The organism is Bradyrhizobium sp. NC92, from assembly GCF_025200865.1.
Taxonomy (GTDB): domain Bacteria; phylum Pseudomonadota; class Alphaproteobacteria; order Rhizobiales; family Xanthobacteraceae; genus Bradyrhizobium.
In genome coordinates, this window is sequence record NZ_CP104171.1 from 4,474,064 (window position 1) to 4,531,289 (window position 57,226).

A 57,226-nucleotide genomic window follows, 5' to 3' on the forward strand; every position below is an offset into this window, starting at 1 on the left:
CGCCTTGAGCTCCTGCTCCCTGGTGAATTCCGGGGGCGAACCGCCGTCGGACTTGTCCTGTGGAGCGCTTGCGGCGGCTTTCTTGGGTGCGGCCATGGGAATTCCGGGTCAGAGAAAACTTTCGCCCTCTCTAACCCAAGTCAAACGCCCTTGGAAAGCACCGCGGCGGCATGGCACGACTTTCATTATGCCGCACTGCAGCGCGATCGAAATATTGGAAAATCTTTGGCGCTGATCAGGCAACAAATCTATGCACGCCATGGCGTGCGCAGATTCGTGACCGGATCAAGAACGGTGCGTGCGCCAATCCCGACATTCGGAGCGGGCGGCGCCGAAGCGGCGCCGCCCTTCCGACCCGATCAGAAGAAGCCGAGCTTCTTCGGGCTGTAGCTGACCAGGAGGTTCTTGGTCTGTTGGTAGTGATCGAGCATCATCTTGTGGGTCTCGCGCCCGACACCCGACTGCTTGTAGCCGCCGAACGCCGCATGGGCGGGATAGGCGTGGTAGCAGTTGGTCCAGACCCGGCCGGCCTGGATCTCCCGGCCGAAGCGGTAGCAGCGATTGGCGTCGCGGCTCCAGACACCGGCACCCAAGCCGTAGAGCGTGTCGTTGGCGATCGCGAGCGCCTCTTCGTCGGTCTTGAAGGTCGTGACCGAGACGACGGGGCCGAAAATCTCCTCCTGGAAGATTCGCATCTTGTTGTGGCCCTCGAACACGGTCGGCTGGACGTAGAAGCCGCCGGTGAGATCGCCGCCGAGATCGGCGCGTCCGCCGCCGGCCAGCACCTTGGCGCCCTCCTGCTTGCCGATGTCGATATAGGAGAGGATCTTGCTGAGCTGCTCGCTGGAGGCCTGCGCGCCGATCATGGTGGCGGCATCACGCGGGTCGCCCTGCTTGATCGCGGCGACGCGCTTGAGCGCCCGCTCCATGAAACGGTCGTAGATGTCGGCGTGGACCAGCGCCCGGCTCGGACAGGTGCAGACCTCGCCCTGGTTCAGCGCGAACATGACGAAGCCCTCGATCGCCTTGTCGAAGAAATCGTCGTCCTCGGCGGTGACGTCCTTGAAGAAGATGTTCGGCGACTTGCCGCCGAGTTCCAGCGTCACCGGGATGAGATTCTGGCTGGCATATTGCATGATCAGCCGGCCCGTCGTGGTCTCGCCGGTGAAGGCGATCTTGGCGATGCGCGGGCTCGACGCCAGCGGCTTGCCGGCCTCGAGGCCAAAGCCGTTGACGATGTTGAGCACGCCCGGCGGCAGCAGGTCGGCGATGATCTCGGCCCAGACCATGATCGAGGCCGGGGTCTGCTCGGCGGGCTTGAGCACCACGCAATTGCCGGCGGCGAGCGCCGGCGCGAGCTTCCAGCAGGCCATCAGAAGCGGGAAGTTCCAGGGAATGATCTGGCCGACCACGCCGAGCGGCTCGTGGAAATGGTAGGCGATGGTGTCGTGGTCGATCTCGCCGATCGAGCCTTCCTGGGCACGCACCACGCCGGCGAAATAGCGGAAATGGTCGATCGCGAGCGGCAGGTCGGCGGCGCGCGTCTCGCGGATCGGCTTGCCGTTGTCCCAGGTCTCGGCAATCGCCAGGCGCTCGAGGTTTTCTTCCATGCGGTCGGCGATCCGGTTCAGGATCGCGGCGCGCTCGGCGACGCTGGTGCGGCCCCAGGCGGCCTTGGCGGCATGCGCCGCATCGAGTGCCGCCTCGACGTCCTGCGCGTCGGACCGCGCGATCTTGCAGACGACCTGGCCGGTCAGGGGCGAGGCATTATCGAAATATTTCCCGGAGATCGGCGCGACGAACTTGCCGCCGATGAAATTGTCGTAGCGTTCGGCAAAGGGAACTTTGGTGACGCTGAGGAATTCCACCTTGTTCATTGATCACTCCCGATGTTGCTGTTTGCGCTTGTCGTCGCCTGTTCGCGACTTGCGCAGACGATGATGCGGGAGGCGTTTTCTGTCAGCCCGGGCGGACGCGATCGCGGAGCGGACCTGTCGCAGTTCTGCGACAGTTGTACTCGCCCGTCAGAAGCAAGGAGCAATTGGCGCACCAGCGGCTTCCACCGTCATTGCGAGCTGCGCTCGCAATGACGATTGAGGAATAGCGCGGCCTAGTGGTTCAGCTCGAACCGCTTGAGCTTCCGGTGCAGCGTGGCGCGGCTGACGCCGAGGGCCTTGGCGGCGGCGGAAACGTTGCCGCCGGCGCGCAGCAGCGCGCGTTGCAGCACCGCACGCTGGCCTCCGGCAAGATGATCGTGCGCGGCATCACCGCCGAGAAGATCGGCCGCGGGCATCGGCCGCAACGCACCGCCGGTCGCGATGCCGAGCGCCAGCCGGGCGGAGCGCGTTGCGCCGATCACCAGATCGTCCACATCGACCGCAACGAGGCCGCCGCAGCTTCCGTCCGCCGCCTGCGTCAGCACGATGCGGGCATGGGCGAAGACCTTGCGAAACAGGTCGGCTTCGATCCGCTTGGCCGCCTCGCCCGCCGCGAGCGCGATCAGGCTGGCGAAGGCGTCGGTGCGGTCGGCGCGGCAGGAGGAGACGTCGAGCACGCCCGCGAGCGCCGCCTCGTGGTCGTAGATCGGAACGGCGGTGCAGCTCAGAAGCGTGTTGCGGGCAAAGAAGTGCTGGTCGCGATCGATGGTCAGCGGACGCTGCTCGACGAGGCAGGTGCCGATGCCGTTGGTGCCCTCATGCTCCTCGCTCCAGAGCGCGCCCGTCCACAGGCCCCAGGACTGAAACGTCGCATCGTCCGCCGCCGTGCCGCGGCGATCGACCGGCACGCCCTCGCGATCGGCGAGCAGCACACAGCAGCCCGCAGCGCCGACGGCCTGATATAGCCGGTCCATCGCGCCCTGCGCGGCCGCCAGAAGCGGCGCGATGCGCTCTCGCGCCTGCTGCAGCTCGGCTTCGGTCAGTCGCATCGGCGCGGCGCGACCGCTGGGATCAAGGTGATGCAATCGGGAGGAACGGCGCCACGAGGCCACGAGCGCGGAGCGAGCCGCCTGGCCTGACGCGATGGCGGCCTCGACACGGGCCGCGTGATGCCGGGGCATTGTCCCATTCATCACAGTTTCCTCCGGATAGCAGTGTAGGACGTGCCGGTGCTGTCCGGTTGATCTGCGTCAACTTCAGCGAGCGCCACCAAAGGCATGAGCCCGCCGCGGCGCCGCCGTCAAGGCAACCGCGCGGTTCCGGAGTTACGACCTTCGCAGGAGGCAAAAGGATAGAGTGGTCGGATTTCAGCAGCGACTTTCGCTGCGACTTTCAGAAGCTGCTGATGGCTAGTTCGCCGGGATCATCCGAACGAGATCGCGCGGATGGACATAGTCGAGCTGGAAGCGCGCCCGCTCGTCCAGCATGTCCGGGTCGATCTTCTCCGACCGCAGCAGCGACACCCGTTGCTCGCTCCTGGCCCGCTCGCGCTTGAGCTGAGCCAGCTCGCTCGTCAACGCGATGATCTCCTGATCCAGTTCCTGGCGGGCGTTGAGACCGTATTTGCCGGTATAGGCGTTGACGCCGAAATAGCCGACGATCGCCGCCGCCATCGCATAGAGGGCAAGGCCGGTCAGGATCGACTTCAGGCGCGCGCGTGAGACCATCTTCGGAAGATGGGACAGGTTGGTTAAGGGAGTGCTAATTGCCTCTCTCAATACGCCAATCGTCATGCCCCGGCTTGTCCCGGGCATCCACGTTCTTCAGTGAGGTCGGCAAAGACGTGGATGGCCGGGACAAGGCCCGGCCATGACGGAGAGAGCGAGAACTCAGCCCTGATTCTTCGCCACATGCGCGGCGAAGGCCTCGATGTATTGCTGCAGCACCGTCTTGAGGGAGTCCTTGGTCAGGTTGCCGTCAGCATCGAAGGCATCGCCGACGCCATTGAGATAGATTTCCGGCTGCTGAAGGATCGGACCGGAAATGCCAGGCAGGATGGTCTGCAGATGCTTGGCCGCACTGACGCCGCCGAGCGGACCCGGCGAGTTGGAGATGATGCCTACCGGCTTGCCGAGGAACGAGCTCTTGCCATAGGGCCGCGAGGCGACGTCGATGGCGTTCTTCAGGACGCCCGGGATCGAGCGGTTGTATTCGGGCGTGACGAACAGGACGCCGTTCGAACTCTTGAGCTTCTCGCGGAAGGCGAGCCAGTCCGCGGGCGGCGCGCCCTCGAGGTCCTGGTTGAAGAACGAGATGCCCGCCGGCGTGATCACCTCGAGCTTGAGCGAGGCAGGCGCGAGCTTGGCGAGCGCATTTGCGATCTTGAGCGAGAAGCCGTCCTTGCGCAGGCTGCCAGCGATCGTGACGATGTTGTAGGCCATTGGGTGTCCTTGAAGGCTTGAGCGGGAATGCCGGGAGGGCACTTAAGCCATCCGGGCCGATCGATGCAAGTGCATGAACTGGTCGGAATTGGAAACGCTGCGTTTCCGGAAATGGGTCCGCTTGCGCTCCACCCGGGCCACGATCAAAAGCAATCAGGCCGCCAAGCGCGGCCTGATGTGTCTCGATAACCGACCGAACCGATCACTTGTTCGGGTTGATGAGGAATTTTTCGCCGGTGGCGCGCTTGGCATAGACCCCGATATTGGCGAGATCGAGCGCCTCGGCGAGCGACACCACCTTGGTGTAATGGCTGGCGAAGGTGGTCTTGAGCTCGGATGCCACGCGCTGGCGCAGGCGGCCGATCTCGGCCGGGCCGATGTTCTGAAGGAATGGCGTGAGCAGCCAGCCGCCGACGCCCCAGCTGAGGCCGAACGAGCGGTTCAGCTCCGTCGGCCGCGTGTCGAGGCTGCCATAGATGTAGACCTGCTTGTACACGTTGGAGCCGTAGCGGCTGTATTCCTTCGCGGTCTTGTTGGCCGCGATCTCCATCGCGGTCAGGATCTGGCTCGCCAGCTTGCCGCCGCCGATGGCGTCGAAGGCGATGGTGGCGCCGGTCTCGACCAGCGCGTTGGTGAGATCGTCCATGAAGCTCGGTACGCTGGAATCCACGACGTATTTGGCGCCGATCTTGTGCAGGATGTCGGCCTGCTCCTTGTTCCTGACGATGTTGACGAGACCGATGCCGTCCTTGATGCAGATCTTGTTGAGCATCTGGCCGAGATTGGATGCGGCCGCCGTGTGCACGAGCGCCTTGTGGCCCTCCCGCCGCATCGTCTCGGTCATGCCGAGTGCGGTCAGCGGATTGACGAACCAGGAGGCGCCGTCCGCCGCCGTGGTGCCCGGCGGCAGCTCCATGACGTCGCGGACCTTCAGCACGCGGTACTGCGTGTACATCGCGCCGCCGATCATCGACACCGTCTTGCCCATCAGGGCCTTCGCTGCGTCCGACGATCCAGTCCGGATCACCGTGCCGGCGCCCTCATTGCCGACCGGCAGCGACTGATCGAATCTCGCCGCCATCATCCGCATCGCCGCCTCCGGCATCGTCGCGGTGATGACCGGCATCTCCTTGGTGCCGGAGGCCTTGGCGGCCGACATGTCGGCCGCCCCGATCAGCAGCCCGAGGTCTGACGGGTTGATCGGGGTCGCCTCGACGCGAACCACGACCTCATCGTCGGCCGGCTCCGGCGTCGGGACCGTCACGAGAGACAATTCCAGCTCGCCGCTTTTCTTGAGCAGCGAACGCAATTCCAGTCCGGTCTTGCCGTCACTCATGTCGATCCTCCCCTGTCCTTCTCTTCGCGCGGATCGAGACGCCGGCTTATGCCAGCGCCTTCAGTGCCGCCTTGCCGCCATAAAGCGCCTGCTTGCCGAGCTGCTGCTCGATGCGCAGGAGCTGATTGTATTTGGCGGTGCGGTCGGACCGCGCAAGGGAGCCGGTCTTGATCTGACCGCAATTGGTGGCGACCGCGAGGTCGGCGATGGTGGAATCCTCGGTCTCGCCGGAGCGGTGCGACATCACCGAGGTGTAGCCGGCCTTGTGCGCCATTTCGACGGCGGCGAGCGTCTCGGTCAGCGTGCCGATCTGGTTGACCTTGATCAGGATCGAGTTGGCGCGGCCGGTCTTGATGCCTTCGGCGAGGCGCTTGACGTTGGTGACGAAGAGGTCGTCGCCGACCAGCTGGCACTTCTTGCCGATCAGGTCGGTGAGCTCCTTCCAGCCGTCCATGTCGTCCTCCGACATGCCGTCCTCGATCGTCACGATCGGATAGCGCGAGACGAGGTCTGCAAGATATTTCGCCTGCTCGGAGATCGAGCGGGTCTTGCCCTCGCCTTCGTAGACGTATTTGCCGTCCTTGAAGAACTCGGTCGAGGCGCAGTCGAGGCCGAGCATGATGTCGGTGCCCGCCTTGAAGCCGGCCTTGCCGATCGCGTTCATGACGAAGTCGAGCGCGGCGTCGGCCGACGGCAGGTTAGGGGCGAAGCCGCCCTCGTCGCCGACATTGGTGTTGTGGCCGGCCTTCTTCAATTCGGACTTCAGCGTGTGGAAGACTTCCGCGCCGTAGCGCAAACCTTCGGCGAACGAGGATGCGCCGACCGGCAGGATCATGAATTCCTGGAAGTCGATCGGGTTGTCGGCGTGCACGCCGCCATTGATGATGTTCATCATCGGCACCGGCAGCAGGCGCGCCGAGGTGCCGCCGACATAGCGGTAGAGCGGCATGTCTAGCGAGTTCGCGGCCGCCTTGGCGCATGCCAGCGAGACGCCGAGAATGGCGTTGGCCCCGAGCCGGCTTTTGTTCGGCGTGCCGTCGAGGTCGATCATGATCTGGTCGATCTGGGCCTGCTGCTCGACGTCGAGGCCGCTGAGGGCCTCGAAGATCTCGCCGTTGACGGCGCCGACCGCCTTGGTCACGCCCTTGCCGAGATAGCGGGTCTTGTCGCCGTCGCGCAGTTCCACGGCCTCATGGGCGCCGGTGGAGGCGCCGGACGGAACCGCGGCGCGGCCGAGCGCGCCGTCCTCCAGCACGACATCGACCTCGACGGTGGGATTGCCCCGGCTATCGAGAATTTCGCGGCCGATGATGTCGATGATGGCGGTCATGATGTCCACTTCCGTTCGTTGGGGCTGATCGGTGCCGCGGGTCTTACACGGGCCGCAAGCAAATGTGAACGCTTGGACGCACTGCTCTGACTGACGCGTGAGGTGCCTCAGACTATGCTCCGCCGCACCTGGTCCGCGTGCCCAACCTCAATCTCAAACAGTCGGGGTAACGCCATGAATCGCCGCCAGTTTCTTGCTTCGAGCACCGCGCTGCTTGCCGCCCGCCCAGGTTTTGCGCAGGAAGGCCCGTTCCGGACGAGATACTATCCCATCAGCCCGGGCATCGGCCTGCATGATCTCACCCCCGCAGCCGACGGCACCATCTGGTTCACGGCGCAGGGCAAGGGCCTGCTCGGCAGACTCGATCCACGCGATGGCCGTTTCAAGACGGTCAGCCTCGGCCAGGGCGCGGCCCCACACGGCGTGACGATCGGCCCCGACGGCGCGCCCTGGATCACCGAGGGCGGCCAGAACGCGATCGCGCGGGTCAACCCTTCCGATCTCAGCGTCACGCTGTTCCGCCTGCCGGAAAGGTTCGCCTCAGCCAATCTCAACACCGGCGTGTTCGACAAGGACGGCACCTATTGGTTCACCGGGCAATCCGGCTATTACGGCCGGCTGTCTCCGAAGACCGGCGAGATGAATGTGTTCAAGGCGCCGAAGGGGGTCGGCCCCTACGGCATCACGGTAACCCCCAAGGGCGATGTCTGGTACGCCTCCCTCGCCGGCAGCCATATCGCGAAGATCGACCGCGCGGGCGGCAATGCGACCGTGGTCGAGCCGCCGACCCCGAACCAGGGCTCGCGGCGCGTCTGGTCGGATTCGAAAGGCCGGATCTGGGTCAGCGAGTGGAACAGCGGCCATGTCTCGGTGCATGATCCCGATGACGGCTCGTGGAAGACCTGGAAGCTGCCGGGCGAACGTCCCCGCGCCTATGCCGTGTATGTCGATGACAAGGACAAGGTCTGGCTGACCGATTTCTCCGCCAACGCCATCGTCCGCTTCGATCCCGCCACCGAGAAGTTCAACGTGTTCGTGAGCGACAAGGCCAACGCCAATGTCCGCCAGCTCGACGGCCGTCCGGGCGAGCTGTGGGGCTGCGAGTCCGGCAACGACCGCATCGTCATGATCCAGACGATCGCCGCCGGTTGACGACGGCCGCGATTGCGTCCATCCCGACATCCGTAAAAGGATGTGACGACGATGGCGAAAAAATCCCTCCAACTCGGCCGCGCGGTCGAGTGGCCGCACACGCCGGAAGAAGCCCAGCTCGACCGCGTGCCCAATCCGCAGAAAGGCACGGACTATCTGGTCCGCTTCACCGTGCCGGAATTCACCTCGCTCTGCCCGGTCACGGGCCAGCCGGATTTTGCGCATCTGATGATCGACTACGCGCCGGGGGCGTGGCTGCTGGAATCGAAATCGCTCAAGCTCTACATCGCGAGCTTCCGCAATCACGGCGCCTTCCACGAGGACTGCACCGTGATGATCGGCAAGCGCATCGCTTCCGAGATCAAGCCGAAATTCTTGCGCATCGGCGGCTATTGGTATCCGCGTGGCGGCATCCCGATCGACGTGTTCTGGCAGACCGGCCGCGTGCCGAAGGGCCTGTGGGTGCCTGAGCAAGGCGTCGCGCCCTATCGCGGACGGGGCTAGTTGGAGACGACGACGATGACATCAATCTCCGCAACATTCCGTAACTTTGCGCTAGGCGTCCTCGGCGTCCTCTTGCTGACCGGCACATCGGATGCCGCTGAGGTGCGGGTGATGATCTCCGGCGGACTGACGGCCGCCTACAAGGCGCTCGTGCCGGAATTCGAGAAGGCCACGGGCAACAAGGTGCTCACGGAATACGGGCCGTCGATGGGAACGACCGCCAACGCGATTCCCGTCCGGCTCGAGCGCGGCGAGCCGGCCGACGTCCTGATCATGGTGGGTTATGCCCTGAGCGACCTCGCGAGCAAAGGCAAGGTCGTCGCCGGCAGCGAGGTCGATCTCACGAGGTCGCCGATCGGAATCGCGGTGAAATCGGGCGCGCCGAAGCCGGACATCAGCTCGGCCGATGCCGTCAAGCGCGCGCTGCTGGCGGCGAAGACGATAGCCTATTCCGACAGCGCCAGCGGCGTCTACGTCTCGACCGAGATGTTCGACAAGCTCGGCATTGCCGACGTCATGAAGGACAAGGCCCGCAAGATTCCGGCAACGCCGGTCGGCGAGATCGTCGCGCATGGCGAGGCCGAGCTCGGCTTTCAGCAGATCAGCGAATTGAAGCCCGTCAAGGGCATCGACATCGTCGGACCGCTGCCGGACGAATTGCAGAAGATTACGATCTTCTCGGCTGGGATTGCGACGGGAGCGAAGGAGCCGGACGCTGGCCGCGCCTTGATAAACTTCCTCGCCTCCCTCGCCGCGCGCGACGCGATCATCGCGAGCGGGATGGAGCCGATTCCGGCGGCTGACGGGGCGAAGTGAGACAACCCGGCCCGTGTCCGGACGCGGTGCAGCGTGAAACGCTGCGCCGCTGGCGCGGACCCGGCGCGACGAATTTCTGGACCCCATAGCAGATCGACGTTGCGCGCGTGGCTTACCTCTGCGAGTCAGTATATCTAGCCCAATCTAGGAACGCTTAGCTATGCTCACCGTCTATGGCGAAGGTCGTGGCTTCCGTGTTGTTTGGCTGCTTGAGGAATTGGGGTTGGCTTATCGGCTGCGCCCGGTCGATCTGCTGGCAGCCGAGGTTGATCGCGATTTCCTCGCGATCAACCCCGCCGGCTTCATTCCCGCACTGCAGGACGGCGAGACGATCATGGTCGAGTCGATCGCGATTCTTGAGTACCTGCTCGCCCGCCATCGCTCAGATTCGCTGGCCGTCGCCCCGGACGATCCCGCGTTCGCTTCCTATCTGCAATTTCTCCACTTGGGCGAGGCCGGGCTCGCCGGACCGATGAACGCCGTCTTGGTCGGTCGCCAACTGGCACCCGAAGCCGAGCGAAATGCCCGGGTTACTTGCTGGGCGCTCGAGACCTTCGAGAGCCGCCTGGGGTTGGTGATCCGCCGCCTCGCGGAGTGCCCCTATCTCGCTGGCGACCGATTCACTGCTGCCGATATCTCGGTGAGCTACGCCCTCCTGCTCGGCCTGCGAACTGGCAACTACGTCCCCGGTTCTACCGAGCGGGACTATCTCGCTCGCACGACGGCACGCCCTGCCTACGCCCGAGCGATGGAAAGCTGCCAGGCCACCAAGGCTTGGGCGGCGAGATCACCGGGATTGTAGTGCTCGAGCCCGCTCCTGCCCAACAAGCTTACGAGTTGACGGCCTAATACGCGCTCAGGAGATCGACCTTCGCATTCGCCAGCACCAGCCGCCGCGCCAGGATCGCGGCGAGGTTGCGCATGATCTTCAACGACGTTTCGGGGTGCAACCGGCGGTAATCGGCAAAGCTGTCGAGCGGCAGTTCGAGGCAGGTGACGGGCGTGTCGGCCAAGACGTCGGCGCTGCGGCTTTGCTCCAGGATCGCCATCTCGCCGAATTCCATGCCGGGGCCGAGGGAAGCGAGCCTCACGCCGCTGCGCAGCTTCACGCTGACCATGCCGCTCTGGAGAAAGAACAGCGAATTGGCGGGCTCGCCTGCCGCGATGATGCGCTGGCCGGCCGCGTAATGCCGCGTGGTCGACAGCTTGATGATCGCGGCGATCTCCTCGGCGTCGAGCTCGGCCAGCAGCGCCTGCTCGCCGAGATGCGCGCTCTCCTTGAGATCGGTGAAGCCGCCGAAGCGGTAGATCACCTGGTCTTCGGCCCATTCGATGGCATCGTCGAGCAGTGCGAAGCGGCGCAGCCGACGCGGCTCGGCGGTGCGCGCGGCGATCGCGCGCCACACCGCGGAGGTGCCCTCGAAGCCGGACAGAATGGTCGTGGCGCCGGCATTGCCGAGCGCAGTCAGCGTCTCGCCGAACAGCTCGGCGCCGGCCGCGGTGATGTCGGGGACGCGGCGGAAATCGATGATCAGCAGCGGTGCGTTCGGCGGCTCGCTGGTGAGCCGTCGGGTGACGTAGTCGATCGTGGCGAAATTCATCGCACCGACCAGCTCGAGCACGCGGATGTCGCTGTGTCGTTCGTCGAGGATCTGCTGCTCGTGTGGCTGGCGGCTGCGACGCGAGGAGATGCCGTAGACGTCGTAATCCGCCATGATGCTGGTGCGGACGTCGGCGTTGCGATTGAGCATGTGCAGGTCGAACCGCGCCGACAGCGCCTCGCAGACCTTCAGGCCGCGCACGCTGTTGAAATGGTTGTCGAGCAGCGGCGAGAACGTGCCGAGCCCGAGCTGCGAGGGCAGCGCCGCGACGATGCCGCCGCCGACGCCGCTCTTGGCGGGAATGCCGACGCGATAGGTCCACTCACCGGCATAGTCGTACATGCCTGAGCTCGTCATCACCGAGAGCGTGCGCGCGACGATATGCGGCGTGATCACCTGCACGCCCGTCACCGGATTGATGCCCCGATTGGCGAGCGTTGCCGCCATCACCGCGAGGTCGCGCGCGGTGACCAGGATCGCGCATTGGCGGAAATAGACGTCGAGCACGGCATCGACGTCGTCGGGCAGCACCGCGTAATTCCGCAGCAGCCACGCAATTGCCCGATTGCGATTGCCGGTCGCGGTCTCCGACGCGTGTACGGCCTCGTCGACGCCGAGCTCGCGGCCGGCGAACGCGCTGAGCTTGGCGCGGACGCGCTCGAAGGCGCCCTTCCCTTCGACCTCATAGATCAGGCCCGAGCACGCGATCGCGCCGGCATTGACCATAGGGTTGAAGGGACGGTTGTCGTTGGTGAGCCGGATCGAGTTGAAGGCCTCGCCGCTCGGCTCGACGCCGATCGTGGCCGAGACGCGCGCCTCGCCGACCATCTCCAGCGCCAGCGCGAAGACGAAGGCTTTAGACACCGACTGGATCGTGAACGGCACCTCGCTGTCGCCGACCTCGTAGACATGGCCGTCGATGGTGACGAGCGCGATGCCGAAATGATCGGGATTGGCGCGCTTCAGCTCGGGAATGTAGTCGGCAAGCTCGCCGGAATTGTCGGTCCGGAATTCGGCGTGGCAATCGGTGAGGAAGCGCCGCAGCGGCGGCTTGGTGGGATATCCGGTCGAGCGGGCTGGACCGGCTGCGCTGGCCGAATGACTGGTCTGGACGTCCACGGTCTCACACCTCGATTTGCCCAGAATCGAAGCAATTCGTGTGCCATGTATACCGGGCCGATGGTGTCGTGGTGGGGAGCGACGGCCCCTGGAGCCGCCGAATCGACGTTAACGCGCATCCGCCGGCGCGCGCGATCTGAGGAAGCGCGCGCAGGCGAGGCCCAGCACCACCATGATCGCGGCGCTTGCGAGCAATGTCGGCACCTTGCCGCCATGCTGGAGCCCGAAGCCATAGGCGAGCGGTCCCACCGTCTGCCCCATGAAGAAGAAGAACGAATGCAGCGACATCGCTGTCGCGCGCGCACCGATCGACAGCTCGCTGGCGAACACCTGCAGGCAGCCATGGATCATGTAGAAGCCCCAGCCCATCGCCAGCATGCTGACGAATTGCAGCTTCCAGCCGGGACCGAAGGCGAGCGCGCCGAGCTGCAACGCCACGAGGCTCGCGCCCGCGATCATCATGCCCTTGACGCCGAGCCGCGGCAGCATGCGCGAGACGGTGAGCGTGTAGAGCAACCCGCCGACCGCGAATCCCGCGATCACGATGCCCGCGATCGAGAGGGATTTCTCGCCGAGATCGAACAGGAACGCGGCGATGAAGGGAAACAAGCCGAACACGCAGCAGCCTTCGACGAACACGGCCGAATAGCTGTAGCGCGTGTTGGGATTGGAGAAGATCGTGCGGTAGCCCTGCCGCAACGTCCTGAAATCCGTCTTCGGCGGCGCCGTCAGCGCGGCCCCGCGAAATCCTGCCGCAACCGCCACGGCCGCGATCAGCCCGAGCGCGCCGAGGATCACGAGCACGCCGCGCCAGCCGATGAAATCGCCGATGATTCCGCTGGCGGACGAGCCGAGCAGATTGCCGGTCATCGAGCCCGCCATCGTGCGCCCGATCGCAACCTGCCGCTTGGCCGGCGCGACGAGATCGGCGGTGAGGCCGAGCGCGACGGGGAACACGCCGCCCGCGGCAATTCCGGCCAGGATGCGGCTTGCGAACAATCCGGAGAAGGAGGTGGCGAGCGCGCCGAGGATGCAGGCGACGCCGAGCAGCGCCAGGCATGCCGTCATCAATCGCGCCTTGCCGAACAGATCGGCGGCCGCTCCGATCGCCGGCTGAACCAGCGCGTAGATCAGGGCAAAGCCGGCCGCGATGCTGGCGGCCGTCGTGATGCTGATGGCGAAATCATCCGCGACATGCGGCAGGACGGGATCGAGCGCGCGCGTCGACAGTGCGGCTGAGAAGCCGGCGAGCGCAATGATGTTGATCGCGGGCGGAAACTTCTGATCGGACGACGGCCTGGTCCCAGGCTGGTGCATCAGCGCCTGGTGCCCTTTGACGTACTTTTGGCCAGCGCATCGAACGCCATCAATCGCACGACCAGCCCCTCGAACTCGCGCAGCGGCACCATGTTCGGACCGTCCGAAGGCGCGCGATCGGGATCGGGATGGGTCTCGATGAAGACGCCGGCAACGCCGACCGCGACAGCTGCACGCGCCAGCACCGGCACGAATTCGCGCTCGCCGCCCGAGGACGTCCCCTTCCCGCCCGGCTGCTGCACCGAATGGGTGGCGTCGAATATGACGGGCGCGCCGGTGGTGCGCGCAAGGATCGGCAGCGCGCGCATGTCGGACACGAGCGTGTTGTAGCCGAACGAGGCGCCGCGCTCGGTGACGAGCACGTTCGGATTGTTCGCGCTGGTGATCTTGGCGACGACATTGGCCATATCCCAGGGCGCCAGGAACTGGCCCTTCTTGACGTTGACGACCTTGCCGGTCGCAGCCGCCGCCAGCAGCAGATCGGTCTGCCGGCACAGGAAGGCCGGAATTTGCAGGATGTCCACCGCCTGCGCCACCTCGGCACATTGGGTGGCTTCGTGCACGTCGGTCAGCACAGGCAAGCCGAGCGAGGATCGGATCTCCGCGAAGATCGGCAGCGACTGCGCAAGGCCCAGCCCGCGCGCCGCCGCCGCGCTGGTGCGGTTGGCCTTGTCGAACGAGGTCTTGTAGACGAGGCCGATGTTCAGCCGCGCCGCGATCTCCTTCAGCGCGGAGGCGACCTCCAGCGCATGCTCGCGGCTCTCCAGCTGGCAGGGCCCAGCAATGACCGAGATCGGCAGATCATTGCCGAATTTGACCCTGCCGACGGTGACGACCGGCGCTGCTGACGTCGAAGAGCTCAAGGCAAATCCCTCGTTTCGGCGCGACCATAGCCGCCATGAGGGTCGGATCAACCCTCTTCCGCCCGGGCGGTCCGAATATCAGGGTTGCGCCAGGGTCTCCCAGCCGCGCTGGCGTTGGCTATTTCACCGCCGAGAAAGCGGTCGGCGCCAGGATCTGGCTGACGATATTGGCAACGATCTGGCCGTCGGATTCGCTCTCGGCGCGGGCCTTCATCCAGTCCGGATCGGTCATGAACGCGGCCCACTTCTTCTCGCGCTCGGCGAGGGAGTCCCAAGCGAGGAAATAGGTCAGCTCCTGGTTGGATTCACCGATCACGGTCGTGAAGAACCCCGCCTGCTTGATGCCGTGCTTCTCCCAGATCTTCAGCGTGGCAGCCTCGAACCGCTTGAGCAATGCCGGCAGGCGGCCGGGCAGGCAGCGATAGACGCGCATTTCGTAGATCATTCATGGTCCTCCCTGACAGGAGCGGCGGTTATACCCGCTGGCCACAACTCTGTCTTGAGCCTCGCCCGGGCGCCCCTCATGGCGTTTCGTGCATAGCTCGATAGCAGGGGGCCGGCGCTCTTGATAATGTACGCTCGGTCCTGGCGTATCAGCCGCCGACGGCCCGAGAGCAATCGGCGAAACGACCGAAGCGATCAAAGGAGGCAGAGGCAATGACCTATTTTGATCTCGGACCGTACAGCCGCAAAATCACCACGACTTCGCCTGATGCGCAGCTCTGGTTTGACCGAGGGCTCAACTGGGTGTTCGGATTCAACCACGGCGAGGCGATCAAATGTTTTCGCAAGGCGCTCGAGTTCGATAACAGCTGCGCCATGGCGCACTGGGGCATCGGCTACGCCGCGGGTCCCAACTACAACCTGCCCTGGGTCCGCTATGACGCACAAGGCCGTCAATTGGCGCTCGCTGCATCATACGATGCGACGCAGGACGCGCTCGCGCAGGCGGACAAGGCGAGCCCGGTCGAGCAAGCGCTGATCCGCGCCCTGTCTGCGCGCTATCCGCAGCGTGAAGCGATCGAGGACATGGCGCCGTGGGACAAGGCCTTCACGCGAGAGATGCGAAAGGTCTTCGCCACGTATCCCGACGATCTCGAGGTCCGAGCCATCTTTGCCGAATCGATCATGAACGAGACGCCGTGGCTGATGTGGGACCTTGAGTCTGGAGAACCCACCAAGGGCGCCGGCACCGAGGAATGCAGGGCCGTGCTCGAACAAGCTTTCGATCGATGGCCGGCTGCGTGGAATCATCCGGGACTGCTTCATCTCTACGTCCATCTCATGGAGATGTCGCCCTTCCCGCAACGGGCGATGCGGGCCGGCGACCGGCTGCGCGCGATCGTCCCCGATAGCGGCCATCTGATCCACATGCCGACGCATCTCGACGTGCTGTGCGGGCAGTACAACGACGTCCTGCTCTACAATCAGAAGGCGCTGACGACCGACCGCAGGTTCCTCGCTTATTCGGACGATCCGGGTGTCTACCTGGTCTATGTCATCCACAACTTCCACTTCGCCATCTACGGCGCGATGTTCCTGGGTCAATACGCCCCCGCTATCGCAGCGGCCGAGGAACTCATCGCCACCGTCCCCGAGCCGGTGCTGCGCATTCAATCGCCCCCCATGGCGGACTTCCTGGAAGGCTATTTGACGATGAAGCAGCACGTTCTCGTGCGTTTCGGCAAATGGCACGACATCATTGCCCAAAAGCTGCCGGGGGATCGCGAGCTATACTGCTCGGTGACCGCGATGATCCACTACGCCAAGGCGGTGGCTCATTCGGCGCTTGGCCACGTCGCCGACGCCGAAACTGAGAAAGCGTTGTTCGCACAGGCGAAGACGCGCGTGCCGGAGAGCCGGCTCGTGCACAACAACAATGTCGTCGCCCTGCTCGGCGTGGCCGAAGCCATGTTGAATGGCGAACTGGAATATCGCAAAGCCAACTACGACTTTGCGTTCGCTGAGCTGCGTAGATCCGTCGCGCTCAGCGACGCCCTGCCCTATGACGAGCCGTGGGGATGGATGCAGCCACCGCGTCACGCACTCGGCGCGCTGCTCCTGGAACAGGGACGGATCGAGGAAGCCGAGGCGGTGTACCGTTCCGATCTCGGCCTCGATGGAAAGCTGAGCCGGGCCTGCCAGCATCCCGACAATCTGTGGTCGCTTCACGGCTTGCACGAATGTCTCATGCGGCGTGGCGACAAGACCGAAAGGCCGCTGATCAAGCAGCGACTTGACCTCGCCCAGTCGCGGGCGGAGGTGCCGATCAAGGCATCTTGCTTCTGCCGCAGGATGGACATCGCGGCCGCGTAGCCGGACGTGCGAGCAAGACTTCGTCAGGGAAGACCGAGCCGGCTACACCAGCCGGCTCTGCACCATCGCCGCCTGAATGAACGAGGCGAACAGCGGATGCGGCTCGAACGGCCGCGACTTCAGCTCGGGGTGGAACTGGACGCCGATGAACCAGGGATGATCCTCGTATTCGACGATTTCAGGCAGCACGCCGTCGGGCGAGAGCCCTGAGAATTTCAGGCCGTGCTGCTCGAGGCGGTCCTTGTAGGCGGTGTTGACCTCGTAGCGATGGCGGTGACGCTCGGAGATTTCGGTCGCGCCGCCATAGACCTGCGAGACGCGGCTGCCGCGGTTGAGCGCTGCCGGATAGGCGCCAAGCCGCATCGTGCCGCCGAGGTCGCCCGCCTGCGAGCGCTTCTCGAGCTCGTTGCCGCGCAGCCACTCCGTCATCAGGCCGACCAGGGGCTCCTTGGTCGGGCCGAACTCGGTGGAGTTGGCGTCCTCGATGCCGACCAGGTTTCGCGCGGCCTCGATTACCGCCATCTGCATGCCGAAGCAGATGCCGAAATACGGCACGTCGCGCTCGCGCGCGAACTGCGCCGCCTTGATCTTGCCTTCGGCGCCGCGCTGGCCGAAGCCGCCGGGCACCAGGATGCCGTTGACGTGCTCGAGGAACGGCGCCGGATCTTCCTTCTCGAAGATCTCGCTCTCGATCCAGTCGAGATTGACCTTCACCTTGTTGGCGATGCCGCCATGCGAGAGCGCCTCGATCAGCGACTTATACGCATCCTTCATGCCGGTGTACTTGCCGACGATGGCGATGGTGACGTTGCCTTCGGGGTTGCGGATGCGCTCGTTGATCTGCTGCCAGCTGCGCAGCTCCGGCGGAATCCGCGAGGCGATGCCGAAGGCGGCGAGCACTTCGTCGTCGAGGCCCGCATTGTGATAGGCCTCGGGGACCGCGTAGATATTGTCGACGTCGCGCGCCTCGATCACGGCGCTTTCGCGCACGTTGCAGAACAGCCCGAGCTTGCGCCGCTCCTCCTTCGGGATCTCGCGGTCGGTGCGGCAGAGCAGGATGTCCGGCTGGATGCCGATGGAGCGCAGCTCCTTCACCGAGTGCTGCGTCGGCTTCGTCTTCAATTCGCCGGCGCTCGGAATATAGGGCAGCAGCGTCAGATGGATGTAGACGGCATGGTCGCGCGGCAGCTCGTTCTTGAGCTGGCGGATCGCCTCGAAGAACGGCAGGCCCTCGATGTCGCCGACGGTGCCGCCGATCTCGACCAGCACGAAGTCGTATTCGTCATTGCCGTCGAGAACGAATTCCTTGATGGCGTTGGTGACGTGCGGAACCACCTGGATGGTCGCGCCGAGATAATCGCCGCGGCGCTCCTTGGAGATGATGTCCTGGTAGATGCGTCCCGTGGTGATGTTGTCGGCCTTGGTCGCCGGCCGGCCGGTGAAGCGCTCGTAGTGACCGAGATCGAGATCGGTCTCCGCGCCGTCGTCGGTCACGAACACTTCGCCGTGCTGATACGGCGACATCGTTCCGGGATCGAGGTTGAGATAGGGGTCGAGCTTGCGGAGGCGGACCTTGTAGCCCCGGGCCTGCAGCAGGGCACCCAGTGCCGCCGAAGCCAAACCCTTGCCGAGCGAAGAAACCACGCCGCCGGTGATGAATATGTACCGCGCCATGGGACTTAACCTCTAATCCCTCGAATTCGATTCGCCAAAGCGATTCGTATTCCGCCCCAAAGATTTTGCGGGCCTGTGGGTGATCCAGAACTGAGAGTGGTGACAGTGCCTTGATGGGGATTGTTGATGCAGGACGGTAGCCATCGCCCTGCATGGCCCCCCTGCTTTATTGCGAGCGTGGCACCTGAGGACCGGTCGGGGCCGGTGCTTGCTGCTGCTCGTCGGCCTTCTTCAGCGAATCCAGGATGCCGCCCGAGGTCGGCGGCGCGATCGGCGATCCGCCGGCCGGCTGGGTCTGCGCGGGCTGGCCGATGATCGACGACGGCTTGCGGTCGTAACCGGCATACCAGGACAGGAACAGGCTGGTGAGGAAGAAGCCGACCGCCAGGATCGCCGTGGTCCGAGTCAGCAGGTTCGCCGTGCCGCGGCTGGACATGAAGCCCGCGCCGCCGCCCATGCCGAGCCCGCCGCCTTCCGACTTCTGGAGCAGGACGGCACCGATCATGACGGCGACGATCATGAGGTGGATGACGATGACAACGGTCTGCATGATATCCTTCCGTCACAAGCGGGCGGCGCCTGACGGCGGCCGATCGCGCTTCGCGGGTTTTCCTGAAGTTGCGCGGTGTTACACGATCGGACGTGGCAATGCCACCCCCGATCGGGCCCGGACCCACGGTTCGGGTTGACAGCGCTTAGTTGGGGCAGCCCTTGGCAATGGCAAGGAAATCAGCCGCTTTCAGGCTCGCGCCGCCGACCAGGGCACCGTTGACGTTTTTCACCGCCATCAGTTCGGCTGCGTTCGAGGGCTTGACCGAGCCGCCGTAGAGAATCCGCATCCCGGCCCCCTCGCCCTTGAACCTGGAGATCAGGAGCTCCCGGATAAAGCCATGAATCTGCTCGACATCCTGGGCCGTGGGGGTCAGGCCCGTGCCGATCGCCCAGACCGGCTCATAGGCCACGACCAGATTGGCGGCGGTGGAGGCATCTGGGAGCGAGCCCTGGAGCTGGCCGCGCAGGATATCCAGGGTCTGACCCGCATCGCGCTGGCCCTGCGTTTCGCCGATGCAGACGATCGCAATGGCCCCGGCGCGCCAGGCCGCCTCGGCCTTCTGCCGGATCAGCGCATCGCCCTCGCCGTGGTCGGCGCGGCGCTCGGAATGCCCGACAATAACGGCCGTTGCGCCTGCATCCACGAGCATTTCGGCAGCGATATCGCCGGTATGGGCGCCGGAGGCCTTGGGATGGCAGTCCTGGGCCCCGACCGCAACCTTCTTGCCGCGCGCCTTCTCGGCAAACGCCGCAATCAGGGTCGCCGGCGGGCAGACCAGCAGGTCGGCCTTGCCAGCCACGTCTGCCGCGCCGTTGAGCATGGCGTCGAATTCGGCAGCCTGGGCCTTCAGGCCGTTCATTTTCCAATTGCCGGCGATCAGCGGTCGGATGGCGTCGGTCATGTCAGTTTCCAGCGATACGGGTTTGTTCATGCGCTAGCAGAGGACCTGCCGCAGTTCCAGATTCTTGTTTTGACGCGCTTTCGTGGCGCGAACCGGGCTCCGCTTCGCTTGAAAACGCTTTGGGACTCCTAACCGCAGCTTCTCGCCGTCGCATGAGGCGAGGTTGCGGGGGGAAAGCCGCCACTTTATGATGATCTATCAATTTGGTGACGCGCTTTTGCGGAATCTGCATTAAGACGCGCTCCGTTCCCCTCCTGATCAAACAAGTTGGACCAAATGCTCCGAGGAATGCGTAAGGCCTCATCGAACTGGCTCGGCAAGACCATTATGGCCGTGGTGATGGGCGTGTTGATCGTCAGTTTCGGCATTTGGGGCATCGCCGACATCTTCAAGGGCTTCGGGCAGTCCACGGTGGCCAAGATCGGCCGCACCGAGATTTCGCTCAACGAGTTCCGTCAGATCTACACCGACCGCCTGCAGCAGATCAGCCGCCAGTTCGGCCGTCCGCTGACGCCCGACCAGGCGCGCGCCTTCGGCCTGGATCGCCAAGTGTTGCAGCAGACCATTGCCGAGGCCGCCCTCGACGAAGAGGCGCGCCGGCTCGGACTTGGCCAGTCCGACGAGCAGATCCGCCAGCTCATCATGAACGATCCCAACTTCAAGGGCGTCGGCGGCAATTTCGACGCGAACCGCTTTCAGGCCTTGATCCGCAACTTCGGCTACACCGAGCAGCGCTATGTCGCCGAGCAGCGCAAGGTGTCGCTGCGCCGGCAGATCACCGGCACGGTCGGTGCCGGCCTCAAGCCGCCCAAGGCCATGATCGACGTGCTGACGCGGTTCCAGAACGAGCAGCGCGCCATTGAATTCGTCAAGCTTGATGCTGCGCAGGCCGGCACCATCGAGGCGCCCTCACCCGAAGCTCTCGCGACCTATTTCGAGGACCACAAGGTCCAGTTCCGCGCGCCCGAATATCGCAAGATCGCCTTCGTCGTGATCTCGCCGGAAGAAATCGGCAAATGGACCGAGGTCTCCGATGAGGACGCCAAGAAGATGTTCGAGCAGCGCAAGGACCGGCTCGGCACGCCGGAGAAGCGCCAGATCCACCAGATCGTGTTTCCCAACGAGGCCGAGGCCAAGGCGGCACGCGAGCGCCTCGCCGGCGGCATGTCGTTCGAGGACCTCGGCAAGGAGCGCGGTCTCAGCGCTTCCGACGTCGATCTTGGACTGGTGACCAAGTCGGCGCTCGATCCTGCGGTCGGGACTGCTGCATTCGCGCTTCAGGCCGGTGAGATCAGCCAGCCGATTCAGGGCGCCCTCGGCACCTCGATCGTCAAGGTCGACAAGATCGAGCCGGGCGTGGAGGCCGATTACGCCAAGCTCGCCGGCGACATCAAGCGCGAGATCGCGACTGAGCGCGCGCGGCTCAAGGTCGCCGATCTCCGCGACAAGATGGAAGACGAGCGCGGCGGCGGCTCCAGCGTCATCGACGCGGCGCAGAAGCTCGGCCTCACTGCCGTGACCATCGAAGCCGTCGACCGCTCCGGCCGCGCCCCGAACGGCCAGCCGATCGCCAACATCCCGCAAGGCCTCGACGTGGTGTCGCAGGCCTTCAACACCGACGTCGGCGTCGACAACGACGCGATCTCGTTCAAGGGTGGTTATGTCTGGTACGACGTGCTCGCCATCACCCCCTCGCGCGACCGCAATCTCGACGAGGTCCGCGACCAGGTCGAGGCGCGCTGGCGCCAGGACCAGATCGCGACCAAGCTGAAGGCCAAGGCGACCGAGATGGTGCAGAAGCTCGAAGCGGGCGGCAAGCTCGCCGACGAGGCCGCCGCGATCGGCGCCAAGGTCGAGACCGCGACCGGCTTCAAGCGCGACGACTCGCCCGCCGGCGTGCCCGGCACCGTCGTGGCGGCGGCCTTCCGCACCGCCAAGGACGGCATCGGACAGACGGCCGTGAGCGGCGGCAGCGAGTTGATCGTCTTTCGCGTCACCGAGATCATCGATCCCGCGGTCGACTTTGCCTCGGACGCGGTCAAGAAGCTGAAGGAGAGCCTCGACCGCGCTCAGACCGAAGAGCAGGTCGCTTCCTACGTCAACAAGCTTGAAACCGACATCGGGACCACCATTAATCAGGCCGCCTTCGCGCAGGTGACCGGCGCGAACCAGTGAGTTGAAAGCACGCGATGGACGACCTGAAATCTATCATTGGAAAAGTGGCGACCGGCGCCAGCCTGTCGCGTGACGAAGCCGCTTCCGCCTTCGATGCCATGATGAGCGGCGAGGCCACGCCCTCGCAGATGGGCGGGCTTCTGATGGCGCTGCGGGTGCGCGGCGAGACCGTGGACGAGATCACCGGCGCGGTCGCGGCGATGCGCTCGAAGATGCTGACCGTGCAGGCGCCGCCCGAGGCGGTCGACATCGTCGGCACAGGCGGCGACGGCTCCGGCTCGGTCAACGTCTCGACCTGCGCGTCCTTCATCGTCTCGGGCGCCGGCGTGCCGGTGGCCAAGCACGGCAACCGCGCGCTGTCGTCGCGCTCGGGCGCCGCCGACGTGCTGGCCTCGCTCGGGGTGAAGATCGATCTCAAGCCGGGGCAGGTCGGCCGCTGCGTGCGCGAATGCGGCATCGGCTTCATGTTCGCCCCCGCCCACCATCCCGCCATGAAGAACGTCGGCCCGACCCGCGTCGAGCTTGCCACGCGTACGATCTTCAACCTGCTCGGCCCCCTGTCCAACCCGGCCGGCGTGAAGCGGCAGATGGTCGGCGTGTTCTCCAGGCAATGGGTGCAGCCGCTGGCGCAGGTGCTCAAGAACCTCGGCTCCGACTCCGCCTGGGTGGTGCACGGCTCCGACGGACTTGACGAGATCACCCTCACCGGTCCGACCTTCGTCTCCGCGCTCCACAACGGCGAAATCCGGAATTTCGAGGTGACGCCGGAGGAAGCCGGGCTCCCGCGTTGCGAGGCCGGTGCGCTCAAAGGCGGTGACGCCGACGCCAATGCGATCGCGTTGCAGAGCGTGCTCGACGGCAAGCAGAGCCCCTATCGCGACGTGGCGCTGATCAACGCCGCCGCCGCGCTGGTCGTGGCCGGCCGCGCCAAGGACCTCAAGGAAGGCGTCGCGATCGGCGTCCGCTCGATCGACAGCGGCGCGGCCAACGCGAAGCTGAAGCACCTGGTCGCGGTCTCCAACAGCTGAACTCCCGCATGTCTGACATCCTGACCAAGATCGAGACCTACAAGCGCGAGGAGATCGCGGCGGCGAAGCGCGCGCGTCCGCTCTCCACGGTCGAGGCGCAAGCCAAGGCCGCCTCCGAGCCGCGCGGTTTCCTGCGCGCGATCAAGGCCAAGCACGCCAAGGGCGGCTACGCGCTGATCGCCGAGATCAAGAAGGCCTCGCCCTCCAAGGGTCTCATTCGCGCCGATTTCGACCCGCCGGCACTCGCAAAGGCCTATGAGGCGGGCGGCGCAGCCTGCCTGTCGGTGTTGACCGATACGCCCTCGTTCCAGGGCCATCTCGACTTCATGGTGGCCGCGCGCGAAGCAACCTCGCTCCCCGTGCTGCGCAAGGATTTCTTGTTCGATCCCTACCAGGTGGTCGAGGCGCGCGCACACGGCGCCGACTGCATCCTGATCATCATGGCGGCGCTCGATGACGCCGCCGCCAGGGAGCTCGAGGACGCCGCCATCGCCCATGGCATGGACGTCTTGATTGAGATCCACGACCGTACCGAGCTCGACCGGGCGCTGAAGTTGCGGTCGCCGATGATCGGCGTCAACAACCGCAATTTGCGTACCTTCGAGACCACGCTGGCGACCAGCGAGGCGCTGGCGCCGCTGATCCCCGCGGATCGGCTGATGGTAGGCGAGAGTGGTATCTTCACGCAAGAAGACCTCGCCCGGCTGGAGCGCGTCGGCATGTCGACGTTCCTGGTCGGCGAGAGCCTGATGCGGCAGGCCGACGTCACGGCGGCGACGCGCGCGCTGCTCGCGCGCGAGGCGACGGCGCGCGCGGCGGGCACGCGCTGAGATGGCGCGCAAGCCAGCAAAGACCAGGTCAGCCAAGACGAAGCAGGCCAAAGCCAAGGCCGGCCCCGCCCTCACCCATATCGGCGCCTCCGGCGAGGCGCGGATGGTCGACGTCTCGGACAAGCCCGCGACAGAGCGGCTTGCGGTCGCCGAGGGACGCGTCGTCATGACCAGGACGACGCTCGATCTGATCGTGTCCGGCAACGCCAAGAAAGGCGACGTGCTCGGCACCGCGCGCATCGCCGGCATCATGGCCGCCAAGCGCACCTCGGAGCTGATCCCGCTCTGTCATCCGCTCGCGCTGTCGAAGGTCATTGTCGACATCGAGCCTGACGCAAAGCTGCCGGGCTGCGTGGTGCGGGCCAGCGTGAAGGTGACGGGACCGACCGGCGTCGAGATGGAGGCGCTCACGGCGGTGTCGGTCGCCTGCCTCACCATCTACGACATGATCAAGGCGGTCGAGCGCGGCGTGCGCATCGAGGGCATCCATCTCGTCGAGAAGCTCGGCGGCAAATCGGGCCATTACCGCGTCTGAAGCGGGCTTGCTTTAACGCGCCGCGCGCATGGATTGCTTTTGCGCGCGACCGTTCACGTCTCGTTAACCGCGCTTCCTAACTTAACCTCCACACCGTCCCCGTAAACCAACGGGTGTTCTCAGGCTCATGAATTGATCCTGACGTGTGCGCGGCAACGATCAAGCATGAAGATGAAATTCGGCAGTCGTCTCTTTGACCAGGTCTTCGTGCGCAGCGGACCGATCCGCTGGCTGGTGGTGGGCGGCACGCTGCTGATCGCGGCAATCGCCATAGGCTCGGTGCTGATGGCGCAGAACTTCCGGGAGCGGGCGCTGCGCAATTCCAGCCGCGAGCTGGAAAACACCGTGCTGCTGCTCGCTCATCATTTCGATCAGCAATTGCAGGACTTCGCGGTCATCCAGAAGGATTTCGTCGACCACGTCCGCACCACCGGAATTGCGACCGGAGAGGACTATCGCAAGCGCCTCTCCGGCGAGGACGTGCACCGGATGCTGCGGTCGAAGATCGAGGCGCTGCCCTATATGGGCGGCGTCAACATCATCGATGCCGAAGGCAATCTGATCAATTCGTCGACGGCATGGCCGGCCCCAAAGGTGAATGTTGCCGATCGCGCCTACTTCCGCACCTTCAAGTACGATCCCTATGCGCCTGATGTCCTGATCGAGCCGCTGCACAGCCGCATCTCCGGCGCATGGACCATTCTGGTGGCGCGGAGGGTCGTCGGACCACGCGGCGAGTTCCTCGGTATGGTCGGACGCGGCATCGAGCCCGCCAATTTCGAGAAATTCTTCGCCTCCGTCGTGCTCGGCGAAGGCGCGACGATCTCGATGCTGCATCGCGACGGCACGCTGCTCGCCCGCTATCCGCATTCCGGCGAATTGATGGGACGAAACTTCAAGACCGGTCTTTTCGAGCATCAGAGGGTGTTCGGCCTCGATCATTTCGCCGGCCGCGTCAACAGCCCCATCGACGGTGAGGACCGGCTGATCTCCTCCCATGCCCTGCCCCACTTCCCGATCCTGATGATGGCCACCACCACGCGCGCGGCGGCCCTGGCGGATTGGCGCGAGCAGATCGGCATTCTGATCTCGGTCGCGGCCTCTTCCGCGCTCGCGATTGCAGGCGTGCTGATTGCCGTCGTGCGCAAGCTGCTGGAGCAGCACCGCCTTTCGCGCGAACGGCTGACGCTGGAAAAGCAGCGGCTGGACCGCGCCGTCAACAACATGACGCAGGGCCTCCTGCTGTTCGACGCCGGGCAGCGGCTCATCGTCTGCAACCAGCGCTACATCGAGATGTACGGTTTGTCGGCCGAGGTCGTGAAGCCCGGCTCAAGCTTCCGCGACATCATCGCCCATCGCAAGACAACCGGCTCGTTCACCGGCGACGTCGACGGCTACGTCGCGCGCGTCCTGAAGGACATCCATCTTCGCAACTCCATGGTGGTCGATACCGCCGATGGCCGCTCGATCCACATCCTCAACGAACCGCTCGCGGATGGCGGCTGGGTGGTGACCCATGAGGACGTCACGGAGCGCCGTCGCATCGAGGAGCGCATCACCCACCTCGCCCATTACGACGCGCTGACCGACCTGCCCAACCGCGCCATGTTCCACGAGCATCTGCGGCAAGAGCTGGCCGCGGTCGGCGACGGCGAGCAGATCGCGGTCCATTACATCGACATCGACGAGTTCAAGGGCGTCAACGACGCGCTCGGCCATCTCGTCGGCGACGAGCTGTTGAAATCGATCGCGGCGAACCTCCGCCGCTGTGCGGGTCCGGAGGACTTCGTGGCACGACTCGGCGGCGACGAATTTGCCATCGTGCAGGGCGCGGTGACGTCGTTGGATCAGGTCAACGAGCTCGTCGCGCGCGTCTTCGACACCATCCGCACACCTTTCGACTGCATGGGCCATCATCTCACCAGCGACGCCAGCATCGGTATCGCGCTCGCGCCGGAGCACGGCACGGCGCTCGACCAGATCCTGAAGAATGCGGACATGGCAATGTACGCGGCCAAGTCCGCCGGACGCCACACCTACCGCTTCTTCGAGCCGGACATGGACGCCAAGGTCCGCGAACGCCGCCAGCTCGAGGGCGACCTGCGCCACGCCATCGCGCAAGGAGGTCGCGAAGGCGGGCTCGAGGTCTATTACCAGCCCTGCCTCGGCCTGAAGGACGACCGCATCACCGGCTGCGAGGCGTTGGTGCGCTGGCGCCATCCCGAGCGCGGCTGGGTCTCACCGGCCGATTTCATCCCGATCGCCGAAGACACCGGCCTGATCAACGAGATCGGCGAATGGGTGCTGGCGACCGCGTGCCGGGATGCGGCAAGCTGGCCCGACGACATCCGCCTCGCCGTCAACGTCTCGCCGGTGCAGTTCAAGAGCGGCACGCTGGCGCTGAAGATCATGGCGGCGCTCGCCGCGTCGAACCTGCCGGCGAGCCGGCTCGAGCTCGAGATCACCGAGGCGGTCCTGATCCGCGACGACGATGCCGCGCTCGCGATCCTGCACCAGCTCCGCGCCATCGGCATACGCATCGCACTCGACGATTTCGGCACCGGCTACTCGTCGCTGAGCTATCTGCACCGCTTCCCGTTCGACAAGATCAAGATCGACCGCTGCTTCGTCGAGGACATCGCCCGCCCCGACGGCTCCGCCAGCATCGTTCAGGCTGTCGTCAACCTGGCGACCGCCCGCCGCATGACCACGACGGCCGAGGGCGTCGAGACCGAGGAGCAGCAGCGTCTGCTGCGCACGCTCGGCTGCTCCGAGATGCAGGGCTACCTGTTCAGCGCCGCCAAGCCCGCCGGCAAGATGCTGGAGCTGTTCGCGCTGCACCGCAGCCGGCTCGCCCAGCGCGAAGGCAGCGAGAGCCGCCGCCGCGAGGTCGGCTAGGTCTTCGAAACGGCCTCCAAACGAAATCGCCCGGAAGCGGTCATCCGCTTCCGGGCAATCATGATCCGGAGCTCGTAAGGTCTAGTTCGGCACTGCAGCCTTGGTCGCAGGCTTGGCGGCGACGGCATTTGCGGTGACGCCATGGAGGAAATCGTAGGCCGCGTGCAGGGCCTTGTCGTCCTTCTCTTCCGGCGGAACGTAGGACTGCGATCCGGTCTGCTCGCTGCCGTCGGCGGCCGACAGATGGCCGCGCATCTGGGACTCCGCCATGGTGTCCATCCGTCCCTTCAGCTCGGGCGGCACGTCCTGCAGGATCTCGATGTCGGGCGCGATGCCCTGGGCCTGGATCGAGCGGCCCGACGGCGTGTAGTAGCGCGCCGTGGTCAGCGCCAGCGCGCCGTGGTCGGCGCCGAGCGGAATGATGGTCTGCACCGAGCCCTTGCCGAACGAGCGCGTGCCAATGATCGTCGCGCGCTTGTGATCATGCAGTGCGCCAGCGACGATCTCGGAGGCCGAGGCCGAGCCGCCGTTGACCAGCACCACCAGCGGCTTGCCCTTGGTGAGGTCGCCGCCATGGGCGGTGAAGCGCTGCGTCTCTTCCGGAGAGCGGCCGCGGGTCGAGACGACCTCGCCGCGCTGCAGGAAGGCGCTCGACACCGACACGGCCTGGTCGAGCAGGCCGCCCGGATTGTTGCGCAGGTCCACCACATAGCCGGCGAGTTTCTCCTGCGGGACCTGCTTGGAGACCGAGGCGATCGCCTTCTTCAGACCGTCGGTGGTCTGCTCGTTGAACGAGGTGATGCGGATATAGCCGATATCGCCGTTCTCGACGTGGAAGCGCACCGGGCGCACATGGATGATCTCACGCGTGATCGCGACGTCGAGCGGCGCATCCGCGCCCTTGCGGATGATGGTGAGCTTGGTCTTGGTGTCGACCGGTCCCTTCATCTTGTTGACCGCCTGCTCGAGCGTCATGCCCTGCACGGCCTCGCCGTCGATCTTGCTGATGAGGTCGCCGGACATGATGCCGGCCTTCGAAGCCGGCGTGTCGTCGATCGGCGAGACGACCTTGACGAGGCCATCCTCCATCGTGACCTCGATACCAAGGCCGCCGAACTCGCCGGAGGTGGTCTCCTGCATCTCGGTCCAGGCCTTGGCATTCATGTAGCGCGAATGCGGGTCGAGCGAGGTCACCATGCCGGTGATCGCACCCTCGATCAGCTTGGCATTGTCGGGCTTCTCGACATAGCTGGCCTTGACCCGCTCGAACACCGCGCCGAACAGATTGAGTTGGGCATAGGCATCATCCGCGCTCACTGCCGCCCGCGCCGCCCATACGCCGCCCTGCGGGCTGGCTACCAGAAGGGTCAGACACGCTCCGGTGAGCGCGCCCAGGGGGAACAGCAGGGATTTCCGCATGGATGAGGGTGCCTTTTGCTGGGCGGTTCTCTTGAGGCTGGGACGCACCATGCAAATGGCGATCCAGCCCATCTCTCACAATACCATTCTGGTTTCTTCAAGGCCGGGACGCCACACAGGCGGGTCGACCGAAGAAATCCCTTCGCCTTGGCCTAAACTTTTGGCAACGTTCCGAAACTGTTTCGACGCAAGACGACAGCGGTCGGGCCGCCCACGCCTCGCAGCTATGCGATTTTAGGATGGTTTTGGAGGGCCGGACGCGATAGGCGATGGCGATAAGACTTCAAATTCTCGGGAGGACAACAATGAATGAAGCGCCCCGCATCCGGCCGGAACGGAACGTCGAGCTCGGTGCCAGCGACGAGCCGTTCCAGAACCTGCACGAGTTCGTCCGGAAGGCGCGCGCCAACCTCAACCAGAATGCCTGGGACTACATCGTCGGCGCCGCCGAGACCGAGACCACGATGCGGCGCAACCGCATGGCGCTCGACGAGATCGCCTTCCGCCCGCGCGTGCTGCGCGACGTGCGCAAGGTCGATGGCAGCGTCGAGCAGTTCGGCCGCAAGGTGCGGCTGCCGGTGGTGCTGGCTCCCGTCGGCGCACTCGAGATCTTCGATCCGGACGGCGCGGCGAGCGTCGCGCGCGCTGCAGGCACGTTCGGCGCGGCGCACATGCTGAGCTCGGTGTCCGAGCCCGGTCTCGAGAAGACCGCCGAGGCTGCCCCTGATGCACTGCGTCTCTATCAGCTCTATGTCCGCGGCGACGATGCCTTCGTCGCCGACGTCGTCAGCCGGGCCGAGAAGAACGCTTATGCCGCCTTCTGCCTGACCGTCGACACCGCCCATTACAGCCGTCGTGAACGTGACATCGCCAAGCGCTACGTTCGCGAAAGCCGCCTGCGCGCCACCGGCGGCGATTTCCAGAAGGGCCTGGAGTGGCGGACCGTGAAGATGATCAAGGACAAGTTCAAAATTCCGCTGATCCTCAAGGGCATCGCCACCGCCGAGGACGCACAGATCGCGCTCGATCACGGCGTCGAATGGATCTACGTCTCCAATCATGGCGGCCGCCAGCTCGACCACGGCCGCGGTGCCATGCACGTCCTGCCGGAGATCGTCGACGCCGTGAAGGGCCGCGCGAAGATCATGGTCGACGGCGGCTTCTGCCGGGGCACCGACATCGTCAAGGCGATCGCGGCGGGCGCCGACCTCGTCGGCATCGGCCGGCTGCAATGCTGGGCGCTGGCCGCAGCTGGCGAAGCCGGTGTCGCGCGGATGCTGGAGCTGCTCGAAGACGAGGTGCTGCGCTGCCTCGGCCTCCTGGGCGCCACCTCATTCGCCGAGATCGACAAGTCCTGCCTGCATCCGGCGACCGCCACCAACGCGCCCAGCGTGTTCAGCGCGTTCCCGCTGTTCGACCACGATCCCTATCGTTACTGAGCATACTGAAGTGAAAAGGACGCAATGACATCGCTCTCTCCCGGCAGCGCGGATGCGCTGCTGTTCGACCTCGGGCGCGTGGTGCTCGACATCGACTTCTCGAAGGCGATCGCCTGCTGGGCGGGACATGCCGGCTGCCAGCCCGAGGCCATCATCGCGCGCTATGTGCGCGACGAGGCCTACCGCCTGCACGAGATGGGCAAGATCAGCGACGCGGACTATTTCGCCTCGCTCCGATCCTCGCTCGGGATCGGTATCTCGGATGCGCAGTTCCTGGAAGGCTGGAACGCGATCTTCGCCGGTGAGATGCCCGATATCGCCGAACTGTTGCCGCGCGCGGCGAAGCGGATGCCGCTCTACGCCTTCTCCAACACCAATCGGCCGCACGTCGACTATTTCTCGAAGGAATATGCCGGTCTGCTCGGCCATTTCCGCGAGCTGTATCTGTCCTCCAGCATCGGCCTGCGCAAGCCGGATGCCGAGGCCTTCGACCATGTCGTCACGGCGATCGGCGCGCCGGCCGAGCGCATCGTCTTCTTCGATGACCTCGCCGAGAACGTCGAGGGAGCGCGGGCACGTGGCTTGACCGCCGTGCATGTCACCTCGCCGCGTGACGTCGGGAACGCATTGAAAGCGCTGGGGATCTGAGCCGCAGGAAGCCCGGAGCGTGCTCAGTTCCAGGCGCTAAATCTGCAGGGAATGAGGAACCCAATCACTTTGTGCATTTTTATACAGAGTTCCGGGAACGGAATGCCACCCTTCGGACTCATGAGTCCGTTGGGCCTTCTACATTGGACTGATCGACGTGCTGGGCAAGACCTATCTCACCAAGCAGGCTTCTCTCCTGCTCGAATTCGCCAGAACCACCTCGGATTCTGACCTCTCCGCCAAACTGATCAGCAAGGCCGCCGACCTGAAATCCCAGGCCGATCCGCTGCCCGACAAGGATCAGGGCCCCAAGGCGCCCGACGTCGCGGATTTCAGTCCGGGCGATCCGACGGAGCGTTGACCGATGTTGGCCGTGGCGCTCGTCATTCTCGTCCTCGCCATGGCTATCCTCGTTCCGGTCTGCCTCGTCTTCCGCATCATGCCGCGGCGGAGTTGAGCCAGCTCAAATATCCGAGTGTTCGCGTTCCTGCGCGGGATGCTTGATCGCGAGAATGACGATTTCGCCAGCCTCTACTTCCAGCCGGTAGTAGACCAGATAAGGGTACCGCCGCGTTACCAGCTTGCGTACGCCCTCGACCTTCTGCGGTCTTCCAAGCCGTGGAAAGCGAACGAGATTTTGAAGCGATTCAAGAATCGCAGCGCGCACGCGCAATGCACCTTGCGGGCTGTGCTCCCTGACGTAGTCGGCAATCTCAATCAGATCCTTGGCCGCGCGTTGCGTAAATCTGAGCCTCATCGCTCGAAGCGGCGAAAGGCTGCTTCGATCTCGGCGTCAGACGCAAATTGCCGGAGGTTCGCTTGTGTAAGCCCCTCCAGGACCGCCGCAAGGTGGCCGGGATCCATTTCCTCAGCCTCCTCTCCGCCGTCGCTCAAAGCCAACATGGCGCGCGCGATCTCGTCCTGGCTATCCGCAGGAAGCTGCCGCACGGCCTTGAGCGCCTTTTCGAGCAGTTTTGTCATGGACAGAAGATAAGCCGACCCGAGACCGAAAGGAAGTGTGGCTTCTTGCTGGCCAGGGAGGCCTTTTTGCTTCAGTCCCTCCGCTCAGCTAGAACTTGCCGACCGAGTCCTGATTTGTTGCGGAGTTCGCCCGTGGCCCTGATGCCGGTTTCTGACGCACTCGCCGCGGTGCTAGCCGGCGCCGAGCCGCTGGCTGAAGAGATGGTTTGCCTCGACGAGGCCCACCATCGTGTGCTCGCACGCGATGTCGCGGCGCGGCGCACGCAGCCGCCGGAGGCGATGTCGGCGATGGACGGCTATGCCGTGCGCGCGTCCGACGCGGCCATCGAGTCCAGGCTGACCGTCGTCGGTGAGGTCGCGGCGGGTCGGCCGTTCGCGGGAAGGGTCGGCCCCGGCGAAGCCGTGCGGATCTTCACCGGCGGCGTCGTTCCCGACGGCGCCGATGCCGTCGTGATCCAGGAGGACACAATTGCCGACGGCACGCATGTCACGATCAAGGAAGCCGCAATTTGCGGCCGGCACATCCGCCCTGCGGGGGTGGACTTCCGCGAAGGCGACGTGCTGCTGCGCAAGGGAATCCGTCTCACCGAGCGCGATCTCGCCCTCGCCGCCGGAATGAATCATCCTCATCTCGGCGTTATCCGCCGCCCGAGAGTCGCGATTCTCGCCACCGGCGACGAGCTGGTCATGCCGGGCACCGCGCCTGGTCCCGGTCAGATCGTCTATTCCAATGGCTATGCCCTGCACGCCCTTGCCCGCAGCGAGGGCGCCGAGACCATCGACCTCGGAATTGCCGCCGATACGCTGGAGTCCACGTCCGCCGGCATACGCCGCGCGCGCGAGAGCGGTGCCGACATCCTGGTCACGACCGGCGGTGCGTCGGTCGGCGACCACGATCTGGTCCAGCAGGCGCTCAAGGGCGAAGGCATCGCGATGGCGTTCTGGAAGATCGCGATCCGGCCCGGCAAGCCGATGATGCATGGTCGCCTCGGCGCGATGCGCGTGATCGGCCTGCCCGGCAATCCCGTGTCGTCATACGTGTGCGCCTTCCTGTTCATGGTGCCCTTGATTCGGGCCCTGTCGGGCGGTTCAGTGATTCATCATCAGCGCGAGCGCGCCGTGCTGGGCCGCGACCTCGGCGCCAACGATCAGCGCGAGGATTATCTGCGTGCGCGGCTGGAGGTGCGCGACGACGGCACGCGCGTCGCCCTTCCCGTCAGCCACCAGGACTCCTCCCTGCTTGCGAATCTCGCTGCGGCACAGGTACTTCTCGTGCGCGCACCGTTCGCGCCGAAGGCCGAGGCCGGCACGCCTTGCGAGGTGCTGCGGCTGCCCGTCTGAGCTGCCGAGCCACACGCATTCCGCGAGTTTGGCCGCGTTCACTATAAATTAAGCAGTTGCGGAACACATATCGAACATATAGTGTCCGTTCATGATTTGTTTCGAGGATGTAGCGGCTTATTGCCGACTTCATCGTCTCGGAATCGAACGACATCAACCGGGGGACTTTGGTCGAGATGTTGACGCGCAAACAATACGAGCTTCTGCGGTTCATCAGCGAACGTCTGAAGGAAAGCGGCGTGCCGCCGTCCTTCGACGAGATGAAGGATGCGCTCGACCTGCGCTCGAAGTCAGGCATTCATCGCCTGATCACTGCGCTCGAGGAGCGCGGCTTCATTCGCCGCCTGCCCAACCGCGCCCGTGCCATCGAGGTGATCAAGCTGCCCGAGCTCCAGGCCGCAGCCGGCAATCGCCGCGGCTTCACCCCGAGCGTCATCGAGGGCAATCTCGGCAAGGTGCGCGCGAGCTCCAGCCCGCCCGCGGATGAGGGCGAGCGCCCCGTCGCGGTGCCCGTGATGGGCCGCATCGCGGCCGGCACGCCGATCGAGGCGCTGCAGACCCGCAGCCACACCATCAGCGTCCCGCCGGACATGCTCGGCTCCGGCGAGCACTACGCGCTCGAGGTGCGCGGCGATTCGATGGTCGAGGCCGGCATCCTCGACGGCGACATGGCGCTGATCCAGCGCAACGAGACCGCCAATACCGGCGACATCGTGGTGGCGCTGATCGATGACGAGGAGGCCACGCTCAAGCGCTTCCGCCGCCGCGGCGCCTCGATCGCGCTCGAGCCCGCCAATGCCGCCTACGAGGTCCGCATTCTTCCGCCGAACCGCGTGAAGATCCAGGGCAAGCTGATCGGGCTTTACCGGAAGTACTGATACCGGAAGTAAGCGCTACGCGCGCTTCGATCGTCGATCCAAGATTGGAGCGGATACTTGTCCGCTCCGGCTGGATGGTCTTTCTGGTTCTGCGCTGACTGTTCGGCGCCTCTTCCCGCGCGACACTCGCCCATGCGGACACGCGGCCATTTCGCTCCGCCGGTAGAGTTGTGCCGACAGCGCCGATAGTGCGGGCCAAATGCAAGGACGCGAGGTTTGTTCCTATCGAATCCGGGAAAGATAATGTGATCGCGTGCTGCGGATGCGAGCCGCAGATTTGCCCATAACCGAGCAGAGCGTTGGAGGCTTCCACTCTGATAGAGGCCTGCGCCTCGAAAGAGACGCGGGTCGCTATCCCAGTATGAGGAGCACCCGATGTGTGACTATAGCCTGCATGCCGTCGCGACGCGCCCCGCCGAAGTTGGCGAGACGATCGTCACGACAACCTTCCGCGGCACCTCGACGCGCGGCTTCGCCTCCGAAGCCGATCTCTCCGTCGCGGTCTGTCTGCTGCCGGGAACGGAGCTCGCTTTCGCCGATAACGTCCGCTATGACAACCGCTGGATCTGGACGCGAACCGTCAACTCCCGCGTCGGCAAGTTCGGCAAGATCGACCCGCACATTCCCGATCGCCATCATGACGCGATCGAATTTCCGGACGGCAAGTACGTGCTGGTGACGCAGCTCGTCGAAGGCCAGCGCGCGACCGTGCTGCAATTGCCGGTGACGCAGCAAGCCATCGAGCGCGAGCACAAGCCGCAGATCGTCGCCGACACGCGGCCCACGATCACGCGCCTGCCGATCGGCTGACGCCGTCGGCCCCGACCGAAAAGTCGAGGGCCAAATTCAAATGCCATCGCCGGCCGCGGCCGGCGAGATGGTATGGTTTGCGTCCTGCGGGATCCCGTCGGACCGATTTTCCCCGCATCGATCTTCAATCGTCGGCCTGCAAGTCGGCCTCCGATGGCGTTGCGTCCCGGTTGCGAGGCACGGCCGTCTTCGGCACGAGGCTGCCGTCGAAATCCCCCTCGCCGGCGCCGGCCGGCAGCCAAGGACGGCTTGCCCCTCTCGCCCTCACCGCCTGCACCGAAAAACCCTCTCCGCTTCGCGTCAGAGCCAGCGCGCCCTGACTGGCAAGACGCGCCCGATCGACGACCATCGCCGCGCAGTCGGGCGGCGCGGGCCGCGCCGTCACCACCAGCGCGGCGCGGCTGCAATCATCGGCCAGCGCGTCGATGCGCGTCGCCAACGCGATCAGCCGTCCGTCCGCGAGCGGCGCCACGCAACCGGACTCGTCACATGACGCGCTGCTCGCCAACGAGGCGTTGCCGGCATCACGCGGATCGGCATCGGCGGCCAGCCACTCCTTCAGCAGGAAGCTGTCCTTGCTGGCGCGGATCACTTGCAAGCGCCCATCCGCGCCCCGGACCGCGACGCTCGCACCATCCCCGGCAATCAGGACATCAGGCTGGCGCACCGACAGCCCCCAGAGGATCGCCGCCAGCAGCACCAGGGCGCCGGACCAGCGCAAGGGCGTGCGCAACAGGCCCATCACGATGAGCCCGAGGCTCGCCGCGATCAGCGGCGCGATCCCGAACGCCGGAATGCGGCCGACGGCGCCCGGCAGGGCCGCCACCCAGCGCGCGACCAGGACCATCCACTCGATGCCGATTCCCATCAACCACCAGAACACGCCGTCGAGCCCGAAAGGCGCTGCGAGCAGTCCGAGCAGCCCGGCCGGCATCACCAGCGCCGACACCACCGGCATGGCGCCGAGATTGGCGATGACGCCGTATGGCGTCACGCGATGGAAGTGGAAGGCGGCATATGGCGTGGTCGCGAGCCCCGCGATCAGCGAGGCCAGGAACAGCATCGCGATCTCGCGGCCGCCCCACAGCGCGATCCGCGCCGTCGCGGAATGATCGGGTGAGGCGAGCAGCTTCGGCATGCCGATCTGCACCAGCGCGACCAGCCCGAGCGTTGCCGCAAACGACATCTGGAAGCTCGGATGCACCAGCGCCTCCGGCGCGACCGCGAGCACGATCAGCGCCGCCACCGCCAGCGTGCGGAAGGTGATGGCGCGGCGATCGACCATGACGGCGATCAACACCACTGCCGTCATGAAGAACGATCGTTGCGTCGCGACTTCCGCGCCCGACAGCAACAGGTAGAACGCCGCCGCGACCAGCGCAGCGGCCGCCGACCATTTCTTGATGGCAAAGCCGGCCGCCAGCCCCGGGATCAAGGCCAGCAGCGCGCGCACCGCGAAGAAGACGACGCCGGCGACGACCGCCATGTGGTAGCCGGAGATCGACAGCACATGGCCGAGCCCCGAGACGAACATGGCATCGTTGACCGGCGCGGTGATCGCATCGCGCCGCCCCGTGAGCAGCGCCGTTGCGATCGCCCGGTTGTCGCCTTCGAGCGTTGCGCGGATGCGCGCGTCGATCGCATCGCGCAGGCCCTGCATGAAGGCGGCATAGCGCAGCCGCAGGCCGCCGGCATCCGGCGGCCTGGACGCCGTGATCGCGCCCATTACGAAGCCGGAGGCACCGATGCTCTGGAAGAACATGTCGCGCGAGAAATCATAGCTGCCGGGCCGCACGGGCGAGATCGGCGGCAGCAGCCGCGCCTTCAATTGCACGAAGCTGCCGACTTCGGGCGCCGTGCCCTTGCGCACCGAGAGGCGGACGCGCTCGAGCTTGACGTCGCTGCGCTGCGCCTCCATCGCGCTGACGCGCAGCACGAAGCGATCGGTACGCTCGCGGATGTCGCGCGCTTCCACGAAGCCCGACAGCGACACCGAATAAAGCGGCTTGGCGAGCACGGGATGGGCGACGCGCGCCGTCTTCCAGGTCGCCATGGCAAATCCGGCGGCGACTGCGGCGATCATGATGGCAGGCGCAAACAGCCGGCGCCGCCGGAGCAGCACCGCGCCGAGCATCAGCGCGATGGCCGTCGCGGCAACCACCCACAGCACCGGCTCATGATCGGCGGCGAAGTAGAGCGCGATGCCGCCGCCAAAGGCGACGGGCACCCACGGCAACAGCCGGCCTGGCCCGGCCTCGGCGCGCGCCCACTGGCGCAGCGTTTCGACGATGGCCGGCCAGATGCCAAACCCCGCCGGCGCAAAGCCGCCGGCCGGGGCGGCGCGGCCGACCGGCCACGTCCCGGCAACTCCCTGGGAGCGTCCTGGCCGCCCCGGCTCCGCCATTCCCCTGCACCTTGCGATACGCGACGGGTGCGGAGGCTACCGGACCGTGCGGCTGCGCGAATAGCGGTACAGATCGGGAACGGGCGACGGAGCGCCCTACTTTTCCTCTTCCATCGTCACGGCGACGTCCGCCTTGGCGGACAGCCGCACCTTGTTGCCTTCAACATCGGCAACGAGGCCCTTGTCGATGAAATGATGGTGGCCCTTGTGGCTGCCCTCGCCGCTGTCCTTCCTGGTCAGCTTGATGCGGTTGCCCTCTACCCTGTCGACGGTGCCGACATGGACACCGTCGGCGCCGATGACTTCCATATGCTCTGCGATGTTCTGCATGGCGGGATCCTTGGTTGGGATCGCGGCCAACGCGGCAGGCGCGCGTTCGTTTCAATCGTCATTCCGGGGCGCGACGAAGTCGCGAGCTATGATGCGCAATTGCGCATCTGAGATTCCATAACCACCATCGTGAGTATGGATTCCGGGCTCGCGCCGAGTGGCGCGCCCCGGAATGACGACACTGATGGAACGACCGTTAAATCAGCGGCGCCTGCGACGAGGCGTGGTGATTGACGATCTTCCAGTCGCCTTCCTCGCGGATGATGACCCAGCTCATCTTGACGACGAGATCGTCCCGCTCGCCGGCGAGATCGAACGTGATGATCGCGGCCATGTTGATCAGGTCAGGGCCGGCCTGCGCGGCGTACACGTCGGAGAAGGTCGCGCTCGGCCTGCGCCAGCGCGGCAGGCCGTTGAAATAATCGGCAACGCCGTCCCTGCCCCGATAGAGTTTTGGGTTCGAGCCGAAGAAGAACGCGTTCCTCGCATAGAGCGAGGACAGCGCGGCCGCATCGAGCGTCGCGAAGCCGGCGCACCATTTCGCGATGATGGCGGAAACGATGGCGTCGGCTTCGCTGCTCATGCCCTCGCCTCAGCCCTTCGCGACTTCCTTGGCGAACGTATCGCGCAAGCCGATCGTGCGCGAGAACACCGGCTTGCCCGGCGTCGAGTCCTTGTCGCGGACGAAATAGCCCTGGCGCTCGAACTGCATCGGCTCGGTCGAATTGCTCTCCGCAACGGACGCCTCGACCCGCGCATCGGCGAGGATCTCGAGCGAGTTCGGGTTGAGATCGGCCGCGAAGTTCGAAGCGTCCGGGCTCGGATTGGCGAACAGCTGGTTGTAGATGCGGATCTCCGCCGGCTTGGACGTCGCCGCCGGCAGCCAGTGCATGGTCGCCTTGACCTTGCGGCCGTCGGGCGCGTTGCCGCCCTTGGTCGCGGGATCATAGGTGCAGCGCAGCTCCACCACCTCGCCCTGGTCGTTCTTGATCACGCCGGTGCACTTGACGAAATAGGCGTAGCGCAGCCGCACCTCGTTGCCCGGCGACAGGCGGAAGAACTTCTTCGGCGGGTTCTCCATGAAATCGTCCTGCTCGATATAGAGCTCGCGGCCGAACGTGATCTTGCGCGTGCCGGCGCTAGCGTCGTCCGGATGATTGATCGCCTCGAGCTCCTCGGTCTGTCCTTCCGGATAATTCTCGATCACGACCTTGAGCGGCCTCAAGACTGCCATGCGCCGCTGCGCCGTGCGGTTCAGCTCCTCGCGGATGCAGAACTCCAGCATGCCGACATCGACGACGCTGTTTGCCTTGGCGACGCCGATGCGCTTGACGAATTCGCGCAATGCGGCCGGCGGCACGCCGCGGCGGCGCATGCCCGCCATGGTCGGCATGCGCGGATCGTCCCAGCCGGCGACATGACCCTCGCGGACGAGCTGCGTCAGCACGCGCTTGGACAGCAGCGTGTAGGTCAGGTTGAGGCGCGCGAACTCGTACTGGTGCGGCTTGGACGGCACCGGCAGCTTCTCGATGAACCAGTCGTAGAGCGGCCGGTGGTCCTCGAACTCCAGCGTGCAGATCGAATGCGTGATGCCTTCAATCGCGTCCGACTGGCCGTGGGCATAGTCGTAGCTCGGATAAATGCACCATGCGTTGCCGGTGCGCGGATGGTGCGCATGCAGGATGCGGTACAGCACGGGGTCGCGCAGGTTGATGTTGCCCGCGGCCATGTCGATCTTGGCCCGCAGCACACGCGCGCCGTTGGGGAATTCGCCGGCCTTCATGCGGCGGAACAGGTCGAGATTCTCCTCCACCGAGCGGTCGCGGAACGGCGAGTTCTTGCCGGGCTCGGTCAGCGTGCCGCGCGAGAGGCGGATCTCCTCCTGGGTCTGGTCATCGACATAAGCGAGGCCGTCGCGGATCAGCTGCTCCGCCCATTCATACAGGCGGTCGAAATAGTCCGAGGCGAAAAAGAGGTTCTTGCCCCAGTCGAAGCCGAGCCAGCGCACGTCGGCCTGGATGGAATCGATATATTCCTGCTCTTCCTTGACCGGATTGGTGTCGTCGAAGCGCAGGTGGCAGCGGCCCGGAAACTCCTGGGCGATGCCGAAGTTGAGTGCGATCGACTTGGCGTGGCCGATATGCAAATAGCCGTTCGGCTCCGGCGGGAACCGGGTCACGATCTCCTTGTATTTGCCCTGGTCGAGGTCGGCCTGGATGATGTCACGAATGAAATCGCGCCCAACCTCAGCTGCCACCGGTTCTGTCATTACGAAAATCCTGTAGGGAAATCAGCGGTTCTTCTGCCAAATTCGCGTGGCCGCGCCAAGAGCTTAAGCAAGGCCTGTCAGGTCCGCCGTCGCCCTTTAGTTATGTCCCGTTCCTGCTATACACCACCGCCTCCAATGCATAGGCCCTGCCAAGAATGTCCGATTCCGTCGTCACGCGCTTCGCTCCCTCGCCGACCGGCTTCCTCCATATCGGGGGCGCCCGCACGGCGCTGTTCAACTGGCTCTTTGCCAAGAAGCACGGCGGCAAGATGCTGCTGCGGATCGAGGACACCGATCGCGAACGCTCCACGGAGGCGGCAATCGGCGCCATTCTCGACGGGCTGAAGTGGCTCGAGCTCGGCTGGGACGGCGAGGTCATCTACCAGTTCGCCCGCGCCGCCCGGCACCGCGAGGTCGCCGAGCAGCTGCTGGCCGACGGCAAGGCCTACCGCTGCTACGCCACCGCCGAGGAGCTCGCCGCCATGCGCGAGAAGGCGCGGGCGGAAGGGCGCACCCGCCTCTATGACGGCATGTGGCGCGACCGCGACCCCGCGGCGGCTCCGAGCGACGTCAAGCCCACCATCCGTCTGCGCGCGCCGCAGACCGGCGAGACCGTGATCGAGGACCAGGTCCAGGGCCGCGTGGTCTGGCAGAACGAGAACCTCGACGATCTCGTCCTGCTGCGCGGCGACGGCAACCCGACCTATATGCTCGCGGTGGTGGTCGACGACCACGACATGGGCGTCACCCACGTGATCCGCGGCGACGACCACCTGATCAACGCCGCCCGGCAGAAGCAGATCTACGATGCGATGGGCTGGGCGCTGCCGAGCATGTCCCACATCCCCCTGATCCACGGCCCGGACGGCTCGAAACTGTCCAAGCGGCACGGCGCGCTCGGCGTCGATGCCTACCGCGCCATGGGCTACCTGCCGGCTGCGCTGCGCAACTACCTCGTCCGGCTCGGCTGGAGCCACGGCGACCAGGAGATTTTCTCGACCGAGGAGATGATCGAAGCGTTCGATCTCGCCAGCGTCGGCCGCGCCGCCGCCCGCTTCGATTTCGCCAAGCTGGAAAACCTCAACGGCCATTACATCCGTCACGCCGACGATCAATCACTCGTGAAGATGTTCGAAGACGTGCTCGACCACATCGTGCCGAGCCGCGACGAGATTAAGGCCAAATTAAACGACACCACGCGCGCGCAGCTGCTCAAGGCCATGCCGGCCCTCAAGGAGCGTGCCAAGACGTTGATCGAGCTGATCGACGGCGCCCATTTCATCTTCGCCGACCGGCCGCTGGCGCTCGATCCCAAGGCGGAGGCGCTGCTGACGCCCGAGAACCGCAAGCTGATCGGCCAGCTTCATTCCGCGCTGGAGAAAGTCGAGACGTGGAGCGGCGCCACCACCGAGGCCGCGCTACGCGCCTTTGCGGAGGAAAATAGTCTCAAGCTCGGCGCGGTCGCCCAGCCGCTCAGGGCGGCGCTCACCGGGCGGACGACGTCGCCCGGCATATTTGAGGTTTTGGACGTGCTGGGCCGCCAGGAAAGCCTCGCCCGGCTCAAGGATCAGGCTACGACGTAAGTCGACCATGCGTGCGGCGATCTTGCAGCGCACATAGCAATAATATACCCATCTCCCCCACATTCTGGAACATCCGGCCTGCCCCCATGGTCGCCCTGGGGGCCTCCGGCTCCGGCCCGTTTCACCACACATCGGGGACCTCTGATGGACGCAAAACCAAGCCCAAAGACCGCGACGCTGACGGTCGGAAACAACAATTTCGATCTCCCGATCCTCAGCGGCAGCGTCGGGCCTGACGTCATCGATATCGGCAAGCTTTACGGCCAGTCCGGCCTGTTCACCTACGATCCGGGCTTCACCTCGACCGCGAGCTGCCAGTCCAAGATCACCTATATCGACGGCGACGCGGGCGTGCTGGAATACCGCGGCTACCCGATCGAGCAGCTTGCCGAGCACGGCGACTTCCTGGAGACCTGCTACCTCCTGCTCTACGGCGACCTGCCGACCCCCGCGCAGAAAAAGGACTTCGACTACCGCGTGACCCATCACACGATGGTGCACGAGCAGATGGCCCGCTTCTTCCAGGGCTTCCGCCGCGACGCCCATCCGATGGCGATCATGGTTGCGGCCGTCGGCGCCCTCGCCGCGTTCTATCACGACTCCACCGACATCAACGATCCGAAGCAGCGCATGATCGCCTCCATGCGCATGATCGCGAAGATCCCGACGCTGGCGGCGATGGCCTACAAATACACCGTCGGCCAGCCCTTCGTTTATCCCAAGAACTCGCTCGGCTTTGCCGAGAACTTCCTGAACATGTGCTTCGCGGTGCCCTGCGAAGACTACAAGGTCAGCCCGGTGCTCGCCGACGCGCTGGAGAAGATCTTCATCCTGCACGCCGATCACGAGCAGAACGCCTCGACCTCGACGGTGCGCATCGCCGGCTCCTCGGGCGCCAACCCGTTCGCCTGCATCGCGGCCGGCATCGCCTGCCTCTGGGGCCCCGCACATGGCGGCGCCAACGAGGCCGCGCTGAACATGCTCTATCAGATCGGCACGGTCGACAAGATCCCCGAGTTCATCGCCAAGGTGAAGGACAAGAACTCTGAAGTCCGCCTGATGGGCTTCGGCCACCGGGTCTACAAGAACTACGATCCGCGCGCCAAGATCATGCAGAAGATGTGTCATGCCGTGCTCAAGGAGACCGGCCATGGCGACGATCCGATGCTGAAGGTGGCGATGGAGCTCGAGAAGATCGCGCTCAGCGACCAGTACTTCATCGACCGCAAGCTCTACCCGAACGTCGACTTCTATTCGGGCATCACGCTGAAGGCGATGGGCTTCCCGGTCTCGATGTTCACGGTGCTGTTCGCGGTCGCCCGCACCGTCGGCTGGATCAGCCAGTGGAGCGAGATGATCGAGGATCCCCAGCAGAAGATCGGTCGCCCGCGCCAGCTCTACACCGGCGTCACCAAGCGCGATTACGTTCCGATCGACAAGCGCTAACAGGGCCATCACGGGCTTTCGAAGCGGCGCCATCGCAAGATGGCGCCGTTTTCGTTTGCGCTCTTCGTGCTGCCACGCACAACAACAAGTCGGATCATCGCGCTCGCCAGCGCTTGACAGCCGAAACGCTTCGCGCGCAAATTCTTACACTAAGTAAGAATGACGACAGGGATGGAAATGCCGGAGCAGCCGAGAAGTCGGCGGCAGACGCGCGCTGCCATTTTGACTCATCTGCTTCAGTCGGGCGGCTCGTTTCGTCCGCCGCTGGCGAAGGCCGTGCGCCTGTCGGAAGCGAGCCTGTCGCGCATCCTGCTCGACCTGAAGGCCGAAGGCCTGATCGAGGAAGTGCGGCGCCCTGCCCCTTACGTGGGCGGCCCGACCGGCCTCGTGTCGCTCGACAGCGCGGTGGCGCTTGGGGCTCTGGAGCTGACTGGTCAATGGCTCAGCGTCGGCGTTGGCAGTCTGTCCGGCGAGCTGCATTACACCGAGCGCGTGCCGCTACCGAAGAAGCCGACGATCGACTCCGTTGGCGATGTCTTTCGCGAGGCGCTGGCCCTGCTGCACGGCTGGACACGGCGCCGCCGCATCAGGCTCGCGCAGATCGGCGTAACCGTTCCGGGCCTCGGTCGTCTCAGCGTATCAGGCAATCCGATCATTCCCTGTGACGTCGAACGCATCAGCGGCATGTTCGGCGAGATGTTCGCCGGCGTGCCCGTTGCGTTCACCAATTCGGTGGTGGCCCACGCCGCCTTTCATCGTTGCCGTAACGAGGACTATCCGTTCAGCGATCCACATCTATTCGTGTTCGTCGGCCAGGGCGTCGCTGGCGCCTGGGTCGATGATCCCAGCGACGATGACGCGCTCGACCCTGTCGAGCTCGGCCACATGGTGTTCGGAACCGACGGCCCCCGCTGCCGCTGCGGCCATCATGGCTGCGTCGAAGCCTATACGTCGCTGCCGGCGCTGGCCGAGCTGCTGCATATGACCGAAGCCGAATTGATTCAGCTCGGCCCTGATTGGGCGACCGCAATTCCTCTCACGTCCAGGGTGCGTCAGGAATTGCGCCAGCGATTGTTCCGGCTCGGCCTCGCCATCGGCAACACATTGAACGTCAAACCATGCCGCGGCGTCGTCGTCAGCGGCTGGCCATCGCTGCTCGCCGAGGAGGAGCGAAAGGCGGTGATCGACGGGATCGACGCCTGCCTGCTGGGCGGACGCAAATTGGCGCAGGTCTCGCTCGCCTTTGTGCCGCCCTCGACGGGCAACGACCCGCAGGCCGCCCTCGCCTTCGCTGCGTTCTGCCTGGCGAGATCTGGCGGCATGCCATCCGCATCGACGGAGGCCGCCTGAATGACTAAAGCCGCGTGCGGCTCGCGCACGCCAACAACGGCGCCAAAGTTGCGCAAACGACTTCACACCGGGAGGAACTGCCATGCCGATCACAACAACAAGGCGTCGTCTGCTCGCTGGATCTGCGGCCGCGCTCGCATTTCCGCACCTTGCCCGCGCGCAAGGCGCCGCCAAGCCGCGACTGACCGCGATCTCGCAATGGTCCGCCGGCAGCGATGGGGCGGCCATCACGGCGCTCGGCAAGAAATTCGAGGAGAAGGGTGGCGTCTGGCAGCACTCGCCCGTCCCCGGCTTCACCACGGACATGATGAACAAGCTGCGGGCGCAGATCATCGCCGGCGATCCGCCGGCCTGTTCGCAACTCAAGGGCCCCGAGATCGCGGCCTGGTCGAAGATCGCGCCAACCGTCGATCTCGACGCCGTGGTCGCGGCTGCCGGCTACGAGAAGGTGGTCGCGCCGGACCTTGCAAAGCTGCACAAGCCGACCGGCAAGTGGATTGCTCTGCCGCTCCAGATCTACAGCACCAACATGCTGTTTCTCTCCAAGCGCGGGATGGACAGGGCCAAGGCCGACAAGGTCCCGGTCACCTGGGCTGACTTCAACGACCTCGCCGAGAAAATGAAGTCGGCCGGCATGGCCTACCCCCTCGCCAACGGCGGCACCCGCGCCGACGACGGGCAGAAATTCGAAGCGTCCCTGGCCGGCATCAGCCCGACGGCATACCGCGCCGCCTGCATGAATCTCGACAAGAAGGCACTGCAGGGACCCGAGATGAAGGCGGCCTTCGCGCAGACGCGCAAGATCTCCGAATGGTGTGATCCCAATGTCGGCGTCCAACCCTATGCCAACAATTTGAAGCGCTTCGTCGAGGGCGACATGGGCATGCTGATCATGGGCGGCTGGGCCCAGGGCGTGTTGAAAAACGCCGGCTTCAAGTTCGACGACTACGTCATCACCCCCGGCCCCAGCGACAACGGCAAGCCTGTCTTCCTGTTGAATGCCGACGCCTTCATCTTTTGGCAGCGCAAGGAGGCCGATCTCCAGGCCGGCCAGATGCTGATGGCACAGCTCGTAATGGATCCCGCAATCCAGACCATGTATTCGCAAATCACGGGATCGATTCCCGTGCGTACCGATGTCGACCTGTCCGGCGAGGGCTGGTCGGATGGTCAACGGACAACCGCGGCCGCGCTGAAGAACGCGATGGGCAACAATCAGGCCGTCCTGAGCCTCGCGCACAACATGGCCCAGGAAAACGGCCTGACCGCCGCGATCATCGACGTCATCACCGAATATGTGAAGAACAAGACGATCAAGCCGGATGAGGCCGTCAGCCGCCTCGCCGACGCCGTCGAGGGCGCACGTTGACCGACGCCGTCTCGACAGCAACACGGCCGGGCCGGTCGGCGACCTCCGAGATGGTGCGCCGGCTGCCCGAATTTCTGGTAATCTGGGTGCCGCTGCTGCTGTCAGCAGCGCACCTCATCTCGTTTTCGATCTGGACGATCTGGATTTCGTTTACGCCCTCCACCCTCGTCCCCGTGACGGGCTGGGTGGGCTTGCGCAACTACAATTCTGTCCTGGCGTCGCGGAACTGGCAGATTGCCTTCGACAATCTGCTGCTGTTCGGCATCGCTTTCGTGCTGCTGAGCCTGGTGACCGGCCTGCTGCTCGCGATCCTACTCGATCAGCGCATTCGCGGCGAGAACGTGCTGCGATCCATCTTCCTCTATCCCCTGGCGGTGTCGTTCGTCGTGACAGGTACGGTCTGGAGCTGGCTGCTCAACCCCGGCATCGGGATCGAGAAGCTCGCTCATGACCTCGGCTGGATGAGCTTCAAGTTCGATTGGCTGGTCAACCGCGACATGGCGATCTGGACCATCGTCATCGCCGCGATCTGGCAATCCTCGGGCTTCGCCATGGCGCTCTTTCTGGCCGGCCTTCGCTCTGTCGATTCCGAGATCATCAAGGCGGCACAGATCGATGGTGCCGGGCCGATCCGAACCTATCGGCGCGTCATTCTGCCGACGCTTTGGCCGATCACCATCACCGTCGTCGTTGTCCAGTTGCAGTTCGCGATCTCGACCTTCGACCTCGTCCGCGCCCTCACCAACGGGGGGCCAGGAATCGCGACCCAGCTGCCGGCGCTTGTTGTCTATGATTTGATGTTCCAGCGCAGCCAGCTCGGCCGTGGTGCGGCAGCGGCGGTGCTGATGTTGCTCATCCTTCTTGCCGTGCTGCTCCCCTATGCGGCGTGGCGCTATGTCCGGCGACGGCGGGCATCCCATGCGTGACCGAAGCTTCACCCCAAGCCGGGCTCTGATCTATCTGATCGTGACCTTGTTCGCGGCCGCCTACCTTGCGCCGCTGGTCGTTGTCGTCCTGAACTCGCTCCGGACCAATGAGGAGATTGCGCAGGGCTCGATGATCGGGTGGCCGCAACACTGGGCGTTTGGCAATTATGCCCTGGCCTGGAGCGGCTTTTGCGTTGCCGAGACCTGCGCCGGCATCCGGCCGTACATGCTGAACTCCGCGCTGGTCACGATCCCGGCAACGATCTTCTCGACCCTGCTCGGTGCTGTCGCCGGTTACGCCGTGTCGCTCTGGCGCTTTCGCGGCGACAACTGGATCTACGGCATTGTCACCCTCGGCCTCTTCCTGCCCCAGCAGATGCGCCTGTTGCCCTGGACCATCGTGTTGCGGGACATCGGGCTGATCAACACGCTGACGGGCCTCGTGCTGATTCACACGATTCAGGGGCTGTCCTTCACGGTCCTGTTCTGCCGCAATTACTATGTCGCCATTCCGCACGAGCTGATCCGGGCCGCACGCATCGATGGCGCCGGCTTCTTTCGTATCTTCTGGCGCATCATCCTGCCGCTCTCGGCGCCCATCCTGATCGTCACCGTGATCTGGCAGTTCACCCATATCTGGAACGAATTCCTCTATGGCGTCACCTTCACGACCGGCCAGCAGCAGCCCGTGACGGCCGCGCTCATCGCACTGTCCACCCCGGTCGCAGATATCCCCAAGCATGGCGTGCAGAGCGCCGCGGTGATCATCGCAGCCCTGCCCACGCTGTTGATCTACCTTCTCGGCGGCAAGTACTTCGTCCGCGGCCTGACTGCCGGGGCCGTGAAATGATGGAGTTGTCATGGCTGCACTGAGCATTCGCGCCCTGTCCAAGCGTTACGCCAATCTGGAGGTATTGAAGGACATCGCGCTCGACATCGAGAGCGGCGAATTCACCGTGCTGGTCGGGCCGTCCGGCTGCGGCAAGTCCACCCTGCTCAACATCGTCGCCGGGCTCGACCGCCCGAGCGCGGGGACGATCGAGATCGGCGGGCGCGTCGTCAACGACGTCGCGCCGAAGGATCGCGACATCGCCATGGTGTTCCAATCCTACGCGCTCTATCCCTCCATGACGGTGCGCCAGAACATCACCTTCGGCATGGAATGCCGTCACGTTCCCAGGGCCGAGCAGGACGCTGCGGTCGCGAATGTCGCAAAACTGCTCCAGATCGAGCCGCTGCTCGGCCGCAAGCCGTCGCAATTGTCCGGCGGCCAGCGCCAGCGCGTGGCGATGGGGCGCGCGCTGGTGCGCAATCCCCTGCTCTTCCTGTTCGACGAGCCGCTCTCCAATCTCGACGCCAAGCTGCGCGTCGAGATGCGGATGGAGATCAAGCGCCTGCACCAGCGCATCGGCGCCACCATCGTCTATGTCACCCACGACCAGATCGAGGCGATGACGATGGCGACGCGGATCGCCGTGATGCATCAGGGCAGCGTGCAGCAATTCGCCGACCCCGACACCGTGTACCGCTATCCGGCCAATCTGTTCGTCGCACGCTTCATGGGCTCGCCGCCGATGAACACCATGCCGGCGCGGCTCGAGGCCGGAAATGACGGGCCGGTCGTCGTGATCGGCGCGGGGCGGCCGGACGAGCTTCGTCTGCGCCTGACGGGATATGACGCCGCAGCACCCTTTGTCGGGCGCAAGGTGGTGTTCGGAATCAGGCCGGAATGCATCGCCGAGGGCAGCCGCACGTTTTCCAGCGAAGCGCCTGTCCTCGTCGAGGCGCCGGTGGAGCTGGTCGAGCCGACAGGTGCCGAGACCATGGTGTTGCTGCGGCTCGGGGGCGAGCCCGCGATGGCGCGGGTCTCGCCGGATATCCGCCCCGCGCCCGGCACGTCCGCCGCCTTCGCGCTCGACACCCGCCGCATTTGCCTGTTCGACCCCGAGACGGAGCGCCTGATCGCATGACGAAGACGACCTATTCCAGCCTTGCCGGCTGCGTGGTGTTGATCACCGGAGGCGCCAGCGGCATCGGCGCCGCCTTCGTCCGGGCCTTCGCAGGCCAAGGCGCCCGGGTCGCCTTCCTCGACATCGACAAGGACGCCGGCGAAGCCCTGGTGCGGGAGATCGCGGCCTCGTCCGGGACCGCGCCGCTGTTCGTGCCCTGCGATCTCCTCGACATCGATTCCCTGCGCAGCGCGATGGCGGAGGCGCACCGTTCGCTTGGCGACGCCGCCGTTCTCGTCAACAACGCCGCCAACGATCAGCGCCAGGTTCTCGCCGAGGTGACGCCGGCCGAGTTCGACTGGATGATCGGCGTCAATCTCAAGCACGTCTTCTTCGCAGCGCAAGCGGTCGTGCCGCAGATGCAGGCGCGCGGCGGCGGCTCGATCATCAACATGTCGTCGATCGCCTGGATGCGCGGCGCGCCGGCGCTGCCGGTCTATGCCGCGGCGAAAGCGGCGATCGTCGGCATCACGAACTCGCTGGCGCGGTCGGTCGGTCCCGACCGCATTCGGGTCAACGCGATCGCGCCGGGCATGGTGATCACCGAACGCCAGCGCCGGCTGTGGTATCCGGACGATCGGGTCATCGCCGAGATCCGCTCGCGCCAGGCCGTTCCGGATGCGGTGACGCCCGAGGACATCGCCAACATGGCGCTATTCCTCGCCTCCGACGAAAGCCAGCGCATCACCAGCCAGTGTTTTCGGGTCGACGGCGGACTTGCCTAGGGCGTGTGCTCATAAAAATCGTTTCGGGTCCGCATTGCTGTCCGAGTGAGACGTCAAACACACACGTCAATGCATGCCGCTGGGCCAATCGGCGCCTTGAGCGCAGCCCACCTGATCGCAAGATGTGATTTTCGACAATGCGATTGGAGAGCTAGGAAACCTTGGGGAGTTCGCGCGTTTAGGGGCCGGAGCAAGCGATGGAGGAGAACCATGCGAACAGCAATTCTCGCCTTGATTGTAGTTGCCGGGAGCGCAATTGCCTTCCAAGCAACGGCCCAACAGCAAAAGGCTGCACCCAGTGAGCAAACCAAGGAGGAGATGAACCGCGATGTAGACCAAGGGCTCAAGGCTGGCCAGCCCAACGAGCAGATGCAGCGCGATGCCGACAAAGGGATCAAGACCCGCAACTCCGGAGAGTCCGGATACGTTGCCGATCAAGACAAGCCGGCCGCTTCTGCGCATCCTCCGGGCCGACCGGGAAGTGAGCAGACCACGGGTTCGGGTGGCCAGACCAGCACTCCGAAATAGAATACCTGGTGATGGCGAGTGGCGGCCGGAAATGGCCATCTCACCATTCGCATTCGGGTCCTGGACTTAGCGTGTCGATCGGCCGCCGACCAAATCGCCTTCCGGGTCACCAGCGGCGGTCCGCCGCTCGACGCGTCAGGTCCGGTTCTCCCCAGGGAGCGGCCCCTTTCCACTGCTCAAGGCAGTTCGGTTGGGGCCATCAATAGCAAATTATTCGATCACCTCGTCGGCGCGGGCAAGCAGCGCCGGGGGAAGGGTCATGGCGAATGCTTTTGCCGTCTTCATATTGATTAGAAGTTCAAATCTGGTCGCCTGATAAATCGGAATGTCACCCGGTTTGGCTCCTTTCAGGACTTTGTGCACGTCATCGGCCAACTGCCTGAACAGCTCCGCGAGATTGAGAGCATAACCCATCAGTACGCCGGCTTCGACGTAATCGCGGTACGGACATATCGTCGGCAGGCGTTTTTTCATGGCGAGCTCGGCGATGAGCTGGCGGTTGGCGTAAAGATCACCCTCTCCGCTCACCAGCACGGCATCCGGCCGTTGCTCCGATATCGCATCGAAGACACGCTCAATCTCCGACGGCTTCCCCTCCTGCGGGAAGACAAAAGCCAGTGAGATTCCCAGACGCGCGGAGGCATTTCGCAAGACTTGGCCGACAGACCCTTCCCATCCGCCGCGCATCCCCAGAAATACGGCCTTCTGCATCGAAGGAATGGCTTCTTTCAAGAACTCCAGCCGCTTGCCCCAGATCTCGATGCCGGCATCAAGCGTGATGCCGGTGAGGTTGCCGCCGGGCCGCTGCAGATTGGTCACCAGCCCCGCCTGCAGCGGGTCCAGCATGAAAGCAACAATCGGTATCGTACTGGTTGCCGCCTTGAACATGGTTACGACGGGATTCGTTCCGGTGACGATGACATGCGGATTGCGAGCCACGATTTCACGGACCACGTCGGCATAACGGTCGTGGCGCCCCTCGGCCCAGTAGCGCTCGATGATCAGATTTTGTCCTTCTACGTAACCCAAACGGCGCAACTCACCGAAAAAGGCACGCCATGCGCTGCCCCCGCCCGTTTCAGTCAGAAGCGTCGGGGGGATTGCCGGATGGAACATCGCCAGCAGCGGCGGTCTCGCCGCTTGCTGCGCGCGCGCCGCCAGCGGCGAGACCGCCGCGCCGCACAGCAGAGTAATGAGCTCGCGTCGCCTCACTGCCATGCCTCCGCACGCTGACCAAAATGATAGCACACCTCGACAAGGCGGGAGACTGCTGCGCTGCGGAATTCCGGCCCCAGCTTAGGCCTGCACTGGTTACAAGCGCCCTTCGGCGAGCGCGGTCCCGCGTCACATCGCTATACAGAAGCCCTGTATACGGGAGTATAGTCGCCAAAGGCATGTTCCTGATCAATCTTGGGCAACTCTGGGACGGGACGCAATCCGGTACGACAATCGGTCGATTAATTCATCACGCGTGAGCAAGAGATGATCATGCAACATGCGATTCAAGCGCCGCCGGTCGCGCTCGATGTCGAGTGAGCGCAAGCGCCCCGAGGAGGCACTGCGCGAGAGCGAGGAGCGCTTTCGCACGCTGGTGCAATTCTCCTTTGATGTGTACTGGGAAACGGACGCGCAGCATCGCTTCATCCGCCAGGAGTTCGCCGAGACGCTTCCCGAGCCGCCGGTCTCCGAGATCGGCAGGACACGATGGGAGGTCCCGTATCTCGAACCTGACGCAGATGGCTGGCGCAAACACCGGGAGATACTCGACGCTCACCTCCCGTTTCGCGATTTCGAGCTCGCGCGGCCGACGCCCGACGGCGGCAAGCGCTATATTTCGGTCTCTGGGCTGCCCATCTTCGACGAGACAGGGAACTTCGTGGGTTACCGCGGTGTGGGGCGCCACATCACGGAGCGCAAGCGCGCCGAACAGGCGCTGATCGAGAGCGAGGCCCGTTTCCGTACCTTCGTGGACCACGCGGCCGATACGTTCATGCTGCACAGTGAAGATGGTCGCGTTCTCGATGTAAATCGGAATGCCTGCGAAAGTCTCGGCTACAGCCGGACCGAACTGGTTGGGGCAAGTGCGGCCTTGTTCGATCTTGAGATGGATGAAACGATTTGGCGTCGCAACCGCGAGCGTCTCAAGACCGGCGGCATCGCTACGCTCGAGAGGCGCTATTTCCGAAGGGACGGCACTGTGTTTCCCGTCGAAGTTCGTATGCGGGAATTCTGCGTAGGCGGACAGTCCCGAATCATTTGCCTGAGCCGCGACATCACCGAACGCAAGCGAACCGCCGAGGCGTTGCGCGAGATGCAGGCTGAACTGACACACGCCAATCGCGCCGCGGCAATGGGCCAGGTCACGGCTTCGGTGACACACGAATTAAGCCAACCAATCACCGCGGTGCTCTGCGACGCAGAGGCCGCACTGAACTGGCTGGGAACACAATCTCCGAATTTCGAAAAGGCACAGCAGGCGCTCATATCCATTGTTGCAGAAGCCAAGCGAGGCGGCGAGATCATCAGTTGGATCCGTTCCTTGATCAAGAAAGCTCCGGCGCCGAAGGAGAGCGTCGATGTCAATGGTGCAATCCTGGACGTGATCACCATAGCCCGTAGCGAGCTGATCAAACATGATGTCTCGATCCAGACCGACCTCGCTTCGGGCTTGCCGCTCGTGAAGGGCTATCGCGTTCAGCTGCAACAGGTGGTTCTCAATTTGATCCTCAACGCGATCGAGGCAATGAACTGCGTCGACGTTGGCGGACGAGAGCTGCGGATCAGCACGGCCGCAAATGCATCAAATCTCGTCGTTGTCGGCATACGGGATACCGGACCTGGACTTGACGTCGCAATCGTTGACCGCGTGTTCGAGCCCTTCTACACCACCAAGCCGGACGGGACCGGCATGGGCTTGTCGATTTGCCGATCGATCATCGAGGCGCACGGAGGTCGACTTTGGACCGGTGCGAATGAACCACGGGGGGCCGTGTTTCACTTTAGTCTGCCTTCGGAAGAGCCGCCGGTCGCGGCCAAGCCGAATGACTTCCGTTGAGCCGTCGCAAGTCGGCGGCGCGGCGCATCCGTCAGCAGTGCACAGAGCGCCGGCGCCAGCTTCTCCGGTGTGCACGCAGGGCTCTCACCCACATCTGCCGAGAGGAGCCGGATTGGCATCGACCGTACCGTGACTTACGCGCCATAGGCCGGTGCCGTTTTTGCCGACATACACGGGATCTGCCTCGACCGTTGTTCACGGGCTGGTTGCGAAAACGAGGATTGATCCAGTTGCGCGAAAACAACCGCGGCTTGTGAAACCTGGAAAAACAGGCTTAGCTAAGGGAACAGCGTCCAAGCGGCGGCACGGACCCACGCATCAGAGTGACCACGGATACACCATGGCCTTCCCCCGTGAACCCGATGCCAGCCCAAGACCCGACCCGCTTGTAGGGCCGGACGCCTCGCGAGAGGTTATTCCTGGTCAGCGCAAGCTGGTGGCCGTGCTCGCGGCCGACATCGTGGGTTATAGCCGATTAATGGAAGCGGACGAGGAAGATACCCACAAGCGGGTCCTCTTGCTGCGCGCAACCACTATCGACCCGACGATCGCGAAGTACAGGGGCCAGGTGATCAAGAACACCGGAGACGGTTTTCTTGCGGTTTTTGACAGCGCAAATGACGCCTCCCAATGTGCGCTTGCAATTCAGCACGGCGCCAATGCGATGTCGGCGGAAGAACCGGAACATCGGTTCATCAGTCTCCGGATGGGGATCAACGTTGCCGACGCGATCTTTGAACGCGAAGATATTTATGGCGATGGGGTGAACATCGCCGCTCGGCTTCAGACCTACTCCGAGCCCGGCGGCATCGTCGTCTCAGGTGCCGTCGCGGATCAGATCAGTGAGCAGGCCGGCGTCTCCGTCGTCGACTTCGGCGATCTGCATCTGCGAAATCTGTCGCGCCCCGTCAAAGCGTTCGGGCTGCGCATCGATCGTTCACCGCATCCGGTGGCAGATAGTCCGGTCAGAGCGCAGGGACGTCCATCGATTGTCGTTCTGCCATTCCGCAATCTTGCCAGTCAGGATGATGCCTATTTTGCCGAAGGGATTGTCGACGAAATCATTCACGCGCTCTCCGCGCTGAAGGAGCTGTTCGTGATATCGCGCGGGTCGACGCTGGGTTATGGCAGCGAGATCATCGATGTCCGCGCCATCGGTCGCGAGCTGGGCGTGCGCTATGTGCTCTACGGCAGCGTTCGCCGCTCCGGCGGGCGGCTGCGTATCAATACCGAGCTCAATGACACCGAGTCGGGCAACATCATCTACTCCGATCGTCATGAAGGCGAGCTCAGCGAGCTGTTCGCACTGCAGGAGCAAATCTCGACGCGCGTGGTCACGACCATCGCTCCACATGTTCGCGAGTGGGAGCGTGCACGGGCTCTGCGCAAGCATCCGCAGAATTTGACGGCCTACGATCTGGTTCTCCAGGCGTTGAGCTATCTATACCGTATGGACTACGACTCGTTCTCGCGGGCGCGCGGATTGCTGCAGCAGGCCGTCACGCATGACCCCAACTATGCGCCGGCCTATTCATACCTCGCGTACTGGTACATGTTCAGGGTCGGCCAGGGCTGGTCCACCGATGCCGCTGCCGATAGCATGGAGGCGTCGCGCAATGCGTCCAGGGCAATCGAGCGCGATGGCAACGATGCGCTCGCTCTGGCAATCGATGGTCACGTGCATTCGTATCTGTTCAAGGATTTCGAGACAGCAACCCGCCTGTTGGACCGGGCGATCACGGTCGGTCCCAATTCGGCCATGGCGTGGACGATGAGCAGTGCGACCTGCGGCTATCTCGGCGAGGGCCCAACCGCGGTCTTGCGCGCCGAACACGGCCTGCGCTTGTCGCCCCTGGATTCACACGTGTTCTGGCACGAGCACCTGCTTTCCCAGGCGCACTACATCAACGGCAATTTCGATGAAGCGGCCGCCTGCGGTTGGCGAGCGGCGAAGCATAATGAGCGTTTCACCTCGAACTTCCGCATCCTCGCAGCCAGCCTGGTGGCCATCGGAAAGTTTGTGGACGCGCGCCAGATCGCGGAACGCCATATGCTGATCGATCCGAATTTCCATTTACAGGCCTGGGCGGACCGCACGCCGCTCAACGCGGCCACCCGCGACAATCTTCGACAGCGGCTCAAGGCGGCAGGATTTCCAGACTGAGTTTTAAGCAAGCGATAGGCGGCAAATCATTGGGAGGCTGCGATGGCAGGCAACGCCGGAAATGCGGGAAACGCAGGTAACGCTGGGAATGCGGGAAACGTCGCCAATGCAGGCTCGGGCGGCGGCGGTTGGATCTTTCCGGATCGCGTGGACCTGCCGTTCATTACGGAAACGGGCGTCAGCACCAACCGCACCACCGTCACCGAGTTTCCGGACCGGAGCTGGACCCCGGACTGGTACGCTTGGCGGCTGCTGGCCGAATTCGCCATTCATGGCGGGTGGAGCTCGATCACGGTCGCCGCACCCAATGCAAACACAGCAGCCGAGATCGACACGCTCGTAACAATGGCCAAAGACGAGCGGGCGGATGCGCTCGGCGAGATTTTTGCGCAGAACGAGGAGTTTCTGAGCTACTTCATGGCGCTTCTCAACGTCACGCCGAACTCGCATCCAAACACCTGTCGCGTGATAGCGACCGCAAGCCTGATCGCGCTCCAGGTCGCGATGCATTGGAAAGGCTACCACAAACGGCCACGGCCATCGCAAATCTGCCCTGCGCTGTTGCCGCCGATTCAGGTTCCCGGCCACGCGTCCTATCCCAGCGGGCACGCGACTCAAGCGCATTTGATCGCGCGCTGCCTGAAGTTGGTCCTACCAGCGTCGGTGCAGCCGATGGCGGATGATCTCACCGTGCTCGCCGGTCGGATTGCGCGAAACCGCCAGATCGCCGGTCTCCACTACCAGAGTGACACGGACGCCGGCGTGGGATTGGCCGGCGACATCTACACGATCTTGATCAACAAGACCTCCGTGCCGAGTTTTGATGCCTTGATCACGGCCGCGCAGGGAGAGTGGCCATGATCCTGCGCGCGAGTGATGTCCAGCAACACACGCTTCCGTCGCGGGACGATTTGAACGCGGGTCTGCGTCGGCAGATATTGCTGCCACCGCCGCCACCGCCCAAGGACTTCGACGCGCTGAATGCCGATGCGCGGGAGCTCGAATTCTTCCGGCTTCCGCCCAGGCCGCCCCTGGTCGCGGGACGCCGGGCCGAGACGTTGTGGGCCAGACTTCTTTCCAAGCCTATCGAAGTTCTGCCCATGATCTACCCGGGCTCCGCGACCGACTTTCGTGTCAACCGCGGCCGTTTGGGCTCAGGCCATCCCGGCCGACACGAAACCAGCTTCAATTGGTCGGGCGCATGTATTGCGGCGATGGAGGGCACCCAGTTCACACAGGTGTGGGGGGCCTGGGAGGTCCCTACGCCCAGTGCTCACTCGTTTCCGCCGGGCGATTATCGCTGCTCGACCTGGATCGGGATCGATGGCCATCGGCGATTCGATACTTCGCTGCCGCAGATCGGGACGACGCAAAAGATCGTGGTCGCCAACGACGGCAGCGTCGGGACGCCGACCGCGGAAGCATGGGTTCAATGGTGGTTTCGCGGTGACCGCGATACGGGTCCGTGGACACTTCCCAACTTTCCGGTGGAACCGGGGGACCACGTCAGATGTGTTCTGACCGTCATGGCGCAGGACCACGTCCGTTTTTTCATCAAGAATGAATCGAAAAACGGAAAGTCGCTTTCGGTCGATCTCCTTGCGCCGACGATTCCACTTCCCGGCCCGATCGGAATTCCGATCGAATTTCCGGCGCGGGGCCGTACGGCGGAGTGGGTCACGGAGCGCCCCACCGTCTTGCATGCGACGGACCTCTATCGCTTGCCCAAGTATGGCGTGACGAAGTTCGTGGATTGCTTCGCGCTCGCGGGCACCGGCGGGATCGGCTTTCAGCCTCAAGATCTGGAGAATGCCAGGCTGATCAAGATGATCGAGATCCGCGACAATCCGCATCGGACCGCGCCATTGTCAAAACCGGAAAAACTGGACCAGCAAACCGTACAAACCAGGTTTGTGGGCTGAGGATTTTTTAGCTCGTTCGCCGGCCCTGGCGCATCGTCGCGAGCACGATGTCGGTGGCGAGCACGCTCGGCGATGTGTTGCCGGTCGACATGATCTGATCGAGCTTGGCGAAGGCCTCGACCTGCACGCGGCGGAGCGGCGAATCCGTCAGCAGCGCGGCGAGCGCAGGCGCCAGCTGCTCCGGCGTGCACGCCTCCTGCAAATATTCCGGAATGACATCCTTGCCGATCACGAGATTGGCGAGGATCACCGAGGAGACGCGGATAGCGCGGCGCAGGATGAAGGCCTCGATGGCACCGACGCGATAGGCCGTCACCATCGGAATGCCTGACAGCGCGAGCTCGAGCGTCACCGTGCCGGACTT

The 57,226-nt window shown here is 64.5% G+C and carries 53 protein-coding genes (2 of these 53 cut by a window edge); 30 read left to right on the forward strand and 23 right to left on the reverse strand.

The window, feature by feature from the left end; all coding sequences use genetic code 11:
- Positions 1-96, reverse strand: partial view of a pyruvate dehydrogenase (acetyl-transferring) E1 component subunit alpha gene (gene pdhA, locus N2602_RS20945; protein WP_260379283.1) — the 5' portion only. It extends 927 nt beyond the left edge of the window; 96 of the gene's 1,023 nt are visible here — the first part of the coding sequence; the start codon lies at positions 94-96; the stop codon falls past the left edge of the window.
- A gap of 54 nt (positions 97-150) precedes the next feature.
- On the opposite strand from pdhA, the gene N2602_RS20950 reads away from it, so the two are divergent.
- Positions 151-390 carry a hypothetical protein gene (locus N2602_RS20950; protein WP_260379284.1) on the forward strand — a complete coding sequence of 80 codons (240 nt, stop codon included), beginning with the start codon at positions 151-153 and terminating at the stop codon, positions 388-390.
- On the opposite strand, the gene adh is transcribed toward N2602_RS20950, so the two are convergent.
- The 6 genes from adh to eno all read right to left on the reverse strand — a co-directional run bounded on the left by adh (position 360) and on the right by eno (position 6,984).
- Positions 360-1,877, reverse strand: a complete 1,518-nt coding sequence (adh, locus tag N2602_RS20955; protein ID WP_172783634.1) for an aldehyde dehydrogenase — start codon at positions 1,875-1,877, stop codon at positions 360-362. The genes N2602_RS20950 and adh overlap by 31 nt on opposite strands.
- Positions 1,878-2,110: 233 nt before the next feature.
- A complete protein-coding gene (locus N2602_RS20960) occupies positions 2,111-3,070 on the reverse strand; it encodes a GAF domain-containing protein (protein WP_260379285.1) in 960 nt (319 codons plus the stop codon).
- Positions 3,071-3,286: 216 nt separating this feature from the next.
- Entirely contained in the window at positions 3,287-3,604 is a 318-nt protein-coding gene (locus N2602_RS20965) for a septum formation initiator family protein (RefSeq protein ID WP_025036496.1), read from the reverse strand.
- A 162-nt stretch (positions 3,605-3,766) separates the two neighbouring features.
- A complete protein-coding gene (locus N2602_RS20970) occupies positions 3,767-4,318 on the reverse strand; it encodes an NADPH-dependent FMN reductase (protein ID WP_260379286.1) in 552 nt (183 codons plus the stop codon).
- Between the two features lie 202 nt (positions 4,319-4,520).
- Positions 4,521-5,654, reverse strand: coding sequence for a zinc-binding dehydrogenase (locus tag N2602_RS20975; protein ID WP_212257200.1), 1,134 nt, complete (start codon positions 5,652-5,654; stop codon positions 4,521-4,523).
- Between the two features lie 46 nt (positions 5,655-5,700).
- Positions 5,701-6,984, reverse strand: coding sequence for a phosphopyruvate hydratase (eno, locus tag N2602_RS20980; RefSeq protein WP_260379287.1), 1,284 nt, complete (start codon positions 6,982-6,984; stop codon positions 5,701-5,703).
- 174 nt (positions 6,985-7,158) lie between these two features.
- On the opposite strand from eno, the gene N2602_RS20985 reads away from it, so the two are divergent.
- The 4 genes from N2602_RS20985 to N2602_RS21000 all read left to right on the forward strand — a co-directional run bounded on the left by N2602_RS20985 (position 7,159) and on the right by N2602_RS21000 (position 10,258).
- Positions 7,159-8,136, forward strand: coding sequence for a lyase (locus N2602_RS20985; protein WP_260379288.1), 978 nt, complete (start codon positions 7,159-7,161; stop codon positions 8,134-8,136).
- Positions 8,137-8,187: 51 nt separating this feature from the next.
- Positions 8,188-8,640: a preQ(1) synthase gene (queF, locus tag N2602_RS20990; protein ID WP_061881832.1), complete on the forward strand. Its 453-nt coding sequence runs from the start codon at positions 8,188-8,190 to the stop codon at positions 8,638-8,640.
- Between the two features lie 15 nt (positions 8,641-8,655).
- Complete coding sequence (locus N2602_RS20995) at positions 8,656-9,456, forward strand: substrate-binding domain-containing protein (protein ID WP_260379289.1); 801 nt, start codon at positions 8,656-8,658, stop codon at positions 9,454-9,456.
- A 160-nt stretch (positions 9,457-9,616) separates the two neighbouring features.
- Complete coding sequence (locus N2602_RS21000) at positions 9,617-10,258, forward strand: glutathione S-transferase family protein (RefSeq protein ID WP_260379290.1); 642 nt, start codon at positions 9,617-9,619, stop codon at positions 10,256-10,258.
- A 43-nt stretch (positions 10,259-10,301) separates the two neighbouring features.
- On the opposite strand, the gene glsA is transcribed toward N2602_RS21000, so the two are convergent.
- The 4 genes from glsA to N2602_RS21020 all read right to left on the reverse strand — a co-directional run bounded on the left by glsA (position 10,302) and on the right by N2602_RS21020 (position 14,801).
- Positions 10,302-12,176: a glutaminase A gene (gene glsA, locus N2602_RS21005; protein ID WP_260379291.1), complete on the reverse strand. Its 1,875-nt coding sequence runs from the start codon at positions 12,174-12,176 to the stop codon at positions 10,302-10,304.
- 108 nt (positions 12,177-12,284) lie between these two features.
- Positions 12,285-13,493: an MFS transporter gene (locus N2602_RS21010; RefSeq protein ID WP_260379292.1), complete on the reverse strand. Its 1,209-nt coding sequence runs from the start codon at positions 13,491-13,493 to the stop codon at positions 12,285-12,287.
- Positions 13,493-14,356, reverse strand: a complete 864-nt coding sequence (gene kdsA, locus N2602_RS21015) for a 3-deoxy-8-phosphooctulonate synthase (RefSeq protein WP_260379293.1) — start codon at positions 14,354-14,356, stop codon at positions 13,493-13,495. The genes N2602_RS21010 and kdsA overlap by 1 nt, the downstream gene beginning before the upstream one ends.
- A 118-nt stretch (positions 14,357-14,474) precedes the next feature.
- The gene (locus N2602_RS21020) at positions 14,475-14,801 is read right to left on the reverse strand and encodes an NIPSNAP family protein (protein ID WP_212257207.1); all 327 of its coding nucleotides are present in this window, start codon (positions 14,799-14,801) and stop codon (positions 14,475-14,477) included.
- 212 nt (positions 14,802-15,013) lie between these two features.
- Between N2602_RS21020 and N2602_RS21025 the strand changes: the two genes are divergently transcribed.
- On the forward strand, positions 15,014-16,672 hold the full coding sequence (locus N2602_RS21025; RefSeq protein WP_260379294.1) for a hypothetical protein: 1,659 nt from the start codon (positions 15,014-15,016) through the stop codon (positions 16,670-16,672).
- 42 nt (positions 16,673-16,714) lie between these two features.
- Here N2602_RS21025 and N2602_RS21030 read toward each other — a convergent pair whose 3' ends face one another.
- The 3 genes from N2602_RS21030 to tpiA all read right to left on the reverse strand — a co-directional run bounded on the left by N2602_RS21030 (position 16,715) and on the right by tpiA (position 19,800).
- On the reverse strand, positions 16,715-18,346 hold the full coding sequence (locus tag N2602_RS21030; protein ID WP_260379295.1) for a CTP synthase: 1,632 nt from the start codon (positions 18,344-18,346) through the stop codon (positions 16,715-16,717).
- A 166-nt stretch (positions 18,347-18,512) separates the two neighbouring features.
- Complete coding sequence (secG, locus tag N2602_RS21035; RefSeq protein WP_172783619.1) at positions 18,513-18,896, reverse strand: preprotein translocase subunit SecG; 384 nt, start codon at positions 18,894-18,896, stop codon at positions 18,513-18,515.
- A 145-nt stretch (positions 18,897-19,041) separates the two neighbouring features.
- Positions 19,042-19,800, reverse strand: a complete 759-nt coding sequence (tpiA, locus tag N2602_RS21040; protein ID WP_260379296.1) for a triose-phosphate isomerase — start codon at positions 19,798-19,800, stop codon at positions 19,042-19,044.
- Between the two features lie 276 nt (positions 19,801-20,076).
- Here tpiA and N2602_RS21045 point away from each other — a divergent pair, with 276 nt between their 5' ends.
- The 5 genes from N2602_RS21045 to N2602_RS21065 all read left to right on the forward strand — a co-directional run bounded on the left by N2602_RS21045 (position 20,077) and on the right by N2602_RS21065 (position 27,266).
- Positions 20,077-21,975: a SurA N-terminal domain-containing protein gene (locus N2602_RS21045; protein ID WP_260379297.1), complete on the forward strand. Its 1,899-nt coding sequence runs from the start codon at positions 20,077-20,079 to the stop codon at positions 21,973-21,975.
- Between the two features lie 14 nt (positions 21,976-21,989).
- Positions 21,990-23,003 carry an anthranilate phosphoribosyltransferase gene (trpD, locus tag N2602_RS21050; RefSeq protein ID WP_172783616.1) on the forward strand — a complete coding sequence of 338 codons (1,014 nt, stop codon included), beginning with the start codon at positions 21,990-21,992 and terminating at the stop codon, positions 23,001-23,003.
- Between the two features lie 8 nt (positions 23,004-23,011).
- On the forward strand, positions 23,012-23,833 hold the full coding sequence (trpC, locus tag N2602_RS21055) for an indole-3-glycerol phosphate synthase TrpC (protein WP_212257212.1): 822 nt from the start codon (positions 23,012-23,014) through the stop codon (positions 23,831-23,833).
- A gap of 1 nt (position 23,834) precedes the next feature.
- Positions 23,835-24,368, forward strand: coding sequence for a cyclic pyranopterin monophosphate synthase MoaC (gene moaC / locus N2602_RS21060; RefSeq protein ID WP_260379298.1), 534 nt, complete (start codon positions 23,835-23,837; stop codon positions 24,366-24,368).
- A gap of 165 nt (positions 24,369-24,533) precedes the next feature.
- Positions 24,534-27,266, forward strand: a complete 2,733-nt coding sequence (locus tag N2602_RS21065) for an EAL domain-containing protein (RefSeq protein WP_260379299.1) — start codon at positions 24,534-24,536, stop codon at positions 27,264-27,266.
- A gap of 81 nt (positions 27,267-27,347) precedes the next feature.
- On the opposite strand, the gene N2602_RS21070 is transcribed toward N2602_RS21065, so the two are convergent.
- The gene (locus N2602_RS21070) at positions 27,348-28,685 is read right to left on the reverse strand and encodes a S41 family peptidase (protein ID WP_212257215.1); all 1,338 of its coding nucleotides are present in this window, start codon (positions 28,683-28,685) and stop codon (positions 27,348-27,350) included.
- Positions 28,686-28,990: 305 nt separating this feature from the next.
- Here N2602_RS21070 and N2602_RS21075 point away from each other — a divergent pair, with 305 nt between their 5' ends.
- The 3 genes from N2602_RS21075 to N2602_RS21085 all read left to right on the forward strand — a co-directional run bounded on the left by N2602_RS21075 (position 28,991) and on the right by N2602_RS21085 (position 31,133).
- Entirely contained in the window at positions 28,991-30,124 is a 1,134-nt protein-coding gene (locus N2602_RS21075; RefSeq protein ID WP_172783604.1) for an alpha-hydroxy acid oxidase, read from the forward strand.
- A 24-nt stretch (positions 30,125-30,148) separates the two neighbouring features.
- Positions 30,149-30,772, forward strand: coding sequence for an HAD family phosphatase (locus N2602_RS21080; protein ID WP_260379300.1), 624 nt, complete (start codon positions 30,149-30,151; stop codon positions 30,770-30,772).
- A 157-nt stretch (positions 30,773-30,929) separates the two neighbouring features.
- On the forward strand, positions 30,930-31,133 hold the full coding sequence (locus N2602_RS21085; protein ID WP_128265692.1) for a hypothetical protein: 204 nt from the start codon (positions 30,930-30,932) through the stop codon (positions 31,131-31,133).
- Positions 31,134-31,235: 102 nt separating this feature from the next.
- Here N2602_RS21085 and N2602_RS21090 read toward each other — a convergent pair whose 3' ends face one another.
- Positions 31,236-31,529 carry a type II toxin-antitoxin system RelE/ParE family toxin gene (locus N2602_RS21090; RefSeq protein WP_172783602.1) on the reverse strand — a complete coding sequence of 98 codons (294 nt, stop codon included), beginning with the start codon at positions 31,527-31,529 and terminating at the stop codon, positions 31,236-31,238.
- Positions 31,526-31,753: a hypothetical protein gene (locus N2602_RS21095; protein WP_172783601.1), complete on the reverse strand. Its 228-nt coding sequence runs from the start codon at positions 31,751-31,753 to the stop codon at positions 31,526-31,528. Before N2602_RS21095 ends, N2602_RS21090 begins: the two co-directional genes overlap by 4 nt.
- A 132-nt stretch (positions 31,754-31,885) precedes the next feature.
- On the opposite strand from N2602_RS21095, the gene glp reads away from it, so the two are divergent.
- The 3 genes from glp (at position 31,886) to N2602_RS21110 (ending at position 34,782) form a co-directional block, all read left to right on the forward strand.
- Positions 31,886-33,094, forward strand: coding sequence for a gephyrin-like molybdotransferase Glp (gene glp, locus N2602_RS21100; protein WP_260379301.1), 1,209 nt, complete (start codon positions 31,886-31,888; stop codon positions 33,092-33,094).
- A gap of 176 nt (positions 33,095-33,270) precedes the next feature.
- Positions 33,271-33,972 (forward strand): transcriptional repressor LexA, encoded by a 702-nt coding sequence (gene lexA / locus N2602_RS21105; protein ID WP_036009965.1) that lies wholly within the window; start codon positions 33,271-33,273, stop codon positions 33,970-33,972.
- A 375-nt stretch (positions 33,973-34,347) separates the two neighbouring features.
- Positions 34,348-34,782 (forward strand): hypothetical protein, encoded by a 435-nt coding sequence (locus tag N2602_RS21110; protein WP_172783599.1) that lies wholly within the window; start codon positions 34,348-34,350, stop codon positions 34,780-34,782.
- Positions 34,783-34,906: 124 nt separating this feature from the next.
- Here N2602_RS21110 and N2602_RS21115 read toward each other — a convergent pair whose 3' ends face one another.
- From N2602_RS21115 to N2602_RS21130, 4 genes are all read right to left on the reverse strand, one after another.
- Positions 34,907-37,186 (reverse strand): ComEC/Rec2 family competence protein, encoded by a 2,280-nt coding sequence (locus N2602_RS21115; RefSeq protein WP_260379302.1) that lies wholly within the window; start codon positions 37,184-37,186, stop codon positions 34,907-34,909.
- Positions 37,187-37,282: 96 nt separating this feature from the next.
- The gene (locus N2602_RS21120; protein ID WP_172783597.1) at positions 37,283-37,516 is read right to left on the reverse strand and encodes a DUF2171 domain-containing protein; all 234 of its coding nucleotides are present in this window, start codon (positions 37,514-37,516) and stop codon (positions 37,283-37,285) included.
- Between the two features lie 196 nt (positions 37,517-37,712).
- Complete coding sequence (locus N2602_RS21125) at positions 37,713-38,099, reverse strand: nuclear transport factor 2 family protein (protein WP_260379303.1); 387 nt, start codon at positions 38,097-38,099, stop codon at positions 37,713-37,715.
- Positions 38,100-38,108: 9 nt separating this feature from the next.
- Positions 38,109-39,785, reverse strand: coding sequence for a glutamine--tRNA ligase/YqeY domain fusion protein (locus N2602_RS21130; RefSeq protein WP_172783595.1), 1,677 nt, complete (start codon positions 39,783-39,785; stop codon positions 38,109-38,111).
- Between the two features lie 155 nt (positions 39,786-39,940).
- Between N2602_RS21130 and gltX the strand changes: the two genes are divergently transcribed.
- The 9 genes from gltX to N2602_RS21175 all read left to right on the forward strand — a co-directional run bounded on the left by gltX (position 39,941) and on the right by N2602_RS21175 (position 49,721).
- On the forward strand, positions 39,941-41,368 hold the full coding sequence (gltX, locus tag N2602_RS21135) for a glutamate--tRNA ligase (protein WP_175421768.1): 1,428 nt from the start codon (positions 39,941-39,943) through the stop codon (positions 41,366-41,368).
- Positions 41,369-41,512: 144 nt separating this feature from the next.
- Positions 41,513-42,814, forward strand: a complete 1,302-nt coding sequence (gltA, locus tag N2602_RS21140; RefSeq protein WP_260379304.1) for a citrate synthase — start codon at positions 41,513-41,515, stop codon at positions 42,812-42,814.
- Positions 42,815-42,985: 171 nt separating this feature from the next.
- A complete protein-coding gene (locus N2602_RS21145; protein ID WP_260379305.1) occupies positions 42,986-44,164 on the forward strand; it encodes an ROK family transcriptional regulator in 1,179 nt (392 codons plus the stop codon).
- Between the two features lie 82 nt (positions 44,165-44,246).
- Positions 44,247-45,533, forward strand: a complete 1,287-nt coding sequence (locus tag N2602_RS21150) for an ABC transporter substrate-binding protein (protein WP_260379306.1) — start codon at positions 44,247-44,249, stop codon at positions 45,531-45,533.
- A complete protein-coding gene (locus N2602_RS21155) occupies positions 45,530-46,459 on the forward strand; it encodes a carbohydrate ABC transporter permease (RefSeq protein WP_260379307.1) in 930 nt (309 codons plus the stop codon). Before N2602_RS21150 ends, N2602_RS21155 begins: the two co-directional genes overlap by 4 nt.
- A complete protein-coding gene (locus N2602_RS21160; protein WP_260379308.1) occupies positions 46,452-47,309 on the forward strand; it encodes a carbohydrate ABC transporter permease in 858 nt (285 codons plus the stop codon). The genes N2602_RS21155 and N2602_RS21160 overlap by 8 nt, the downstream gene beginning before the upstream one ends.
- A gap of 10 nt (positions 47,310-47,319) precedes the next feature.
- On the forward strand, positions 47,320-48,429 hold the full coding sequence (locus N2602_RS21165; RefSeq protein WP_260379309.1) for an ABC transporter ATP-binding protein: 1,110 nt from the start codon (positions 47,320-47,322) through the stop codon (positions 48,427-48,429).
- Complete coding sequence (locus tag N2602_RS21170) at positions 48,426-49,193, forward strand: SDR family NAD(P)-dependent oxidoreductase (protein WP_260379310.1); 768 nt, start codon at positions 48,426-48,428, stop codon at positions 49,191-49,193. Before N2602_RS21165 ends, N2602_RS21170 begins: the two co-directional genes overlap by 4 nt.
- A gap of 210 nt (positions 49,194-49,403) precedes the next feature.
- Entirely contained in the window at positions 49,404-49,721 is a 318-nt protein-coding gene (locus tag N2602_RS21175) for a hypothetical protein (RefSeq protein ID WP_172782858.1), read from the forward strand.
- Between the two features lie 210 nt (positions 49,722-49,931).
- Here N2602_RS21175 and N2602_RS21180 read toward each other — a convergent pair whose 3' ends face one another.
- A complete protein-coding gene (locus tag N2602_RS21180; protein WP_260379311.1) occupies positions 49,932-50,933 on the reverse strand; it encodes an ABC transporter substrate-binding protein in 1,002 nt (333 codons plus the stop codon).
- Positions 50,934-51,216: 283 nt separating this feature from the next.
- Here N2602_RS21180 and N2602_RS21185 point away from each other — a divergent pair, with 283 nt between their 5' ends.
- The 4 genes from N2602_RS21185 (at position 51,217) to N2602_RS21200 (ending at position 56,862) form a co-directional block, all read left to right on the forward strand.
- Positions 51,217-52,776: a PAS domain-containing sensor histidine kinase gene (locus tag N2602_RS21185; protein ID WP_172783587.1), complete on the forward strand. Its 1,560-nt coding sequence runs from the start codon at positions 51,217-51,219 to the stop codon at positions 52,774-52,776.
- Positions 52,777-53,116: 340 nt separating this feature from the next.
- Positions 53,117-54,940, forward strand: coding sequence for an adenylate/guanylate cyclase domain-containing protein (locus tag N2602_RS21190; protein ID WP_172783586.1), 1,824 nt, complete (start codon positions 53,117-53,119; stop codon positions 54,938-54,940).
- A gap of 42 nt (positions 54,941-54,982) precedes the next feature.
- Positions 54,983-55,801 (forward strand): phosphatase PAP2 family protein, encoded by an 819-nt coding sequence (locus N2602_RS21195; protein ID WP_172782857.1) that lies wholly within the window; start codon positions 54,983-54,985, stop codon positions 55,799-55,801.
- Entirely contained in the window at positions 55,798-56,862 is a 1,065-nt protein-coding gene (locus N2602_RS21200) for a G1 family glutamic endopeptidase (protein WP_260379312.1), read from the forward strand. Before N2602_RS21195 ends, N2602_RS21200 begins: the two co-directional genes overlap by 4 nt.
- Positions 56,863-56,869: 7 nt before the next feature.
- On the opposite strand, the gene lpxB is transcribed toward N2602_RS21200, so the two are convergent.
- On the reverse strand, positions 56,870-57,226 hold the end of the coding sequence (gene lpxB / locus N2602_RS21205; RefSeq protein WP_260379313.1) for a lipid-A-disaccharide synthase. It continues 822 nt past the right edge of the window; the window shows 357 of its 1,179 coding nt (coding positions 823-1,179); its start codon lies beyond the right edge, outside the window; it ends in the stop codon at positions 56,870-56,872.

Coding starts and splice junctions, on each gene's coding strand:
- N2602_RS21145 (WP_260379305.1), top strand. CDS start 42,986: ATGGAAATGCCGGAGCAGCCGAGAAGTCGGCGGCAGACGCGCGCTGCC.
- N2602_RS21195 (WP_172782857.1), top strand. CDS start 54,983: ATGGCAGGCAACGCCGGAAATGCGGGAAACGCAGGTAACGCTGGGAAT.
- N2602_RS21110 (WP_172783599.1), top strand. CDS start 34,348: ATGTGTGACTATAGCCTGCATGCCGTCGCGACGCGCCCCGCCGAAGTT.
- N2602_RS21000 (WP_260379290.1), top strand. CDS start 9,617: ATGCTCACCGTCTATGGCGAAGGTCGTGGCTTCCGTGTTGTTTGGCTG.
- secG (WP_172783619.1), bottom strand. CDS start 18,896: ATGCAGACCGTTGTCATCGTCATCCACCTCATGATCGTCGCCGTCATG.
- eno (WP_260379287.1), bottom strand. CDS start 6,984: ATGACCGCCATCATCGACATCATCGGCCGCGAAATTCTCGATAGCCGG.
- N2602_RS21130 (WP_172783595.1), bottom strand. CDS start 39,785: ATGACAGAACCGGTGGCAGCTGAGGTTGGGCGCGATTTCATTCGTGAC.
- N2602_RS21090 (WP_172783602.1), bottom strand. CDS start 31,529: ATGAGGCTCAGATTTACGCAACGCGCGGCCAAGGATCTGATTGAGATT.
- N2602_RS21080 (WP_260379300.1), top strand. CDS start 30,149: ATGACATCGCTCTCTCCCGGCAGCGCGGATGCGCTGCTGTTCGACCTC.
- N2602_RS21065 (WP_260379299.1), top strand. CDS start 24,534: ATGAAGATGAAATTCGGCAGTCGTCTCTTTGACCAGGTCTTCGTGCGC.
- N2602_RS21115 (WP_260379302.1), bottom strand. CDS start 37,186: ATGGCGGAGCCGGGGCGGCCAGGACGCTCCCAGGGAGTTGCCGGGACG.
- N2602_RS21185 (WP_172783587.1), top strand. CDS start 51,217: ATGCGATTCAAGCGCCGCCGGTCGCGCTCGATGTCGAGTGAGCGCAAG.
- N2602_RS20960 (WP_260379285.1), bottom strand. CDS start 3,070: ATGAATGGGACAATGCCCCGGCATCACGCGGCCCGTGTCGAGGCCGCC.
- trpC (WP_212257212.1), top strand. CDS start 23,012: ATGTCTGACATCCTGACCAAGATCGAGACCTACAAGCGCGAGGAGATC.
- N2602_RS21045 (WP_260379297.1), top strand. CDS start 20,077: ATGCTCCGAGGAATGCGTAAGGCCTCATCGAACTGGCTCGGCAAGACC.
- N2602_RS21075 (WP_172783604.1), top strand. CDS start 28,991: ATGAATGAAGCGCCCCGCATCCGGCCGGAACGGAACGTCGAGCTCGGT.
- tpiA (WP_260379296.1), bottom strand. CDS start 19,800: ATGACCGACGCCATCCGACCGCTGATCGCCGGCAATTGGAAAATGAAC.
- N2602_RS21190 (WP_172783586.1), top strand. CDS start 53,117: ATGGCCTTCCCCCGTGAACCCGATGCCAGCCCAAGACCCGACCCGCTT.
- N2602_RS20995 (WP_260379289.1), top strand. CDS start 8,656: ATGACATCAATCTCCGCAACATTCCGTAACTTTGCGCTAGGCGTCCTC.
- N2602_RS21165 (WP_260379309.1), top strand. CDS start 47,320: ATGGCTGCACTGAGCATTCGCGCCCTGTCCAAGCGTTACGCCAATCTG.
- N2602_RS21170 (WP_260379310.1), top strand. CDS start 48,426: ATGACGAAGACGACCTATTCCAGCCTTGCCGGCTGCGTGGTGTTGATC.
- trpD (WP_172783616.1), top strand. CDS start 21,990: ATGGACGACCTGAAATCTATCATTGGAAAAGTGGCGACCGGCGCCAGC.
- N2602_RS21160 (WP_260379308.1), top strand. CDS start 46,452: ATGCGTGACCGAAGCTTCACCCCAAGCCGGGCTCTGATCTATCTGATC.
- N2602_RS20975 (WP_212257200.1), bottom strand. CDS start 5,654: ATGAGTGACGGCAAGACCGGACTGGAATTGCGTTCGCTGCTCAAGAAA.
- N2602_RS21025 (WP_260379294.1), top strand. CDS start 15,014: ATGACCTATTTTGATCTCGGACCGTACAGCCGCAAAATCACCACGACT.
- N2602_RS21125 (WP_260379303.1), bottom strand. CDS start 38,099: ATGAGCAGCGAAGCCGACGCCATCGTTTCCGCCATCATCGCGAAATGG.
- N2602_RS20985 (WP_260379288.1), top strand. CDS start 7,159: ATGAATCGCCGCCAGTTTCTTGCTTCGAGCACCGCGCTGCTTGCCGCC.
- moaC (WP_260379298.1), top strand. CDS start 23,835: ATGGCGCGCAAGCCAGCAAAGACCAGGTCAGCCAAGACGAAGCAGGCC.
- adh (WP_172783634.1), bottom strand. CDS start 1,877: ATGAACAAGGTGGAATTCCTCAGCGTCACCAAAGTTCCCTTTGCCGAA.
- queF (WP_061881832.1), top strand. CDS start 8,188: ATGGCGAAAAAATCCCTCCAACTCGGCCGCGCGGTCGAGTGGCCGCAC.
- N2602_RS21175 (WP_172782858.1), top strand. CDS start 49,404: ATGCGAACAGCAATTCTCGCCTTGATTGTAGTTGCCGGGAGCGCAATT.
- N2602_RS21120 (WP_172783597.1), bottom strand. CDS start 37,516: ATGCAGAACATCGCAGAGCATATGGAAGTCATCGGCGCCGACGGTGTC.
- N2602_RS21010 (WP_260379292.1), bottom strand. CDS start 13,493: ATGCACCAGCCTGGGACCAGGCCGTCGTCCGATCAGAAGTTTCCGCCC.
- N2602_RS21200 (WP_260379312.1), top strand. CDS start 55,798: ATGATCCTGCGCGCGAGTGATGTCCAGCAACACACGCTTCCGTCGCGG.
- lexA (WP_036009965.1), top strand. CDS start 33,271: ATGTTGACGCGCAAACAATACGAGCTTCTGCGGTTCATCAGCGAACGT.
- N2602_RS21030 (WP_260379295.1), bottom strand. CDS start 18,346: ATGGCGCGGTACATATTCATCACCGGCGGCGTGGTTTCTTCGCTCGGC.
- N2602_RS21095 (WP_172783601.1), bottom strand. CDS start 31,753: ATGACAAAACTGCTCGAAAAGGCGCTCAAGGCCGTGCGGCAGCTTCCT.
- N2602_RS20965 (WP_025036496.1), bottom strand. CDS start 3,604: ATGGTCTCACGCGCGCGCCTGAAGTCGATCCTGACCGGCCTTGCCCTC.
- gltX (WP_175421768.1), top strand. CDS start 39,941: ATGTCCGATTCCGTCGTCACGCGCTTCGCTCCCTCGCCGACCGGCTTC.
- N2602_RS21150 (WP_260379306.1), top strand. CDS start 44,247: ATGCCGATCACAACAACAAGGCGTCGTCTGCTCGCTGGATCTGCGGCC.
- N2602_RS20970 (WP_260379286.1), bottom strand. CDS start 4,318: ATGGCCTACAACATCGTCACGATCGCTGGCAGCCTGCGCAAGGACGGC.
- N2602_RS21070 (WP_212257215.1), bottom strand. CDS start 28,685: ATGCGGAAATCCCTGCTGTTCCCCCTGGGCGCGCTCACCGGAGCGTGT.
- N2602_RS21020 (WP_212257207.1), bottom strand. CDS start 14,801: ATGATCTACGAAATGCGCGTCTATCGCTGCCTGCCCGGCCGCCTGCCG.
- gltA (WP_260379304.1), top strand. CDS start 41,513: ATGGACGCAAAACCAAGCCCAAAGACCGCGACGCTGACGGTCGGAAAC.